Origin of the sequence: Clostridium oceanicum, from assembly GCF_039521385.1 — a bacterium.
GTDB lineage: Bacteria > Bacillota > Clostridia > Clostridiales > Clostridiaceae > Clostridium_F > Clostridium_F oceanicum.
The window spans coordinates 1-48,507 of the sequence record NZ_BAAACG010000023.1; the positions used below are offsets into that span (position 1 = coordinate 1).

Sequence of the window (48,507 nt, forward strand, 5' to 3'; positions counted from 1 at the left end):
AAAAAAAACAGAATTGAAATATTAAAAGAAGTTGGAGCTTTAGTTGAATCACCATCATATTATGGTAATTTAACTGCTTATGACAATTTAAGAATAATAAAAAGAGTATTAAATTTAGATGAAAAAAGGATAGAAGAAGTGTTAGAGTTAGTTGGGTTAACTAAGAATAAAAACCAACTTGTAAAAAATTTTTCTTTAGGAATGAAACAAAGACTAGGAATAGCTAAAGCAATTATAAGTAAGCCACAAATATTAATTTTAGATGAGCCTACAAATGGCCTTGATCCTTTGGGGATTATAGAAATTAGAGAAATGATAAAAAATTTACCTAAAAAAACAGGGATTACTGTAATTGTTTCTAGTCATATATTAAGTGAAATTGAACAAATAGCTACTCATGTAGGTATCATTAATAAAGGGGTAATGTGTTTTCAAGGAACTATTAAAGAATTATTAGGACTAGGAAAAGAAGTAACTAGGATTATTGCTGATCCTAAGGAAGATGCTTCTTTTAAACTAAAAGAATTAGGTTATAGTATAGATGTAGGAAACAATGAAATTTTTATAGATAATGTTAAAAATATAGCTAAATTAAATAAAGAACTTGTAAGTTGTGGAATAGATGTATATCATTTAAGTAAAGATAAAGAAACTTTGGAAGAAATATTTATTAATATTATAAAAAGGTAGGGGAAAATTATGTTCATGAATTTGGTTATAACAGACCTTTTTAAAATTAAGAAGAATTTCGTATGGAAATTAGTTTTTTTAATACCAATATTAAGCACATGCTTATTACAATTATTGATTTTTATTCAATTTAAATCTATAAATAATTATAGTAATGCTCATAATATAACAGGTTGGGTATTGCTTATATCCCAAAATAGTGGGCCTGTGTTATGGCCTAGTATAATTAATTTAATTATTATGATTATATCTATATCTATTTATCAAGTAGAATTTAAAAATAATTCTTTTAATTCACAAATATGTTTTCCTATTAGCAAAACTAAAATATTATTAAGTAAATTTTTTATAATATTAATATTTACGTTGATTTCTATATTATTAAATTTATTAGGATTAGTTATAGTTGGAATATTTAATAGTATATCAGCTCCTTTTCCTTTTGGAATGTATTTTAAATATTTTATATTTCAATGTTTTAGTGTATTAGGAACAATTGCTTTAAGTAATTGGATTGCTTCTTTGTTTGAAAGTGCAATAATTCCTTATGTAATTGGAATATTAGGATTTGCAATTGGTTTGATTTTACCACATGAGTTGAAGTTTTTATCGTATTTTTTTCCATATTCATATCCATTATATGCTGTTAATATGGCTGGTTTTGATGGGAGTATAGCTATATTAGGTGGGCTTATTTCAGGGGTAATAATATTATATGTTTCTAGTTACGAATTTATTAATAGAGATATAAATTGATAAGTATAATTTATAGATGTTAGAAGGGAGTTATTTATGATAAATATTTTAAAAATAGAACTTACTAAGCTAAAAAATAGTTCATTACTTACTATTATAATTATTCTTACCTTAACACCACTATTTAATGGAGTTTCAATTTCAAAAAAATTAAGTGCAATTAATAGCAATTCAAATACATTAGAAACAATATACGATTTTAGTATTAATTTATACACATTATTAATTTTACCTACAATAATTGTAATAATATTTGCACTTATTATGAGATTTGAAAGAGTTAATGGGGGAGTAAAAGAAATGTTAATTCTACCCATAACAAAAAAACAATTATTTTTAAGCAAGTTAGTTATCGGAGTTTTATTAGTTAGTACAAGCATATTTATGTTTACTATAGGAATTATATTTTCTGGTTTTCTTCAGAAATGTATAACAATAAAAAGCCTTTTACTTATATTACTAAGGATGTTGGTAATATTTTTAGTATCTTTAGGTATTATTGGAGTTCAATATTATCTTAGTTTAACTTATGAAAATATAAGTGTTCCCTTAGGACTTGGGCTTTGTTTTCAGATTCCAACAATTTTAATTAGTGCTTCTAAATATAACATTATATATCCATGGTCATATATTACAACAGTTAACAACATAGCTACTTTAGATATTAAAACTGTAATAATGATAACAGTAAGTATAGTAATATTTATACTAATAAATTTGTATGGGTATATGAGATTTAATGGTAAAGATATATATTAAAGAAATTTAAAAGTACTAATTTTAAAATGAATACTCATATAAGGAGATGTTAAGCATTAAAGAAATATTTATATATGTAGGAAGTAGATTAGGAGATAAATCTAAAACTTTAAAATTTATCAATAATGTACTTGATGAAGTTTATAATTCTATAGGACACGATAAAGTTAAAGTAACTACGTATACTGCAAAGGATACAAAAATCAACAGATGTGAAGGCTGTTTAGGTTGCTTTTTAACGGGTAAATGTTCTTTAGACAAAGAGGATGATATGAAGACAATTAAGGATAATATGTTAAGATCTGATATAATTATATTGGCAACCCCAGTTTATGTTCATAATGTAAGTGGAGATATGAAAATTTTTATTGATAGAATTAGTTATTGGACTCATCTTATGAGGTTATCAGGAAAGATTGGAATTGTTGCTTCAACTTCAGGAGGAAATGGGTTAGAACTAGTAAATAATTATTTATATAAAATCATGACTTATATGGGAGTAAAGATAAAAGGAAAATTTGGTGTATGTGAAGATAATATTGATGAGAATTACATTAAATCTGTAGAGAAGTTTTCTAGAGTGATAATAGAGTATATAAAAGGCAAAAAAGTGGAAACAGATGATATATTAGAAGCTGTTTTTAAGGCAACTAAAAATACCATGGAAAAACTAAGACCATATAAAAGTGCTGAATTTCAATACTGGAAAGAGTCAAAATTAATTGAGTGTAATAGTTTTAAAGAAGTGCTTGAAATGTTAAGATAATTTAATAATTAGATAAAATGTTTAATTTATTTGTATTAATTTATAATAATAAATAAAGGGATGGTGTAATGAAAAATAAAATAACTAAAATTTTAGTAATAAATATAATTTTTTTTAATTTGATATTGGGCAATAGTATAAGTGCATTTGCAGCTGGTTTATCTGATATTACATATTCTTATTCTCCAAAAATAATTCACATAACAAATGATTATAATTTAAAAAATTATTTATCTAGTGTTTCTAAGGGAAGTTTAAATGTTGCTGATTATGCAAAGTCTCATTACTTTCTTGAGTATAAAAAATCAATAGATATTACAAAAGTATCAATTGCAATAGAAATATTAGGACATGTTTATCCTGATAAAATAGCTAGATATATACCTTTTGGATTAGGAAAAGTTATAACAAAACATACAAGTATTATAGATATTGGTGAAAAATCTGTTGATAGTAATAGATGGATATGGGATAGTATTGCTGCAGTAATTGGATCTAGTTTTTCAGTTAATTCTAGTAATATTAGATCTTTAAATATTTATACAATCCCACAAAATACTACAGAACAACATGTAGATCAAATTATAAAAGATCTTAAAAATAAAGACTTAAGACTTAATAGAGATATAATGATTAAAGTACAAAAAGATATTGATAATGGAACCATTGATCCAATGTTACTTAAAATGATGGAGAAATAGTTTTTTGTATTCGTAAAATGGACAACCTTGAAATCTAGAATTTATAAGATTTCAAGGTTATTTTATAGCAATAAAATATATAAGAAAGGAATTATTTATGAATAAATTAAATGACTTACTTATATTTATAACTTTATTTGTTTTGGGGGTTATAATTTGGATTTGTAAAACAATAATAACAAGTGATATTCCAATAAATATTTCTTTTAAAGAATTTATTTTGTTAATTATTGTTATATTTATATATTATATATTTCAATACTTTTATATTAAGAAAAATAAAGGGGATTTCTTTTTAATTAAATTGTTATTAATAATTATATTGTCATTAATGTGGTTTATAAGTTTAGTTACATCCTTTATTTATAAATACAATAAATATGATATTATACTAAATTTTATTGGTTTCAGTTCTATGATAATATTTGGTCTGAGAATTTTTAATGATCAATTCAAACAAAAGTGAATTTTAAAAAATTAAATATTATTTATACTGATGTAAATATTTGAAAGTATTAAAACTTAGATTAAAGTTGTGAAATTTATAGTAGCTAATTTAAAGATTTAATTAAAGGAAAAAAACGTCTATTACTAGAACTAAGTAACTATAAAGTAACTTAAAAGTAACTATTATAGTGGAGGGGTGAAATGTTATTAGAAGAATTAATTAATATAGCAAAGGTCCTTAATGAAAATGGCCTTAAAGGGAAAAAACGTGATAATTTTTTAAGAGATCAATATAATATGTCATCAAGAACTTGGCAGAAGAAAATAAAAGGCACGCCTATAAAATATAATAATTCTACTAAAAGATATGAAACTTTAGATTCTTTTAATTTAGAAAAAAGGGATAAAATAAAAGATAGTAAAGAAAGAAGAGTAGAAGAATCAATAGATGAAAGTAATAAATTACAAGATAAAATAGATAAAATTTCTAAAGAAACACTAAAGGAACCTAAAAGTAAGACTAAAGTAACTACAAAGGGATACCAAGGTGTTTCAAAGGACAAGCTAAAAAATTATAGTGAAAAATATGAAAAGTTAGACTATATAAATTTAAGTAAAGAAAAAGAATTTAATAATAATAAAAATATAGATAAATTAGAAGAAAACAAAGAAAGTAAATTAAAAAACACAGAGCAGGACATAGAAAATAATTATGATGAAGTTATTGAAGTAAAAGATTTTAAAGAGGTTATGCAAGAAATGCAAAAGGTAACTACACCTTTAAAAATACAAGAATTTAAAAATATGAAAAGTGATATAGAAATTTTAAAAGAGCAGATGAATTTTATATTAGATAGGTTTAAAGAAGAAGAATTTAAAAGAGAAAATATTATAGAAATCCCAAAAATAGATCTTGAAAATTATGATTTAAAAGGAGAAATAGGCAGCAGAAGTTTTAAAACATACAAATACGTATTAGATGATTTTAAAAAGTTTTGCAAAGATAGAAATGAATCACAAAAGGATCTTATAGCTATAGCTTTACTTGAATTTATGAAAAAATATAATAGATAAGATTTAAGGAGCATTATTTATGAAAAATATATTAGTTGTAGAAGATGATCGTTTATTAAATAAAACTTTGTCTTACAATTTAATAAATGATGGATATTATGTGGATTCTGCTTTAAATAATAAGAAGGCTATAGAATATATTAATGAAAGAGATTATCATCTTGTGATTTTAGATATAAATTTGCCAGATGGGGATGGGTTTGACTTATGTACTAAAATTAAATTAAAAAGAAAGAATACTGCTGTAATTTTCTTAACTGCAAATGATATGGAAAAAGATATGATAAAAGGATTTGATTTAGGATGTGATGATTATATTACAAAGCCATTTTCCATAAATGTATTTAAAAAGAAAGTAAAAGCTTTGTTTAATAGAATAGAGGATGATTTCTATGATGATTATTACTATGATGGCAAGCTTTATGTTGATTTTTTAAAATTAAAAGCTACCCTTAATGGAAAATCTATTGTATTTACTCCAATGGAATATAAGGCTTTAAAAATATTAGTTAAAAACCCTAAAATAGTTTTAACCAGAAATACTTTTTTAGAAAAGATATGGGATGTAGATGAAAATTTTGTTGAGGAGCATGCATTAACTACAGTGATAAGTCGTATTAGAAATAAAATTGAAAAAGGTGAAACTAAGTATATAAAAACTGTGTACGGAATGGGTTATATGTGGCTAGGCGATGATAACAGATGAAACTAAAGAATTTATCTATTAAAAAAATTTATTTAATAATATCTGCAGGAATTTTTATAACATCAGGTATTTTTATTTTATATACATATATGATTACAAAAGATAGACGACTTATATTATTAGGAATTCTTTTTACACTTTGCATATATCTATGGTTTGGAATATTTATAGCTTTAGTAAGGAAAAAGTTAGTATTATTTACTTTAAATATTTCAAGTATATTAGATAAGATTATAAACAATAAAGATATAGTTAGTTTTAATTTAGAAAAAGAAACTTTAATATCAAAAATAAATCATAAATTTCAAAGGTTATCTGAAATTTTAAAAGAAAATAATGACAGAGTTTTTAAAGAAAAAGCTAATCTTGAAAAACTAATTTCAGATATTTCTCACCAAGTTAAAACTCCTATGGCCAATTTGAAGATGATTAATTCTACTTTAATAGAAAGTAACCTATCTAGAGAAAAAGAAATAGAATTTTTAAAATCAATGGAAGGACAATTGGATAAATTAGAATTTTTAATGGATTCTATGATAAAAACCTCAAGACTTGAAACAGGAATAATAACTTTAAATAAGAAAAAATTTTCTATTTATGACACTATTGCAGAAGTAATGGGAGCTATTATATTTAAAGCAGAGAAAAAAGATATACAAATTATAGTCGATTGTGATCCTAATTTATTTGTTTTTCAAGATAAAAAATGGACAACAGAAGCATTATTTAATATTGTAGATAATGCAGTAAAATATACCCCTTCAAAGGGTAAAATCAATATAAATTGTTTTAAAATGGAGATGTATACAAGGATTGATATTAAAGACACTGGAATAGGTATAAAGGAAAAGCATCAAGGTGAAATTTTCAAAAGGTTTTATCGTGAAAAAAAGTTCATGATATACCTGGAATCGGTATTGGATTATATCTTACTAGAAAAATTATATCAATGGAAGATGGTTATATTAAGGTAATATCTAAAGAAGGAAAAGGAACCACTTTTTCTGTATTTCTTTTAAATAGATAAATTAATAGGGTGATTTTTAAGGATAAACAAGAATAATTTGTTGTTTATCCTTAATTTGTTGTTTGTTTAAAAAAACATAAGTTAAGCTTCTGGATATTTACTTGTGATGTTTCTGATACATTTCAGATATATACTATTTGTAATTAAAGAAAAGGAGATTTATATATGAGCATTTTACAAACTAGTAATCTAAAAAAATATTATGGAGAAAAACCTAATGTTGTAAAAGCCTTAGATGGAGTAAGTATTTCTATTGAAAAGGGAGAATTTGTATCTGTAGTAGGCACTTCTGGAAGTGGGAAATCAACTTTACTTCATATGATGGGGGGCTTAGATAACCCAACCTCTGGAAATGTAATTATTAAGGGAAAAGAAATTTCTAATATGAATAAAGAGGAATTAGTTATATTTAGACGTCGTAACATAGGATTTATATTTCAAAGTTACAATCTAGTTTCTATGTTAAATGTTTATGAAAATATTGTTCTTCCTTTAGAATTAGATGGTGAATCCTTAGATAAAGAATTTATGAATAAAATTATAAAAATGTTAGCTTTAGAAGACAAGCTACAAAATATGATAAATAATCTTTCAGGGGGACAACAACAACGTGTAGCTATTGCAAGAGCTTTAGTTACAAAACCTGCTATTATTTTGGCAGATGAACCTACTGGAAATTTAGATAGTAAAACAAGTGCAGATGTAATGGGGCTTTTAAAAATGACTAGTAAAAAATTTAATCAAACTATTGTAATGATTACTCACAATAATGAAATTGCTCAACTAGCAGATAGAATTATTCGTATTGAAGATGGTAAAGTAATGGGCTAAAGGAGGGTAAAATATGTTTGAAAATAATAATAAATCAGTTGTTAGAAGGCTATCAAAGCGTTCTATCAAATCTAATAAAAATTATATCGCAATTATTGCCATTGCTCTATCAACAATTCTATTTACAAGTATGTTTACTATTACAGGCAGCTTAAGAGCTACTATAAAAGATAGTGATATGCGTAAAATGGGAACTTCTGCCCATGCTGGGTTAAAACATTTAACAGGAAATGAATATAAAAAAGTTTCTAAAGATGAAAATATTAATAAGTCATCTTATTCTGTAATTATTGGAGAAGCAAAAGGAGAATCTTTTCATAAGTTACCTTCAGAAATAAGGTGGGCTGAAGATAATTATGCAAAATGGACATTTAATTTTCCTACAAAAGGTAAAATGCCACAAAGAAAAAATGAAATAGCTATGAGTACTCTTGTACTTGATGCTTTAGGGATTCCTAAAAAAATAGGAGAAAAAGTTAAATTAACTTTTAAAACTGATGAAAAAACTGTTACAAATAATTTTATATTATCTGGTATATGGAAAGGGGATCCAGTAGCTTTTAGGCAGACAATTTGGTTTTCAAAATCATACTGTAGTAAAGTAGCACCTATTACTAGGGGAAAAAACAGTGATAATAAATTTACTGGGTATGTAGATAGTTTGATTATGTTTTCTTCTCCTTGGAATATTGAAAAAAATATAAATAAAATTGCATTTAATAATAATATAGAAGAGAGTAAAATAGCTATTAATTCTTCTTATGGTACAGCAGAAATTGATCCTTCAAATTTAATAGCCTTTATTTTGGGAGCACTTATTATTATCATTGCAGGATATTTATTGATTTATAATATATTTTATATTTCAATTGCAGAAGATATTAAAAGTTATGGGTTATTAAAAACAATAGGAATGACATCTAAGCAAATAAGAAAAATGGTTAGGTTTAAGGCTTTAATTTTGTCCTGTATAGGTATTCCTATTGGTATAGTTTTAGGGTGGCCTCTTGGACGGGTTTTAGTTCCATATATTATAAATATCTTAGGAGAAGACATGAATGTAGTTACAACCATAAATCCTTTTATATTTATATTTTCAGCTATTTTTAGTTTGATAACTGTTTATTTAAGCTGTATTAAACCTGCTTCAATTGCATCAAAGGTGTCCCCTATAGATGCAGTCCGTTATAATAATATAAATAAAAATACTTTAGATAAGAAAAAAACAAAGACTACCCATAAAGTTAAGCCATTATCAATGGCTTTAGGTAATCTTAAAAGAAATGGAAAGAAAGTTTTTATTGTTGTTTTATCTTTTTCTCTTAGTTTGGTAATTCTTAATAGTACTTATTGTTATGTACATTCTTTTGATTTTGATAAATTTGTAGCGAAAACTAGCATATCAGATTTTTCAGTAGCAGATAGATCTATTATTAAAAGTTCAGAGCCTTTTAATACAAATGGGGTAAGTAATAATTTTGTTAATGAAGTTAAAACATTAAAAGGGTTAGATAAAATGGGAAATATTTATATGAACGCTAGTAGACAATATTGTACTAACCATGCCTATAATCGTTTTAAAAAGTATATTGATTCTCTAGATCATAAAAAAAAGGAAGAATTTATGAGTTCTTCAATGATGGTAAAAAAATTTTCAGGAGTAAATGTTTTTGGATTTGATAAATGGCCATCACAATATATAAAAGTCATAGAAGGGTCTTTAGATTTTGATTCTTGGGAAAAAGGAGAAGGTATTTATATAACTACATGTCATCTTATTGAAGACGGAAAATTGAGTATATATAAACCAGGAGATATTGTTAGTGTAGATTTTTCAAATGGCAAGGTGAAAAAATATAAAGTTTTAGCAATTGTAGAGTATCCAGAAGCTTTTTCTTCACCTCAAAACTTTGATTTAGGATTAGAATATATATTGCCTTCAAAAGAGTTTTTATCTAATGAGGGAAAAACAAAGCCAATGGGTACTATTTTCAATGTAGATAATAAATACATTGATAAAACTGAAAAATGGATTAAAAATTATTGTGCTAATAAAGAAACGTCTTTAGATTTTTGGTCTAAAAAAACTCTACAAAAGCAATTTAAAAGTCTTACAGTAATGTATACTGCTGTAGGAGGTTCATTGTGCGTAATTCTTGCTATAATAGGTTTATTAAACTTTATTAACTCTATAGTTACCTCTATTATTACAAGAAGAAGAGAACTTGCAATGCTTCAAGCTGTAGGTATGACAGATAAGCAAATAAAATGGATGTTAATTTTTGAAGGAAGTGCTTATGGCGTTTTAGGGTTAATTTTATCTATAATATTAGGAAGTATTATAAATATTACTTTAATTCCTGCATTAGGTTCTGAACTTTATTATTTTACATTAAAGAGTACCTTAACTCCAATACTTCTTTGTATTATCCCATTAATTATAATAACAGCTTTAGTTCCAATTTTATCTTACAATAGATTATCTAAAAACAGTATAATTGAACAATTAAGAACGATAGAATAAAAATTTAATTTTAAAATATAAAAAAAGATATAAGATGAAGTAATTTAATTATTTTATTTGTTGAAAAGTATATAGGTACATTCTATAGCAATAAAAAGGAGTATAGTTTAAATACTCCTTTTTATTATAAATATAATTAATATACCCTTTAATTTAAATATAAAGTTTAATATAAGTGTTAAATCTATACAGTACAACTAAAATAATTTTAATATTAATGTAATTTATGTGAAATAAAAACAATAAAATAGATATTTTTACATATAAATACAAATCATCGGCTATTTTATACTAATTTAATATGATATAATTTAGCTAAAGACATTAAAACGAGACTACTAACGGTATGCGAGGGGGATAAATAGGTGCAGTCAGTAAAGCAGCTAAGTATAGATGATTATACATATGATGTGCTTAGAAATTTACCTACAATGGAAGTTTCAATAACAGCATTAATAGAGCATGTTTCTAAAGCACAAAATCAAATAGAACTTCTCCATGAAAAAGATGATGGGTTTATTACTATTGCAATTAAAAAGCAAGATAAATGGATGCAATATCATTATTCAAAGGATGAATTAAAAGAAAACATAGGAAAAATATTAAGCATAGAAGGTATAAATGTTTACTTAAGCGCAAACTCTTTTTATAAACCCTTTAGACGTATTGAAAATATAAGAAAATTAAATTCACTATACATAGATTTAGACTATTATTCTTTAGAAAATTTCAAAAATTTAAATCCAGAGCAAATAATATGGCAGCTAGAAAAGGATTATTTTAAAGAAAAAGTACCAGAAGCAAATTTTATAGTGTTAACAGGAAGAGGCATTGCTATATATTGGCTTATAGAGCCAGTGCCTTATAAGGCATTACCCCTTTGGAATGCAGTACAAAAACATTTTTTAAAAGAGCTTAAAGAAATAGGCGCTGACGAAAAATCTATAGATAGTGCTAGAGTTATGAGACTTGCTGGATCTGTAAATCAAAAATCATCTAAACTCTCTGACATATTAGTTTATAGTGAAAATAGGTATGTATTAAGAGAAATACAAGAAGAATACCTTCCAGTGCTAACTCCTTACGTTAAAAATCCTTTCCATAGATCAAAAGGAAGAAACCCAAGAGTAGTTAACTTTTTTACTTTATATAGCCTTCATTATGCGCGGCTTAGAGATTTAGTTTCTATTCAAAAAAGTAGACAAGGCCTCTGTAGAAATGAAGATGGCTCTTTAGTTAAAACTGGACAAAGAGAATTTATGTGCTTTTTATATAGATATTGGAGTTCCTGTTATGAAAAAGATAAAGAAAAGGCACTCCAAAATACCTTAGAGTTTAATAAAGAGTTTAATCTTCCGCTAGACGATGCAGAAGTTATAAGGACAACAAAGTCTGCAGAAAAAGCCTATGAGTCTTGGTTAAAAGATAGTCCTTCAGGAAGTTACAGGCGTGGGGGATACAACTATAAAAATAAAACTTTAATAGACAAGCTTAATATAATAGATGAGGAAATGCAGACCCTTGAAACTATAATAAGTAAAAAAGAAGTTAAGAGAAGAACTAACAAAAGGACTAATGAACATAATAAAGCTAAATATAAAAAACAGAGAAGAAATAAAAATGGATTAACTAAAAGACAGCAGAACAAACTAGAAAGATTAAATAAAATTAAACTACTAAAAGATAGAGGATACACACAAAAGGAAATAGCCGCTGAATTAGAAATATCATTGAGGACTGTAAAATATTATTATGTTCAGATAAAACTATCTTAGGGTGCAACGAAACATTCACTATTATATTAAGGGGCTTTAGCCTGTATCTGTTTTGAAAATTTTTAGGCTCTTTTCCTCCATACAACTACTTATAAAAAGTTAAGAAGAAATAAGACTAAGTTAAGAGAACAATTAATTTAAAGTTATAGTAGAATAGAGATTTAGACTATAATATAAAACATAAAGCGGAACTAGTACGAGGATTAAAGTTAAATAAGAGTACAATAACTAGATCTTATGGTAGTTTATATTTATAAGTTGCATGAAGTGTCACTATTATATTATAAAACTTTAACATTTATTTTGGAGGCTAGACATGAGATGTTCATTAAATCCAAGGATAATAAAAATTATAAATAAAATGGATAAAAAAGAGTTCGGTTTAAAATATGGAGTTTTAAGGTTAGGCGGTTTTTCTTGGATAATATCTTCTTTAATAGTATTTTTCTTCGAAAGACCACAAGAACCTATAAAAGCTATTATACTTGGAAGAATTATAAGCTTAATTGGATGTGTATTAATTGGATATATAGGATCAGTGTGTATTTGGGGTGTTTATAAGGAAGGTAAGTAAATAGATACAAATCTATTTATTTACCTTCCTTTGTTTAGGTTGAGTTAAATTTTACTGAATCAATCTCACTTTTTTATTATGTAGTTTTTATATTACTAATATAAAAACCAGATGAATAGTTACTAGTTTTAATATTAAGTTAAAATTAGTAACTATTTCAATTTATTTAATTATTTGAGCATAAATGGAAATAAGAGTATAATTATCACATATGTTTTTTAATATTCTGCATATTAAATGATTATTAAAGAGAGAGGTAGAGATGATGAATAAAGAAGTGCTTGTTGTACAAAATTTAACTAAATCATTTAAAAAAAGAAAAGCTATAAATGATGTGTCATTTACAGTTAAAGAAGGAGATATTTGTGGATTTATAGGGCCTAATGGAGCTGGAAAAACTACAATGATTAGAATGTTAACAGGCCTTATCACACCATCTTCTGGTAGTGTATCTATAAATAGCTTTGATGTTACTAAAGATATAGAAAATGCGTTAAAATACATAGGGGCTATAGTTGAAAATCCAATATTTTTTGAATATTTAACAGGAGAAAATGCTCTTTTAAATTTAGCTATGTTAAATAATGATATGAGTAAAAAAGAAAGACAGGAAAAGGTAGAAGAAGTAATTGAACTTGTTGGACTTAAAGGAAGAGAGAAAGATAAAATAAAAACTTATTCATTAGGAATGAAACAAAGACTTGGAATAGCCCAAGCATTGCTTAATAATCCTAAAATAATTTTATTAGACGAGCCTACTAATGGACTTGATCCTACGGGAATGATTGAATTTAGAAATTTAATTTTAAAACTTAATAAAGAAAATAAAATAACTTTCTTTATATCTAGTCATATTTTAGACGAGCTTCAAAGGATTTGCACTGACCTAGTTATTATAAAAGAAGGTAAATTAGCTTGGAAGGGAGCTACCAATGAACTATTAAATAAAGTTAATGAGACAGATAGGCTAGAAGATGTATATGTAAAATTAATGAAAGCTAATTAGAAGAAAGGTATGTATATAAAATGTTAAATTTATTTAAAAGCGAATGGCAAAGATTATACAGTAAAAAAACTACTTGGCTATGTTTTTTATTAATTCCAGTTATAATAATGGGTTCTGCAAAATATTGTTTGTTTCTTAACTTAAGCGTTAATTCAACAGATTCTAAATTTACTCAATTTTATAATTTTCCCGTTGCTTCTATACAAGAATTAGGATCATTTTCGATTAACATGATTCTTATTTTATTAATTGTATTATGTGTAACAGAAGAATTTACTAATGGATCTATAAGATTGGTTTTAATAAGACCAATAAAGAAAGGAAAAGTTTTTCTTGCTAAATTTTTAGTTATTATATCAACGATATTTTTGATTTTAATAGTTTATTTAATATTATCATATATATTAGGCTATATTATATTTCCTAAATCATCTTCAGTTACAGCATTTTTTTGGAAACGTCCTTTTAATCCTCATGAAATGTTTCTTTATACATTAAAGTATTACTCAATGTTATTTTTAACACTTATAGCTATAGCTACTTTAGAATTTTTTATAAGTATTATAAGTAAATCAGTTACTATTTCCATTGGCGTTAACATAGGAATATATTTATTTTTATTAATATATCCAAGGGTAATTGAGATTTTTATAAGTAGTAAAAATCCTTTGCTTTTTAAAATACAATGGCTTTCTGTTGCACATATACAATTTGAAGGTATAGCAGCTATGCTTTCTCAATATAAAGTCCTAGGTTTATATTCGTTAACTGTTTTATTTATATATATTATATTGTTTTTTATTTTAAATCATTTTATTTATTGTAAAAAAGATCATTTAATTTAATTGTACCATTTGTATGAAATTTTATTTATAGAGGTGATTAAAAATGAAGAATTTAGTTTGTAGTGAATTATATAGAATGTTAAAAAGTAAAAAAAATAGGATATTATTAATAATAACTATGATAATATTTGCTTATAGTGTTTTATTTTTAAGATTTAATAATGTAGGCTTTTACAATAAACTTACTAATATTGATTTAAATTCATTAAATAGCTCTCCTTTTATATTAAAAGAAATGCATTTGTTTTTAGTATTCATCTTTTGTCCAATGGTATTTTGTGAAAGCTTTAATCATGAAAATACTTGTGGTGCTTATAGATTATTTTTAATAAGAGGATATGATAAAACAAAATGTATATTAAGTAAAATAATAGCATGTGCAATATTTACTGGAGCAGTTATAATTTCATTATTTATTCTTTCAGTATTATTAGAAAGTATTTTATTTGATAAAACTTCTTTTACTAGTTTTGTTAATAAACAAATTAGTTTTAACTTTATAGGTGCTTTATTTTATAATTTTAAATTTTATCTTTTAGAATATATGATAATGTTAATATTAATTGGTATTACTTCAATTATTGGAAGTTTGATGCCAAATGCTGCTATAACTTATGTAGTTACAGTTGGAATATGTATTTCCTTAGTATATATAAATAAGAATATTTTTTCATATATTATAGTAAATACACCAACACTATTTGATGTTTTAGATAGTAGAAATAACACATTTATATTAAGTTCAATAATTTTAATAATTGGTACCTGTGGAATATCAACTGTATTATTTAAGAAAAGAGATTATCTTAATTAGTAAAAAAGATATCATAATTATTTATGATATCTTTTTTTATTGATGTGATTTTTAGAGTAGAAAAGAAATCAATTATAAAAATTTGTTGAGAGATTAGTAGAAGAAAGTACTAGTATTTAATTAATATGCTATAATTTACCTAAATACGAATTATACAATATAAGGAGATGTTACTTTAATGTCCATCAATACAAAAGATACAATACATTCTTTATATAATAGTATTTCAAAATCACAAAAAACTGGTTTTGAAGATATTAAAGAAGTGCTACTAAAAGTTTATAAAAAACTTGATTTATCTAATGATGAAAATGTTCCTTTGATAAATAGATTGGTTAATTATATATATTTTACGGCTTACACTGAAAAGCTTCATTTTTCTCCTAGTGAAGAGGAAATGATAAGGAATTTAAGTGACGTAGGTAAAACTGCAGGATTAAACGGTGTATATCGTTCAAACTACGGAGATAAATCTCAATTTTAAGTTAAAATGCTGAGGAGTTGATTTTATGTTTACTAAAAAGAATATAGAAATTACAGGGCCAGAGAAGAATTTAAAGAAAATCATCAAAGAATTAATAGATGCAGTACTTACTATGTTATAATTTAAGTGTTCAATCAATGTTTTAAGTGTTTAGGAGTGAATTTTATGGAAGTCTACAGTAAAATGGGAATTAGTTTAAAGTTATTTAATGATATAAAAAAAGTTGTATTAAAAAATCCTAAAATAGATAAAGTAGTTATCTTTGGTTCAAGAGCCAGAGGTGATTATAAAAAGACTTCTGATATAGATATTTGCATATATGGCAAGGATATTAAAAGTATTGATATAAATCTTTTAGAAGATAGTTTTAAAGAAATTAATACCCCTCTTGATTTTGATGTGGTGTATTTTAATAAGATATCTAAAGAAGCACTTAAAATTAACATAGAAAAGGATGGTATTTTAATATATGCTAAGAAATAGATTAGAAGAAAGATTTGAAGATTTTAAAAAGGCTTTTAAAAGATTAAAAGAAAGTACTGAAATAAAGTTAGAAAATGATATTATAATAGATGGTGTTATACAAAGGTTTGAATTTACCTTTGAGCAAAGCTGGAAACTTATGAAGCTTTATCTTGAATATGAAGGAATAGAAGAAGCTAAAAGTCCAAGAAGTACCATAAGAGAAGCTTTTAAATATGGAATCATAGAAGATGGCGACGATTGGATAAGCATGATGATAGACAGAAATAAAACTTCTCATGTATATGATGAAGAAACTGCTGTTGAAATATATAATAGCATAAAATCAAATCACGTTAATCTTTTAGAAAAACTCTTAAATAAAATGGACGATCTTTTATAGATCATCCATTTTTTTGTCTGTTTTCTGAAATTAAAAATTAATCTGGTAAGTATTTATTAGTAAATTATAGTTTAAATCTATAGATTAAAAATCTTTAATGAAAAGATGGCATAAATGAAGTATATATGCTTTATATGTTATAGATATAAGTTTGTGAGAGCACTTTTTTAAAATTTATAGATAAAATATAAAATATAACTACTTTACCCTTAACGAGGGGTTGATATTTTTTATATTTGAAATTATAAACTAGTTTATAAATATGGGTGTAATCCTTGATATTAGAGCTTTAGATTATGTTTTAAAAAAGCATTTTTATATAGATTTAAGCAGAAAAAATATCTATCTTCAATTTTTTATTTAAATCTATTAGGTAGGATAAGTTATTATTTTACTAAACATAATTATAGCCTCTAGAAAATTCTAGAGGCTCATTTATATAAAATGCCTTAAGCTGTGTAAATTTCTTCTGTAGTTCTTTCTATAATGTCTGCTGAATCTTTTGAAACGATTGGTGAATCAAATGCAAAGGCATCTTTTTTAGAAACCATAACATCCATTAAAGCAGATACTTCTTCTTTAGTTAAATCTTCTTTAACATCACTTATAGAAAAAGAAATTTTCTTGCCTTCCTCAGTTATAAACTTCATGCTTAATGTTCTATTCATTTAAAAACCCCCTTTTTTTTCAATTATCAATTATTAGATAACAGATAACAATGCTAAAACCTTTTTTAATTAGTAATTTTAAGATAACAATTAGCAATTTTGGTTAGAATTTTGTAAAACAAAATTCTTTATAATATAGTTCAAGAAATTCCATTGGAATTTCAACAGTAATTGTTAATTGACCATTGTTAATTTTAAATTATACTTACAATTACTCATTGTTAATTACTAATTATAAATTGTATTTCCAATTGTTATCTATTAATTTTTAATTGTCAATTGCTTTTAGCTTTCCTGAACTAATGCGCTTTTATCTACTCTATTTATTTCTCTTACTTCATACATTAATACTTTTTCAACTTCATTTGCTATGGTAAATAAGTCTTCATCATTAGCATTTACATTGATTTTTGATATAGTTTTACGTCTTAATATCTCTTTTCCATCTTTATCTAAACCTGCAGCTAAAGTTAATACTATATCTGAATCATTTTTATGTGCTGCTACTGCCATTTTAAAATCCCCCTTTTGTTTTGTATTTATCTATATATATGAATTAGCATTTAGGATGGAAAAAATAAAGAGTAATTTCTATAATAAAAATGGGAAAATGATGTATAATTGTTTTGTATTACATTTAGGTCTATTAAAAGAAAGTAAAATAAAGAGTAATTATTTATTAAAATGTGTCTTAAATAATACAAGTACTAAGCTAGATATAGTCTATAGCTTACAATTATAGATTACATAAATTATAGTGGTTTAGGAATAAAATAAAATCTTATGTGGTAGTTAAAGGAGATATAAAGAGGGGAAAATAGAATGTTTACAATATTAATAATTGAAGATGATGATACAATTGCTTTTGCAGTTAAATCCTTTTTACTTAAAAATAATTATAATGTTATTCATGGGAAAAATTTAAAAGAAGGAAAAGAGCTTTTTAAAAAGGATATAGATTTAATGCTACTAGATTTAAATCTTCCTGATGGATCTGGCTTTGAGTTTTGTAGTTACATAAAAAAGATTAAAGATATTCCTATTATTTTTCTTACCGTTGTAGATGAAGAAAAAGCTATGGTAAAAGGATTAGATATGGGTGGAGATGACTATATTACAAAGCCGTTTAAATTAAGTGTTTTAAAATCTCGTATTAGTGCTGTTTTAAGAAGAACCTTTAAAGAGCATATTAAAGGAGATGTTTTACTTTGTAAAAATATTAAAGTAATAAAATCCCAAGGGAAAGTTTATAAAGATAACCATGAAATAGAGCTTACAGCCGGGGAGTATAGTTTACTTTTACAGTTACTAGAAAATAAAAATTGTACTTTAACAAGAACTACTTTACTTCAAAAGCTTTGGGACTCTAATGGAGATTTTGTAAACAATAATACATTAACTGTTGCAATAAAGCGTCTTAGAGAAAAACTTAAAGACGATTGCTTTATTAAAACAGTAAGAGGAATTGGATATAGATTGGAGGATTAAAATTTATATGAATAAGAAAAATATGAAAGTATGGTTTATTGCTACTTTTTTATATATAGCATTTTTTTCTGTAGCCTTTGGTAGTTTAATTTATACAGGGTCAAAGAAGGTTTTTTATGAGAAAACAGCAGGTCTTATAGGGGCTGGGGTTAAGACTAACCCTAGCATTGAAAAAACTTTAGTATCTTCACTAAAAAATAAAAATGAAAAAGATATAAATAAGGGCAAGGAAATATTAAGACAGTATGGTTATGCTGAAGAATTTAAATTTAATTTTAATAATAATACTATGATTAGTAAAGTACTCATTAATGTTTTGTTATTGATTGCTTTGCTATTTTTTTATTTTGCAGGATGGGCTTTAGTATCAAATATTATAAAAAGAAAAAGGATATATGGCTTAGCAAAGTATCTTTATGATATAAATGAAGGAATTTATAAGATGAAACCTCAGAAAAAAGAAGATGAATTTTCAAATTTAGAAGATGAATTATATAAAACAGTTATGATGCTTAGAGAAAGCCGTGAAAGAGAGAAAAAAGAAAAGGAACAACTAAGTGATAATCTTGCAGATATATCTCATCAACTTAAGACTCCACTCACATCCATGTCTCTTATGGCTGAATTGCTAGAAGACAGTGATATTAAAGGAGAAGATGCTTTATATATTAAAAGCATTTCAGCCCAAGTAGATCGTTTAAATTATTTAGTTTCCTCATTGTTAGTACTTTCAAAAATCGATGCAGATGCATTGACTTTAGAGTATAGTTCTATAAATGTTTATGAACTTATATGGGAATCTTTAGAGCCTATCCATTTAATGATAGAAAAAAAGAAACAAAAGCTTTCTATAAAAAATAATAGTGATATATTTTTCAAAGGTGATTTTCATTGGACAAGTGAAGCTATTTTAAATATAGTTAAAAACTGCTGTGAGCATACGCCTAAAGGAGGGGAGATTTCTATAGATTATAAACAAAATCCTATATGTACGGAGATAACAATTGAAGATACTGGAGAAGGCTTTGATAAAAAGGATATTAAGAAGCTCTTTACTAGATTTTATAAAGGATCTAATTCTTCAAAGGATAGTGTAGGAATTGGACTTGCTCTTTCAAATTCTATAATAAAAAAACAAAATGGTGAAATCATTGCTTTAAATAAGGAAAAGAGGGGAGCAAAATTTATAATAAAATTTTATAGGAATTAATTATAAATGTCACCATAATGTAACTTTACTTGGTTATTATGAAAGTAAAGCAAGGCATTCTTTGATTTAAAGGCTATTTAATAAAATATTTTAATATGCCTTAGAAAAAATTATAAAAAATCATAGAAACTTATGTCTTTTATATGTAAGTATAAATTATTTCATAGGTTATCTATAATGCAAAAGAAAAGCACCTTGTAAAATTACATATTTTATTATTGAATTAAAAGAAAGGTGAGGATATTTTGGAAATATTAAAGACTGAAAATCTTACAAAAATCTATGGAATGGGTGATACAAAGGTTACAGCCCTTAATGATTTAAATATTAAAATAAATAAAGGAGAGTTTGTTTCAATAATTGGTACCAGTGGATCTGGAAAATCTACACTTCTTCATATGCTAGGGGGAGTGGATAAGCCTACAAAGGGGAAAATATATATAGATGGCACGGATATTTCATCTATGAATGAAACTAAATTAGCTTTATTTAGAAGGCGAAAAGTAGGATTAATATATCAGTTTTTTAATCTTATTCCTACTTTAAACGTTGAAAAAAATATATTATTACCTATGTTATTAGATGGAAGAAAGCCTAAAAAAGAAGAGTTTGATAGGATTATAAAAATGCTTGGACTTAAAAATAGACTTAATCATCTACCAAACCAGCTTTCAGGAGGGCAGCAGCAAAGAGTTGCTATTGGCCGTTCATTAATTTATAGACCTTCTATTATTTTAGCTGATGAACCTACAGGAAACCTTGATAGAAAAAACTCTGAAAGTATTCTTGAAATGCTAACGGCTTCAAATAAAGAGTACAATCAAACTATTTTAATGATTACCCATGATGAAAAAATAGCTTTATTAGCTGATAGAATGATTAGAATAGATGATGGAACCCTTGTATCAGATGAGGTGATTAAATAATGAATATCATGAGTGAATACACCTATACTCATTTAAGAAAAAACAAGAGGCATACAATTTCTATCATAGTTTCTATTATAATTGCCTCAGCACTTTTATGTTCACTATGTATATTTGTACATGCTTTGTGGAAAGGGCAAGTGACTCAAACAATTGAAAAAACAGGGAATTGGCACGGAGAACTATGGGCTTCTATATCTGGAGATAAATTAAAATATGTAACTGAAAATCCAGAAGTTGAAACCACAATGGTTAAAGGAACCTGGTTTACAGCTAAGCTTTCAAATACAAAACGTCCTTATTTATTAATGAGAGATGGGAATTCTAATTTTTGGTCAGACATGAGTTTTAAAAATAGCCTTATAAAAGGTAAACTACCTGAAAAAACTGGAGAAATTATTTTATCAAAATTATTCTTTTCAGATAACCCTTCCTATAAAATTGGTGATAAAATTACTGTTCCTATAGGTAAGAGAATCCTTGGGAAAAAGACACTTGAAACCCTAGATTATAAAAAATCCGGTGAAACTTTTAAGAAAATAGATACAAAGACATACAAAATAGTTGGAGAAATAGATAACTCTGGTCAATCTGTATATCCTGGATATATTTCTATGGGATACTTAGATACTTCAAAAATTAAAGCTAAAGATGAGCTTACAGTTTATATCCGTTTTTTAAACAAGCGCAAATCCTATAAGGCATTACCTAAAATAGCTAAAGCTTGTGGGTTAACTAAGGATGAATATGGGGAATATGATGTTCGTTATAATACACCTTTATTAAATTTATATGGAATTAGTGATAAGAATACTAAAAATACTCAAATTATTATAATTATAGCAATGATATCAATAATGGTTTTATTAGTTATGGCAGCCTTTATTCTTATTATATATAATGCATTTTCTCTGTCTTGCAATAGCAGGATTAAAGATCTTGGTATCTTAAAAAGTTTAGGAGCAACTCCAAAGCAAATTAAACATTCAGTTTTATATGAAGGTTTTTTACTGTGGCTTGTTCAACTACCAATAGGCATTATAATAGGATATCTCTTTAGTTATGTAGTTGTATCTAAGGTTAATGAAATTCTTAGTGTTACAGAAGATTTTAGAAAAATAAATATTTCAATGTCCCCCGTAGTAATTATTTTTGCTGTTATTATTTCATTAATTACTGTTTTAATATCTGCTCATATTCCAGCAAGGAAAGTAGCCAAAGTATCAGCTATTGTTGGGATCCGTCAAAATGCTAGTAAAGTAAAACTAAAAAAGCAAAAGGATCATCATATAATAAGAAAAATATTTGGCATAGAAGGAGAAATGGCAAAAATACAATTTTCGGCTAACAAAAAAAAGTTGCGCACTGCAGTTTTTTCTCTTTCAATGTGTTTTATATTAATAGTTTCCTATCTAAATATTATATCTATATATAATTTAGCTTATTCTAAGAATTGTGAGAACTATAAATATGATATGGGAGTTAATTTAGATATTGCAGATAAACCTAGTGATGAGATGCTAAATAAAATTATTAATTTGCCAGAAATTAAAAATGCTGTAGTTAAAAGAGAGGTTCGTACTTCAACTTATGTAACAACAAAGCAGCAATCTAATGTCTTTTCTAAATATGGAGGCTTTGATAATATAACTCCAATGAAATACAATGTATTAAATAAAAATGGAAGGCATAGGATTATAGCACATTTAGTTGGATTAAGGGAGGAATCCTTTAAAAAATATTGCCAAGAAATTGGCACTGATTATAGAAAATACTATGAAAATAATAATCCTTTAGGAATATTATTCGATAGTACTTATCATCCATTAAAGAATTCAAAAGTTGTAAAAAAAATACCTTTACTAAACATAAAAGAAGGAGAATCTTTAGTTTTAAATGAAAAAACAGAAGATGATATGAAGGGAGATTATAAATTTAATGCTAAAGTAGGAGATTCTACAGAAATTTCTCCAGGAGAATTAAAAGGTGGAAAGTACAGCATAGCTTATGTAGTTCCTATGAAAAATTATAACAAAATAGTTAGTAACTTTAATGAAGATCGTATTCTTGAATACAATAGTATGTCAATTGATTTAATATTAAAAAATAAGGCTACTAGTCCAAAAGTAAAGAAAAAAATAAAGAAGATTTGTGGCAATTTTATTGGATCTGAAGATTTTAGAATATCGACTTTATTAGAAGAAAAAATTCATGAAGAATTAGTTCACAAAGCTACAGGTATTAGTGTTTTTGCTATAGCTTTAATGATTGGTTTGATTGGTATCTTCAATGCTTTTTCTACTATTTCAAATAATCTTAGATTAAGAAAGAGAGAATTTGCTATATTTAGATCTGTAGGATTAACACCAAAAGGATTAAATAAAATGCTCTTAATGGAAGGCTTATTCTTTGGAGTAACCCCTATTATTATAAGCATTCCAATAGTATTTGTGATTTGCTTTTGTTTCCTTAAATTAACCCTAATAACAGGGGCTGAATTTATGTCTGTTATGCCTATAGGGCTAATCTTAATGTATACTTTGATTATAATTGGAACTATTTTCTTAGCTTATTATATTTCTTCAAAGACAGTTAAGAAAAGCAATGTAGTAGAATCAATGAAAAATGAAATAGAATAAGCTCTGTTAGAGCTAAGTTTAATAATTTTACAGAGTTTTATATAAAAAATACTTTATCTATTGTTAGTAGTAAAATAAAATTACTATGGTTTTAATATTTAAATAGAGACTGTAATTATAAAAAAGGCTATACCCTTATCAAATTTTCTTATGCTAAGAGTATAGCCCTTTTAGGCTTTCAGTAAAAGGTATTATTCTTTAGTAAAATCTTTGAAAGCTTTGATTAAATCATCAAGCTTTTTTTCAATTCTAACTAAAAGATAAAAACTAACAGCTACTGGGAATCCTACATTGCTAATGAATTTAATTAAATCATTATACATATTCCCAATCCCCCTAAGCAGAGAACCTAAATCTATGATTTAGTGTGAATCACTTAAGCAGATATTTCAAATCTATGATTTGTTAAGCAGAGAACCTAAATCTTTGATTTAGTGTGAATCGCTTACTCCTTCGACAAAAGGAGAAGGAGTTACATTAATAATACCAATGCATTAATCTGAGTTCTATAAATTTAAAACTCAACTCTATAGCCTGTATTTCACTTCTCTATCCATATAAATATAATCTTAAAATAATATAACATATTGATTTTAAACACCTTCCGAAATAGCATTAGAATTTAAGTTTTTTAAAATGAAGTTTCGTATAAAATTCTAATATGTTTGAGCCTTGCGAGTTTATTAGAATTTAGAAACTGAAATTTTTAAAAACTATAAATTCTTTGCTTATTGAGAGGTTTTAAAATCTATGATGTTATATCATTTTTCTACTTATATATATGCTTTTTATAATGTCTTTCAAAATTTCTTGTTTATAAACTACTAAATATATTAAAGTTCATCCTTTAAATCATCTCTAAGTTTTAATATTAACTTATTTTTTCTGTATTTTATGTTATTGTAACTTCTGTTGTTTTCCTTGGAAATATTTTCAAGTGTATTTTCCTTAATATAAAAATCACAGAAAATGCTTTTTTCAATAGAATCTAAAGAATTTAATGCTTTATTTAATATTTTTGTTTTTTCATAAGCTAATATTTCATCTTCAATAGTAAATTTATAAGGATATATATCTTTTTCAGTAGGTCTTTCTCTATGGTGTTTTATTTCTCCTTTTAAAAGGGCCATGAAATTTTGTTTTATAGCTTTAATGCAGTAAAAATTAAAGCTTTTTCCATCTCCTTTATACATGTTTACAGCCTTTATAACAGAAAGATATCCATGTTGAACTAAATCTTCATAGTCGTAACACTTTATTTTGTATTTTGAAGCTTCCTTAAATATTATAGGAGCAAAGTTATCTATTATTATGTCTAAAGCTTTTTTATCGCCTTGTTTATACCTTTTAACATATTCATACACTACCGTATCACCGCCTTAAATTATAAATTACCAATATTATACATCTAAAAATAATAAAAGTAAATTATAGTTACTAAAGAGTTATTTTTAAAGTAACACCTTTGTAACTATAGCTTTATTTAACAGAATAAAAAAATAGAATTATATATTGATATAACATGATTTTAAAGGTGTTACTTTAAACTATGGAACTTCTCGGAGAAAGCGAAGGGGGGGATAAATTTATTGTATTAATTTGGTAAAGCAATGAATTATAAATAATATTGACATTTAAAGGAATAAAAACTATACTTTCAACAAGGAAACCATTTAAGTTTTTATGGTTTCCTGATTGAAAGAGAGGGTTTAAAAATGAAAAACAAGGTATTTTCTAGAAAAGAGATTTTATTTTTAATTACAATAAGTTTAGCTTTAGGTATTAGACAAATGGCAATGACTATGGTTATGCCCTTTATTTCTACCTATAGCAAAACTTTACTATATAGTAATGCAACTTTAGCAGGGGTAGCCCTTGGTATGTTTGGTTTAACGCAAGCTGTATTTCAAATTCCTTTTGGAATATGGAGCGATAAAATAGGAAATAAACCGGTGATTTTAATTGGACTTTTACAAGTAATAGTAGGGCTCTTTATTGCTTTTCTTTCTAAAAGTATATATATGCTTATTTTTGCTAGAGCTTTGCAAGGAAGTGGAGCTGTGTTAGCTACTGGATATTCATGGATTAGTAGTAGTGTAGATAATAAAAAAAGGCCTAGAGCTTTAAGTATTTTAGGGATAATCATAGGTTTTGCAGCAGCATCAGCCTTTGCTATAGGTCCTTTAATCAATAATTATTTATCTGTAAGACAAATGTTTCTAGTATGTGCTATTTTAATTTTATTAGTATGGTTTATTATATTATTTTTTTTAAAAGAAGATCATACTAAGAAATGTCATAAACCAACTGAAAATAAAGTTAAAATTAAAGATGGAGTAAAGATTTTATTAAAGAATAAGAAGTTCTTAGGCCTTAATATAGCTGGGTTTTTAAATAATTATATAATGGTTGCCGTATTTTATATAGTTCCTATTTACCTTAAGCCAATTACTGGATCAAGTGGTATGTGGAAGATTTTTATGCCAGCTGTTATTATTGCAATAATATTTATGAGAAAGTCTATTGTATTAGTTGAAAAAGGCTATAGTTCAAGCTTAATTATAGTAGCCTTTGTGTTGGCAGCTGTAGGAATAAGTTTTTATTTTAATGAAAACTCCTTTTATTTTATATTAATAGGAAGTATATTATTTATGACAGGATATATTCTATTAGCTACTGTGATACCTTCTGTTGCAAATGATATCGCAGAAAATAGTTATAGAGGAACTGCAAATGGTATAATAAACAGTTTTCAATATGTTGGCTCCTTTGTAGGCTCTGTAATTACAGGAGCTTTATGGACTAATCATAAAAGTATGGAATTGTTCTTAATAATTTTAATATGTGCACTTGGCATATTTACTGTAAAAAGACCTAAAAATATTTTATCTAGAGAATTAAAAGTAAAATAGAAATAATTAGCCCTTTAAAATTAAATAGTTTAAATTATAGATAATTAAACTAATATACGGCGTTTTATTATAAATATATTAAAAAATAATGACAAATAAAAAGTATAGTGAAACTTACTATATATTCATTATAGGAGGTGATAAATTGAAAAATTCAATAATGAAAGTTGCTGCTTTTAAAATACAGTCCCACGGATTAAGAAAATTTACTATGAATGAAATAGCTCTAGATCTTAAAATAAGTAAAAAAACTATATATAAGTATTTTAAAAGCAAAGATGATATTATATATGAATACTTTAAAGAAATAATTGAAAGTGATAAAAAGTATACTATGGAGGCTATAGAAAAGGAAGGTTCTTTAGAAGATAAGTTAAATTCAATAATTTTTTCTTATCATAAATATAAGCTTCCTGTTAGCATATTAGATGAAGCCTATAAGTTTTATTATGAAAAATGGAAGGAGATTGAGTCACTTAAAGATTTAAAATTAAAACTTATAGAAAATACATTAAAAGAAGCTATGAAATCAGGTGAACTTAAAGAGGATATAGACATTCATATTATAAGTTTTATATTAGAAAGCATCAGTAATACACTTTTAGATTATAAATTTTTAAGTAAAAACAATATAACTATGAAAGATGCAATGGATGATACTTTAAAGATATTACTTTATGGTATTTTAAAAAACTAAACTACAACTTAAAAGTTTTCGTGAGTTTGTATAAAAATAAATATATATTATAAAAATATCTTAAAATAGCTAGAAAAATACTTATAGCTATTTTATTTTTTAGTTTAAATTAGCCCTTTAGCTAGGATAATAAAAGGGTAAAAAGTTATTTATTAATATGTGAGGACTCGTAAGGGCCTTTTTGGGCTTTTCTACATATTTATCTAAGAACATACCTTTTCATTACTAAAAGCGTCAAAATTATAATGTAAGGCACAGTTTGAAAAATAAATAAGTAAGTATGCTAATCTATTTTGAAAACTACTTTTTACTTAAGTCTTATTAATAGGAAAACCATTAGTAGAATCTAAATTATTGTATTTCATAAAATATTTATACCATCTTTTGCTTATTATTTATTTTAATATCCAGAGTCTATAAATTTTTTATATTAAAGCTTATATTTTAATAAATTTGCTGTGAAAATAAATATTATTACAAATTTTGGGATACACACGTAATACACATATTGTATGTATAACGTGTGTATGATATACTATAAATAAGCTCAAAAAAATAAATTTATACACACAATATGTGTATATTATACACACAACGTGTGCAGGAGGTAATATTATGATATTAGGTGTAGATGTAGGATATTCTCATACAAAAGTTTATGGAAAAAATTCAGAATTTAGTTTTAAATCCACAATAGAAGAAGAAGTATTAGATATTTCTAATAGTATTAAAGTAGAGTACAATGGAAAAAACTATACTATAGGAGAAAACAATGGACTTTATGCTACAGATATAAATAAGATACATTCTTTAAACTTTAAATTATGCCTTTATACAGCAATAGCCAAAGCAATGAAAAACAACAATATAGACGATGTTAAACTAGTTACAGGACTTCCAGCTCAATATTACCAAAGCCAAAAGGACGAATTAATAAAAGAATTAATGAACAAAAAAGTTACTTTAACTTTAAATGATGTTCCAAAGAGATTTACTATAACAGATGTTATTGTATTCCCACAATCTGCAGGTATACTTCTTTTAGATCCAAATAGGTTAAATGGAGATACTTGTGTTATAGACGTTGGTGGATTTACTGTAGACATAAGTTACTTTAATAACAAAAAACTTAGAAAATTAGACACTTTAGAACTTGGAATGAATGTTATGGGTAATACCTTAGTTCAAAAGATAAAAAGTGAATACGGTGTAAGTTATGACCTTCTTAAAGTAGACGATATATTAGATAGTAAAACTATAGTTAAAGACAACAAATCCGTTGATATAGAAAACTTAATAGATGACGTATTAGAAAGGCATACAAAATTAATAATAAATAGATTAAAAGGTATCCAAGAATATAACATAAGTAAACATATTTATGTTGGAGGAGGAGCTCTAAGACTTTCAAGATTCTTAAAACAGGATTTAGATAAAGATACTATATATATTAATTCAAAAGCCTTTTATAAGATAGGAGTGGAAAAGTTTGGCGAGAATTAGAAAAAATATTAGTATTGATGAAGAAGTATTTGAAAAGGCACAAATTAAGTGCGAAAAAATGTTTTCCGGAAATTTTTCAATGTATCTTACATATCTAATAAACAAAGATACTGAAAATATAGAAGTTAAAAAGGATTATAAAAAAGATAATAAAGATAAAAACTCAGAAGAAGCAATGGATAGCGATGTAAAAGACGAGATAGATAATATCTTGAATCTATAAGTATATGAAAATCCCTTTGTATTTTCATAAGATTAAAAAAGACTTATATGGCTAGAAACAATATAAAGTCACCAGATAATATAAAATTATATGTTATCTGGTGACTTTTAGTTATTTAAATTTTATTTTAAATAACTAAAGTAGTACAATTTATAGAGAAGGGTGGGATATTAAATGAATAAAAAATATTCTAATTTAATAGAAAAGCTACAAAAAACTTTAGAAGATCCAGAGGTTAAAAGTAATGAAGAATTAAATGATACTTTAACGTCTTATAAAAATAAATTAGAAAATGGAAAAGAGTATAGATTAGTTTGTACAAAACTAACAAATGCTATCACAACATACCTTCGCCATAACAATTTTAAAGCTCCAAAATCAGTTTTAGATTTATATAATGGTATAGCAAAGGGTGCATCTGAGTATCGAGGAATTGCTTCATTTATTACATGGTTTTAATTTTTAAAAATACAGAGGTATAAAAGTATTACTATAGGTTTACTTGCATTAACTCATTTAAAAATAAAGCTAATACTTTAATCAATATTGCTTACATAGTGTAGCTAATCAAGCACAGCCACAATCTTTTTATGCATATGTATTTATTAGTAATAGGAGAGGTAATTCTTCTCTTTTATCAATTTATAAGGGAGTAATTTATATATGAAAAATAAAAAAGATGAACAAAAAATAATTAGCTTATTTGATGAATTTAAAAGTTTGATTCTTGAAGAAGTTTCTAAAGATAAAAGATATATTCAAATTGTAGATCTTTTAAATAGTGCAATTAAACGAGTTGAAAATGTGGCCCAGACACCTGAACTTCAAGCAAGAGCAGTATTTCAAAACGTTCATACAATTTGTTTGGTAGATAAAATAAAATTAAGTGCAGAAGAAGCTGATATTCTTAATAAAATAGACCAATTTTCACATTCAAAAGGAATTTGGGGAGAAATGAATACTTTAGGTATTTCAAATATGTGGATTAGTAAGTAGTTTTAATCTCTAATATTTAAAAAGTTGGTAACCATATGCTTTTTGTTATACATGGGTCCAAAAATGTTACTCATACATTCTTTCTTGTTACCCTAAAATCCATAAAAAATTCTTTTAGGTCCGAAAGTGTTACCTTTAGGTCCATTTTTATTACCTTTATAAAATATAATTTTTTACTTTTAATTTAAATAAAATAAAAACCAGTTATACTAGCCATAAATATCTTTTGAATAGGGCTATAGCATATCTGGTTTTTTTTATTTAATTCCTAAAAGCTTTTTTTCAAGGTCTTCAAAATCATAAGTTCTTTGATCAAAGTCATTGAAATGATCCTTTTTAACACTTTTTATATCATCTTTATAATTACTTTTAACGCCACTTATCATAAAAGCTACAATGCTGTCTATATCATATTTTTTAGACTTTTCATATATCTTTTCTATTAATGATAAATTTCCATTAGAAGCTTTATATATTTTATGAGCATCATCACTATCTATAGGCTCTTTAATTATACTTTTTACTTTTTCTATGTAATTTTTTTCATTATTTTTATGTATTTCATTTTCTGTAGAAGTACTGTCTAAAGACATTGCAATTTCGTCCACTGCTTTATTGTTTTTGTTTTTATTTATGTAAAATTTTATTCCTATTACTTTACGGCCAGATTTAATTTCTTCAAAATTAAAATCTATATCAGTTTTTTTACTAATTTCTTTTTTAGATTTATTTAAAACTCTTTGTTTTAAATTACTATATCGTGGATATTCTCCACTATCTATTCCTATTAAAAGTCTAAACTCTTCTAAATTAAATTTAACTGTTTTTTGATAAGAAAACTGCCTTAATAATTCATATATTCTTATAGAATATTTACTTGAAAGATTTGAAACTTGATTTAGAGAATAGGAAACAAAATTGTTTTTTAAATTTAATAAATAAGGTTTTAGTTTAGGACTAAATTCTACTTCTATAATACCTTCCCCTGTTTTATGCTCTACTGAAGAAAACCAACATACTTGAAGTAATGAATGGGATCTTTTAATTTCAATAACTTTTGTCATTAAGCTTTTTGTTATTTTGGGTAAATCACAGTATTTAGATTTTCCTTTTAATGATAATAAGTTTATAAAATCTTTTATATTTATTTTATAGGTTTTAAAATCTTCGTCAGTAGGTTGAACTAAAGAAATTACTGATAATAAAAATAATTGTTCTATTCTACTAAGTTTGTAAGCTCTTAAATTTAAATCATTAGCTTTTGTAACCTGATTTTTATCTATCATAATAGTCACCTCATAATATATTTTAGTTTAATATAACAATAAAGGCAACAGTTTTATTTAATGTTACATTTAGGCCCAAAAACGTTACCTTTAGGTCCGTTTTTGTTACTGTAAGGTCCGTAAAAGTTGCCTTTAGGTCCAAAAGTGTTACCTTTAAGTCCGTTTTTGTTACATTAAAATTTTTAAACCCAGTAATATCAAGGGTTAGAAGCTCCTCTTAAACATATAAACATATTAAACAATATATAAACATATAAACAACAACTAGAGGGTTGCTACTTTTTTAAGAAATTCTTTTTATTATAAGGTTCAAAAATGTTACTTTAATACTAAAAAAATAGTATTACTTGAATTAGTAATTCAAGTTATTTCTTTTAAAATTAAATTTATATTATAGTAATACAATTTCTCGTTGTTTGAACGAAAAAAAGGAAACAACGACAAGGTAGACTTTGTCGTTGTTAGCATACAATTTCTCGTTTTTTAACATACAATCTCTCGTCTTTAACATACAATTTCTCGTCATTAACATACAATCTCTCGTTGTTAACATACAATCTCTCGTCTTTTAAATTCTACACCCCTTGGTAATACTAGCTTGTAGCATACGGAAAACAAGTATAAAACAAGATTAAAACAAGATTAAAACAACAACAACAGATAAGGTTGCTGATAAAAGATAGTGTAGATCAATTTTTATAGATTAATTATTTCATATAACTATGGCTTTATTAATATTTGTAAAATATAGTTGACATTACCATAAATATATTTTACTATTTATATATAGTTTTACATTTATTACTATAGCACTAGGCATATTTAGGAGGACATATTATGAAGTTTAATAAGCTTAATAAAATAGTAGATGTTTATATGGAAGAAGAGTACATCGAAAATGATGAAAGGATACGTAATAATTATAACAATATATATAAAGAACAACGCAATATTATTTATCTGATTTTAAGTATATGGTATTTATATGATCTTATGATATTAAAAAATAATGAAACACCTTTGATATTATTTATTGCTTTAGATAGTGTTTATATTGATATTAGACTAGCTATGAAAAAATCTTATATAAAAACTAGATTAAAAGATACAATAGGTGTTTGCGGATTATCTTTAATATTAAGGTATTTAATCTATAAGCTTGAAATAAATATATGTTTTTTTATTCTTATTTTTGTTTCTTTCTATATATATAAAGGGTATTTAAAATTAATATTATACATAAATAACAAATCTAAATTTCAAACTGATTAAGCAGATTAACTACTTAGTTTTCTAGTACTAATAAATATGTTAAATAGGAAAAGCTTTTGTATATAATCAATGAGTTTGAACTTTATAGTAATTTTATAGAGAATTAACTTTGTCTTATATTAAAAGTAAATAGTTTTTGTTATTGTCATACTTCTACAAAATATATGGAATTTGGGAGAGGATAAATTGAAAAATAAAAGAATGAAAATAGCTAGAATAGAATGTGATCTATCCCAAGAAGATCTTGCAAAAAAAGTTAAAGTTACAAGGCAAACTATTGGAATGATAGAATCTAAAAAATTTAATCCATCTTTAAAGCTATGTATATCAATATGTAAGGCTTTAAATAAAACTTTAAATGATCTGTTTTGGGAGGAGGATTAACAATGAGAAAATATGGGTTTTTTCAGTTAGATTTAAATTATAATGATGAAAGAATAGATCAGATAGAAAATAAAATTTCTACTGAAGTTTATAATATAGGTTTTACACTAGCTCTTTTTTATTATTTATATAGAAGATATTGTTTTGGAGAAAGAGCAAACTTTTTAATAGCATTTCTTTTAATAGTTCCAATTTATAGAGATATAAGACTTTCTATGAAAGGTGGATACAATTTTACAAGAAAAAATATTAGAACTTCTAGATTTGCTTTAGGATTTTTTATTGTGTACTTATTTAATTGTATTTATAATTTTATAGGAGACAAGGTTTCCTTAGGCATTTATTTGATAACTACAATTGTGGTAACAACTTTGTTAGTTACTTTTTATAAAAACTTTCTTAATTTACTTTGTAATAGATGGGAAAATGAAAATCTAGTGAATGATTAGCTTTAAATATAACCTTTTGATAGTTAAATATAACTTAATAATAGTAAATTTATATAAATCTTTTATAAAACATAAAAAAACCTACATATATAATGTAGGTTTTTTTTAGTAGTAAGTTATAAAAAGAATTGTTGTCTAGTAGATATTTTATAATTATTTTCATAACTATAAGAGTATTTATAAAGATATTAATGATATTACAGATTTTTTAGTGTAAAAAATTTGAAATACATTACTAGTTTTTTACCGATTGACAAAGTTTTTTTCATACTATAAGATATAGTTAGTCTAACTAACTATATTGAGGTGAGCTTATGCAAGATAATATAAATGTATATATGAATGTTATATCGAGATTTTGTCGTCTTCAAATGAATTTAAAAAGAGATTTACCTATAAGAGCTAGTGAAATGGGAGTTTTAATATATATTCAAAAAAACAAAGAACAAAGTACTCCAATTATGATAAGTAATTTTTTTGGAATAGCTAAACCTTCTGTTACAGATATTATTAATTCATTAGTTAAAAAGAACTATTTAATAAAAATAAAATCAGAAATAGATAGAAGAAGTTATATTTTAGAAATTACTACAAAAGGATATGAGCTTTTAGAAAACACCTATGAGGAGTATTTTAGAACTATAGAAATACTTCAAAATAAAATGGGGAATAAAGAATTTAAATTATTTATTAAATTGCTTAAAGAAGCAAATACAATATTGAGTGAGGAGTGATCACCATAAAGATATTAGTAACGGGAGCATCAGGTAATGTAGGAAGTTATGTAGTAAATGAATTGTTGAAATTCAATGAAAAAGTAAAAGTAGCAGGTACAAATATTAAAAAATTAGATGTTAAATTTGGAAATAAAGTAGATTCAGTATATTTTGATTTTACAGATAGAACTACCTTTAAAGAAGCTTTAGATGGTGTAGATAGAGTGTTTCTTATGAGACCACCTCATCTTGGAAAACCGAAAGATCTTTATCCATTTATTGATGAAATTAAAGCTCATAATATTAAACTTGTATCTTTTCTTTCTTTAATGGGAGTTGAAAGTAATACAATACCTCCTCATCATAAAATTGAAAAATATATTGAAAAACTAGAAATTCCATATTCCCATGTTCGACCAGGATTTTTCATGCAGAATTTATCTGGAATTCATTGTGTTGAAATTAAAGAAAAAAATGAAATTTTTATACCTGCTGGAAAAAGTAAAACTAGCTTTATAGATGCTGCTGATATTGGAAGCTCAATAGCTATTTTGCTTCACAATCCGGGAAAATACAAAAATACTGCTCATACAATAACAGGTCCAGAAGCTTTAGACTACTTTGAAGTAGCAGAAATATTAAGTAAAATAACAGGAAGAAAAATAAAGTATACAAAACCTGGTTTTTTAAAATATAGAAATTATTATATTAAAAAAAGAGGTCTTGATAAAACATATGTAAATATAACTGTTGCGTTATATTTTATGACAAGAATGGGGACAGCTAAAAAAATTACAAATAGTTTTTATGAACTGACAGGGAGAAAACCTCATACATTTGAAGAGTTTGTAAAAAACAACATAAATGATTTTGTTTAAAAAATACATAATAGCTTTGATTAAAATTTTAATATTAATGTAATATAGAGTTATTTAGTATAAAGCTAAAAATTTTTAGAGTAAGTTAAAAATATATATGAAAACAACTACTAAACACAGTAGTTGTTTTATATGTTTTAATAACTATTGTTTTAAATGATTTGGACATGCCTCTAACTTAGTCATATCAAGGGTTTTAAATTTTAAATATGACTTTTCCGTACTTAAGTATGACCTTTGCGTACCTAGATATCTTTTAAATATGACTTCTTCGTACCTAAGTATGACTTTTCCGTACCGAAACTTGTATTAAATATGACCTTTCCGTACTTAAATATGACTACAATATAGTTGTTGACATAGTAATACTTAATTAGTAATATATTCTTATGAGGTGGTTATATGGATAAAAAGTATTTAGTAACTAAATCAAATTATTTTATTATGAACTGCAATTATGACTTAAGTTTAGAAGAACAAAAGATAATATTAACTTTAGCAAGTATGGTTCAACCTAATGATGAAGAATTTAAGCCTTACATATTTAAAATAGCTGATTTTATGAAACTATTAGGTATTGAAACTAAAACCAAATATACTGAAATACCTAAGATAACTAAGAATTTAATGAAAAAGGTTTTTGAAATTCAAGAAGGAAATAGAATAATTCAAACTGCATGGGTAAGTGGTGTTATATATGAAAAAGGCACAGGAATGGTAACACTTAAATTTAATCCAGATTTGAAGCCTTATATGCTTCAATTAAAGGAAAAGTTTACCCAATACCAATTAGCTAATATTTTGAGTATGAAAAGTAAGTATTCACCTAGAATATATGAGATTTTAAAATGTAATAAGTTTAAGAAACAAGGATATATTGAGATTGAAGTTGAAGAGCTTAGAAAACTTTTAAAGGCAGAAAAAATTTATACATTGTATGCTGATTTTAAAAGAAAAGTTATATTACAAGCACAAAAAGAACTTAAACAAAAAACAGATATAAGTTTTGAATTTGAGGAAATAAAGACAGGAAGAAAAGTAACTTCTCTTAAATTTTTAATTAAGTCAAATGTATATAATAAAGCTAAAGAAGAAACAGCTTTATCTTTAGAAGAAGATAGAGATTTTAATTACATAGATGAAATAAAATCAATACTTTGTGAAAAAATAACTAGCCTTCAGGCCAAACAAATATATGATGCAGCAGAGGGAGATATTGATTTAATAAAAGAAATGTATAAGAGGTCTGAGTTTAATAGAGAACCTATAAAAAACATAGTAGGCTGGCTTATAAAAGCCGTTTCAATTAATTATGATGATCCAGTAGAAAAAATAAAACTTAAAAAAGTAGATAGATTTAATGAATTTCCCCAAAGAAGTTATGATTTTAAAAAGCTAGAAAACAATTTGTTAAGGTGGTCAGTTAAAGGGGAATAACAAGGAGTACATAGTACATAGGTGTTACTAATAGGTCTAAAAGTGTTACCTTATAGATTTAAAAGTAACACTTTTTAATATTCCTGCTATCATGTATTTTCTAAAGTATAACTTACCCAATATTTAATTTATCATAAAGTTCATTCACATCATCTTGTCTAATACCTAAATATCTTTTAGTCATAGCTAGATTACTATGATTTAAAGTTTCCATTATAATAGCAGGGTTAAATCCAGCTTTCCAAGCCTGATACCCCCAAGTTTTTCTTAAAGAGTGGGTTCCGATATTTTCTTCTACCCCAACAGATTTTGCTGCATTTTTTAATATGTTAAGAGCTTGCTGTCTTGTTATAGGTTTATTTTCTCCTTCACGACTTTTGAAAATAAAATCATTCATATTAATAGGTTGAAGACTTTCCATTAATTCAGTTAAAGATTTTCTTGCAGATTTATTTAATTTGATTTTTCTATGTTTATTTGTTTTACCTTCTAATAGTTCTATGTCTTTAAAAGTTTTCTTATTTTCTTTTAAAACATCACTCCATTTTAAACTTAAAAGGTCTGTTATTCTTAAAGCTACATTAATTCCAACTATAAACATTGCATAGGATCTTAAGTTTTTTCCTTTAAGATAAGTTTTAACATCTAAAATCTTATTTTTATCTCTAATTGGTTCTACGTTATTCATAATTTCCTCCTTAGTTTAATAGTTTTACATAGTAATATTATATTATATAATATGACAAATTAAAATATAAAAAAATAAAACTTTCCTTTATAAATTTAAAGGAAAGCTAGAGGTACCAATAGCTAGATGCTGTTTTGTGAGTTTGTCAAAAACTATATTAAGGTAAATTTGTATATTTATTAATTATTTACAGTGGATTAGTATGTTTGTGTTATTATAATTTTTTTATAAGTTTTATCATATATTATTTTACAAATTTTACAAAATTATATATAGTAAATAATAGATACAATTTATGGAGGTGTTTATAAAATGAAGAACTTAGATTTACCAATTACAGAACAATATATTATTTTAGAACTTATTGGTAAAAAATTTGCACAAAATAAAAAAGTTAAAATTGGTAATAGTAAAATTTATTCAGTAGCAGCTATTCTGGTTGATTTGTATTTAAAAGATAAAATTTATTTTAAAGAAAATCAAAAAATTGTTATAAAGAATTCTAAATTAACTGGAATAGAATATAATGATATTGTATTGGAAGTGATAAAATCTAAAGGATTAAAAGAATTAAAAAAATGTACTGAATATTTTTATTTTCATTCAAAATTACTTAAAGATATCTATAATTGTATAATAGAAAGTATTATAAATAAAGGTATTTTAAAGGTTCAAAAAGAATACTCTTTTTTTAGTGGTTCTAAGAAAACTTATATAGACTATAAAAATATTGGAGATTTACTTATCAAAAAATTAAGAATTGAGTTACTACAAGATAGTTATATATCTACAGATACTATGTATCTATCTATATTGTTAGATAATAATAAAATGCTTATGACATATTTTTCACAATATGATTATAATATTATAAAAAATAAAATGAAAACAATATATAAAAAAGATGAAAGTAATAAATTTAAAATCGTAAAGAAATCTATTAATAATATTGAATCAATTTCAATATTAAATTTTATAGTTGATATAATTTCATCATTTATTTATATATAAAAGTATTAAAAATGATAAACAAAATATAAATTTAATAATTATAACTATATATTTATTATTTTATGTAAGGTGTAGTTTTCTAAATTACACCAATTTATTTTTTATAAGTTATAAAAAGTAAGGTTTATTATAAATAAGAATTTTAAAATTAAATAGAATTAATGAAAATAATACTATAGAAATTATTATAGTAAGAAACAGTTTTTAGAATATGAATAAAAATGTTTGGAAGAATAGAAGTATTTATTTTAAACTAAAAATTTAAATATGAAATATTTTATAATAAACTAAATAAACAAGATATAGTATGTATCCAAAGTTAATATATTGTGATACTTTATTAAAAAATGTATATATTTACAAATATTATATAAATTATAAAAAAATATTTACATATATGTATAAATATGTTAAAATATACTAAAATATTAAATAAATAAAGGATTTGTATTTATGGAGAAAATTAAAAATATAGAAATCGACTCAAAAGATATAAAAGATTATTGGTTACAAATAGTACCAGAAGTTAAGAATGAAAAAGCATTAAAAGAGTTAGTTAAAAAAGCTTCTAATTTAGATATTGATTACTTAGCAAATACCTTAATTAATAAAAAAATAGTTAATGATGAGTTTGACGAAGTGTTAAAAAATGAAAAATTTTATAAGTTAGATGACTTTGCTTTAGAATTCAGAGATAAAATACCATTTTATTTTTTTTATGAGCCCTTTATAAATTTAAACCTTAATAAATGGTTTAAGAAAATACAAAATTTACATATTATTGATGATATTAATGTGTTTTTTAAAAATCTTATATTTTGTACCTTGGAAAAACTTTCTATATACGCTTCAAGAACTCTTATTTTAGAAATTAATATTGCAAGAATGAATAATAAACTTAGAAATGTATCGGGAAGTAATACTTTTGAATATTACAATTATAGATTATTGAATGATAAAGATTACCTTTGTAATTTATATTCTGAATATAAAGAGCTAACTAAGATTTTATTAGAAAAAACTAATAAATATTTTGAATATAACTATGAAATTTTAAAAAATATAAAAAACCAGTTAGGCAATATTTGTGAAATTTATAAAAAGAAGCTAACAGATTTGAAAATTATTAGTATAAAAACTGGTATGGGGGATGAACATAAGTCTGGAAAAAGTGTTTCAATAATTAATTTCATAAAAGGATTTAAATTAGTATATAAGCCACGAAATTCAATTATTGATTCTATGTTTCAAAGGACCTTAGAATGGATAGAGAAAAAAGGAAAAAATCAAATTTTGCCTATTAAAAAACTTAAAGTAATTAATAATGATACTTTCGGATTAATTGAGTATATAAATCATGATCAATGTATAAATATAGAAGAGATAAAGAGGTTCTATGTAAAAGTAGGACAATTAATTGCAGTTTTACATTCCTTAAATGCAGTGGATTTTCATTCTCAAAATATTATTGCAGAAGGAAGTAATCCAATATTAGTTGATTTAGAAACATTATTTCATCCTTATGTAAAGATTCATTCTTATAAATTTGAAACTTCATCTGAAAAACTTGCTAATAATATTATTGAAAATTCAGTACAATCAATAGGGATATTACCACATTTTTTAATGGATGAATCAGTTTCAGATGAAGTTATGGATATAAGTGGACTTGGTGGATCGAAAATACAAAAATCTCCTTTTAAATCATATGTTGTTAAAAATAGAGGTACTGATCATATAGAAGTAGCAAGAGATAATTTAGATATTTTACCAGAAAAAAATAATCCTATACTAAGAGGAAAAGCTCAGAAATCTGAAAATTATGTTAATGAGATAATGTCTGGTTTTAAAGCTTCTTATAATGTAATACTAAGAAATAAAAATGAGTATATTAATTGGATAATGGATAATTTTAAAGGGAATATAAATAGAATAATATTTAGACCAACTAGAAATTATACACAACTTCTTAATACTAGCTATCATCCGGATTTATTAAGAAATGAAGAAGATAGAATAGTATTTTTTAGTAGAATTTTTAGTAATGTTGAAGATAGTGAAAATCAAATAGTAGGATTAGAGTTTAATAATTTGATGAACAATGAAGTACCTTCTTTTAATTGTAGACTTGATTGTAAAAACATATATGATATGAAAAAAAATATATGCATAGATTACTTAGATCAAACTCCATTAAAACTTGTTTATAAGAGAATAATGAATTTTTCAGAAAAGGACTTATATTTGCAATTAAGATTTATTCATATAGCATTTGAAAGTAAAAAAAGTGATTATCATAAAGATATAACTCCAATAAAATTTCATCAAATTAATAATAATCAGCTAGAAATTTATAGTAAAAAGTATATTGACTTAGCTATAGAAATAGGAAACTATATTATTGATAATAGTATTGTTGATAAGGATGTAGAAAATAATAGAACATGGGTGAGTCCTATTTTAGCAGGAAGAAATGAAGTGGGAGTAGGTATAAATCCTGTTGGCGACGATTTATATAATGGCAATTGTGGAGTTGCATTATTCTTAATATATTTAGGTTATGTTACTGGTAAAGATAAATTTATACAATCAGCTAGTGAAGCCATAGAATCTAGAAGGAAGTTTATAGATAGTATTGAACCTAAATACCCACTATCAATAGGGGCTTTTAGTGGTATAAGTGGAACTATATATGTACTTGATAAACTAGTACAATATGGCAAAAGACAATCAGATAAGGAATATATAGAAAAGTATGTAAATTATTTAGATGAAATAGTGTTTATGGATAAACAATATGATTTAATGGGAGGAGCGTTAGGATGCATTGCTGTATTACATCCTATAATAAAATCAAATAATTATCCAAACTTAAATAGGGTAATGAAATCAATTATTAATAAATGTTGTACTCATTTGATTAATGAAAAGAAAAAAGTTGATATTGGTGGAGTATCATGGGGAAATGTTACAAAAAGCACTGGTTTTTCTCATGGAAATGCAGGTATGATTGCTTATTTAAGTAGATTATTAAATGAGAATTGGATAGAAAATAAGAAAGATTTAGAGGTTGTTATAGATCAAGCTCTTAAATTTGAAAGAGCATTATATATAGATAAATATAAAAATTGGTATAAGGATAATAAAAAAGAACAAATTTGTTATGGTTGGTGTCATGGAGCTCCAGGAATTTTATTAAGTAAGTGTTTAGCCAAAGATTTTAGAATTAATGATTATAAATGGCAAAAAGAAATTCAATCTGCTTTAAATACAACAAAAAGCAAAAGTTTTGGTAATAATCCTTCATTATGTCATGGAGATTTAGGAAATTTAGAAGTATTATATATAGCATCAGAAATTTTAGAAGAAAAAAAATTGAGGAATGATTGTAAATTAATTTTTGATGAAATATATCAAACTGTAATAAAAGAAAGGTGGAAGGGAAAATCTTTTAGGGGGGTTGATTCTTATAGTTTAATGGTTGGATTATCAGGATTCGGCTATTCTTTATTAAGATTTTCATCATTATATAACATACCTTCTGTATTATGGTTAGAATAAATATTTAGTTAAGTATACAAAGTTAATCTGCTATATATTTTAAATTATTATATTATAGTAAAGATTTTATATAATTTTATGGTTCTTTAATAAATGTTGAGTAGTATAGAATGGTATCTACATATAATTGATATAATTCAGTAAATTAGAGTTAAATATATTAAAACAGATAGGTACTATATAATACTACACAACGAATTATAAGCTACCAATTTTATTAATTATTACTAAAGGTGGGAATTATATGAAAAAATATGAACAATTAACAGGTCTTATAAAAATAAGTGATTTGGAATCAATTTCTGATGATTTCGGAGGAACAGGAACTCCTTGTGCTGCAACTGCAACAATTGGTTTAACTATTAAGGTTGCTAGTGCAGTAGTTTGTGAAACTGGTGCATGTACAGGCCACTGTAAATAATTTATAAGATTAGTATAAACAAAAAAATCATTATAAGTATCAATATATAGGAGGAGTTTATTATGAAAAATTATGAAAAATTAACTGGATTTATTTCAGCAGAAGAATTAGAAGAAGCGTCAGCTCAAATCCCAAATGGAGCAGGAACCCCAACAATAACTATAGCTACTGCAATTACAAAGGCTACTATAAGTATTGCAACATATGCTGTTTGTGATACAGGTGCATGTACAAGCTATTGTGATTAATAAACAATAAATGGAGGAGAGATAAGTTATGAAAAATTATGAAAAATTAACTGGTTTTGTTCCAGTAGAAGAATTACAAGAAACAGCTGATGAATTAAAAGAAGCTGGAGGTTTTACTGCTTTGGCATGTGCTGTTAGTGGGGCAGTGACTGTTGCCCTTTCAGTAGTAGGATGCCCAACTGGTGCATGTTCAGGACATTGTTAGTTTAATCAGTTAATAGCATAGAAATTTAAATTAAATATTATAGCAGATTAATTTGTATTTGAAATTGATACTAATATAATGATGTTATTTTGAGAGGAAGTACAAAATGTTAAAGGTTAATTATATAAATGAAATAAAAAAAGTATTAGATTTTTCTGGCAAAAACACATATAATACTCAGTTTGAAAATTTAGAAGAAAGTAAAATATTTGATAATTTCTATAAAGAATTTATCAAATATTTTGAATTTCAACTTAATAATATACTATCAGAATTTAGTAATGAACAATTTAACATAAATGTAGATAAAATTTTATTAAATTGTATGGAGTCATTTAGAAATGATATGATTGGAATATGTAATAAAATTTTAATATCTGAAATATATAAAATGAAAGAAAAAGGGGAGTTAGTAGGGAAAACAAAAGTTGATAGATATTCTTATTTTAATAATCTTTTGGATGGAAAAATGAAGTTGAAAATAATTGAAGAAAACCCAGTATTAGACTATTTGATTATTAATAAAATTAATACTAAATTAGCTCATATTAAGGAATGTTTAATCAGATTAAAAAAAGATTTTATAGAAATAACTGATAAGTTTGATATAGATATAAAACTTATAAATAAATTGTTACTAGATGAAGGTGATACGCATAATAATGGAAAGTCTGTAATTATATTAGAATTTGATAAAGGGATTAAAATTGTTTACAAACCACATTCTATGGATTCTGATGAATCTTTTAATAGGTTAGTAGATTATATAAATAAATCAAATTATTTTAAGTATGATCTTAAAACTGCTAATTCAATAAATAAAAATGATTATGGATGGCAGGAATTTATTACTTACAAGGAATGTGAAAGCAAGGAAGAAGTAAAAGCTTATTTTTTTAGAATTGGAATGTTAATAGCAGTATTTAATTTGATAAGATCTAAAGATTTTCATTATGAGAATATTGTAGCACACGGAGGATATCCTGTCCCAATAGATGTAGAAACAATAATTAGTAATAGAGAAAATACTTTAGATAACGAAAAATGTTTAAATTTAATTTCAAGAAATTTTGCAATGGAAGTTGAAAATTCCATTTATGGAACTTTAATGATTCCACAAAACTTAGAAATGATTAATTTCCCAATTGATATGAGTGGATTAAATGGTGGCCTTAATTCAGAAAATGATATTGAGTTATCAAAAATTATTAATGTAGGAACAGATGAAATCGGATATCAAAAAATTAAAGCTAATATTGATGAGAAACAAAATAGAGTTAAATATAAAGGCAACTTAATTGAAATTAAAGATTATATATCATATATAATTGTGGGTTTAGATAAAGGGTATGAATTTATTATAGGAAAAAGAGAAGAATTAATAGATTTAATTAAAAATAATAAAATATTTAAAGGGAAGTATAGACAAGTTTTAAGAGCAACAGCAAAGTACGTTAAATTTTTAGATGCCGCCATCCACCCTTTATATACTAGTAAGTTTGAAAATAGAAATAAAATTTTTTCTTATTTATTTGGACATAGTAAAATTAGTAATAAATTAAGAAAGAGAATAGAATCAGAAATATCTCAACTATATGTAAATGATGTTCCATATTTTTGGACTGAATTTAATAGTAAAGATATTTATGGTGCTGATGGTACATGTATTCCTAGATACTATGATAAAACCATGTGTGAATTGATTATAGATAGAATTAAGTTAGCTGATCAAATGGATAAACAAAAACAGATACTTTATTTAAAATCTTCTATTGCAAGTTTGATAAAAATTCAAGATTCAAATAAATATAAAGAAAATTATTCAAGTGTAATTTTAAATGATTTTAAAGTGAGTAATGATAAAAAAATTAAATATATCGAAATTTCTAAAAAAATTGCAGATTACTTGCAAAATTTATGTATTTGGAATTCTAAAAAAGATAAATGTACATTTATGGCACTTAATGCACAAAATGATGGAGCTATAAAATATGGTTCATTAAATAGAAATTTATATGAAGGGTTAGGAATAGTATTATTTTTTGCAACATTATATAAGGAAACAAAAGGTAGTAGTTATAAAAAGATTATTGATGGAATACTGAATGGATATGATGAGATATATATGGATTCAATATCTGAAATTAAATCTAGTGGTGTATTTACGGGTATAGGTTCTTTAATATATATTTACTACAATTTATGGGTTATATTTAAAGAAAAAAAATTCTATGATAAATATAGAAAATGTCTGGAAAAAATATTAAAACTAGATTTTACAGAGAGAGAATTTGATGTTATACATGGAGCAGCAGGATTAAGTATTTTACTGTCAAATATTTATTTAAAGGAAAGAGATAGTTTTATTTTAGACCTAATGAATAAATGTGGTGAAAAATTATATTTTGAATTAAAAGATAAATCAAAGAAACATCTAACTGGATTTTCTCATGGTTATGCGGGATATAGTACAGCGTTATTTGTTTTAGCATATTACCTTAATAATGATAAGTATTATAAATTAGCAAAAAGTTTAATAAACATAGAAAATAAATACATAGACTTTAAAAGAAATAATTGGATGGATTTAAGAAGCAATACTAATTTGGCTGATCCAGTATATTGGTGTCATGGGGCGGCAGGAATAACATTGGCAAGGATATTAGCAAAGCAATATTTAAAAAAAGAAGATAAAAAAATACTTGATAATAATATAGAAATGGGACTTAATAAAATTTTAAAAGATGGGTTTGATTCAAATAAAAATGATAGCATATGTCACGGTATTTTTGGAAATTTAGATTGCATTTTAGTAATAGCTAAAAAAAATCATGATAAATCTTTATTGAAAATAATATATAATATTGCAGATAAAGAATGTGAAGCTATGGTTAAAAATGGAATTAAATGTGCAAATCCATTGAAAGTAGAAACTATTAATTTTATGTTAGGTATTTCAGGTATTGGATATGAATTGTTAAGATTATATAACAATAATATCCCATCAGTTTTAGCACTGGAGGTATTTTAAAATATTTTGATGGAGGAATAATAATATATGAGATTGAAAACGAAACGAAAAGTTCCTTATGTACCCCAACTAATACAAACTGAATGTGGCTTTTGTTGTGTGGTAATGTTATTAAAATATTATGGAGATAGTAGACCGCTTAGTGACTTAAGAGAATATACAGATGTAGGTAGAGATGGATTAAGTTTAAAAAACATAATTAGTTTATTGAAAAATCTTAAATTTGATACAAAGGCATATAAAAGTAATGCTGACCAATTAATAAATATAAACCTTCCAGCAATAATATACTGGGAAAAAAAGCATTTTGTAATATTAGAAAAAATTAATGAGAAATCTGCAATTATAGTAGATCCCGGGATAGGTAGAAGGAAAATAAGTATACATGAATTGGAAGAAAAATTTTCAAAATATTCATTAGTAGCAACTCCATCTGAAGATTTTGTTCCAATTAAAAACAAAGAAAATATATGGTTTCATTATCTTTATCTTATGTTTAAAGATAAAAAATTACTTTTTCAAATCATATTGTATTCAGCTTTATCATATTTAATTACATTACTTTTTCCAATTTTAATACAAGGTATTGTTGATAGCATTTCTTCGGGAAATATTAATAATATATTGAATGAAAATACGTATTTAATTATTATATCATCTTTTATAATTTATGGTTTAGTAATTTTTATATCAGGAAGAAAGCAAGTCGATTTTAAACTTTTAATATATAAAGTATTATGTAAAGATATATTTAATCATCTTTTAAAACTACCTTATAAATTTTTTGAAAATAGGTCAATTGGAGATATAATTTTTAGAATAGAGAGTTTAGCAATTATTCGAAATCTTTATTCTGAAAAATTAATTAGTTTTTTTATTGATTCTGGTACTATGTTAGTAATTCTAGTATATATGTTTAGTAAGTCTGTATTTCTTACAAGTTTATTAATAACATTATTTATTATTACAGGTGTTATTTTATATATAGCTAATAAGAAGATATTAGAAAACAATAGTTATGAAATAATTGAAAGTTCTAAACTTCAAACTTTACAAATTGAAATGATAAATTCAATTCAAATAATTAAATCATCAGGTATTGAATATGAAACTTATGATAAATGGAATAATCAATTTGATTTAACTCTTTCTAAGTCTAAAAATAGAGAAATACACCAAAATATATATAATATGATTGCTACTTTGATGAAGACATTAGTACCATTTGCAATTTTATTTATAGGGGTATTAGTTTATGTAAAAGGTAATATTACATTAGGAACATTGATATCATTTTATACTATGGCTAATATGTTTTTTTCTCTGGCAATAACTTGTTTTTCATCAGTTAATAATTTTGCATTAGTATCTCAATATTTAGAAAGAATTAAGGATATAACCGATCAAAATATTGAAAAAGGACTAGAAAATAATTTTGAGAATAATGTAGAAGGTATTATTGAGTTGGAAAATATTGACTTTTCTTTTACTAAGTATTCTAATAATGTTTTAAAGAATATAAATATGAAAATAAAAAAAGGTGAAAATATAGCTATTGTTGGGAAATCAGGTTCTGGTAAAAGTACTTTAGGTAAAATGTTAATAGGATTATATATGCCTAAAAGAGGAAATTTGTCTTTTGATGGCGTACCAGTTGAAAAAACTAATTTAAAAAAAATTCGTAGGAAAATTGGTTTCATACCACAAGAAATATTAATATTCAATAAAGATATTTACGAAAATATAAGAATGAATAGAGAGTTTGTAACATTTGATATGGTAAAAAAAGCATGTAAGATTGCACAAATTGATAAGGAAATTGAAGAAATGCCTATGGGATATAATACTTTAGTATCAAATATGGGAAGTAATTTATCTGGAGGACAAAGACAAAGAATTGCACTTGCTAGAGCAATTGTAAATGATCCCAAAATTATTATTATGGATGAAGCAACTAGTTCATTAGATTCAATAAATGAATTTAAAATATCTCAATATTTTAAACAAAATAAATGTACAAGAATAATAATTGCTCATAGGTTATCTACAATAATTAATGCAGACAAAATATTTGTTATGGATAATGGTGAAATTGTAGAAGAAGGAACTCATGATGAATTAATAAAAATAAATGGGAAATATTGTGAGTTATATAATTATCAACAAGAAGATAAAGAATCAATAAAAGAAGTACAAACCAAAAAAGTTATTTAAGTAAAAACGAAATATAAAATTTTAGTTTACAGTAACCAATAAACTTGTATTAACTTATTTTATAGAGGGGGAAAAAGAAATGGGTAGTGTAAACATGTTAAAAAATCCAGTTTTAAAAAATAAATTCTCAAATAATGAAAAAAATCCAGCAGGAGATCTTTTACTAGAAGTTTCAGAACAAGATTTTTCTTTAAATATATCAGGAGCAGAAGCATATAATAGTGAAGGTTTAGGTAACTCTGGCAGTAAATGTAGTTGGAGTAGAGAGTGTCAAAGAATATGTAATTGGATAAGCTATGGATCAGGTGGAATTTTTGGTTGCTAACTAACATAAACATATAATTAAGATTTAGTTAATAAATTTAGAAAAATACAAGTTTATTGTTTTGTAATAAAATACGACACTTATGTTTTTTTATAGTAAGTGTCGTATTAATATTTAATAAATAAAGGAGTATAGCTAAATGGGGTATATACTTGAAACAAAAAATTTAAGTAAAAAATTTAAAGAGTTTGAAGCAGTTAAAAGAATAAATTTAAAAGTTCCTAAGGGATGTATATATGGATTTTTAGGACCAAATGGAGCAGGAAAGTCTACAACTATTCGTATGTTACTTGGATTAATTAAAATGACAGAAGGTCAAGTTAGTATTTTGGGAAAATCAATTAAAAAAAACAGAATTGAAATATTAAAAGAAGTTGGAGCTTTAGTTGAATCACCATCATATTATGGTAATTTAACTGCTTATGACAATTTAAGAATAATAAAAAGAGTATTAAATTTAGATGAAAAAAGGATA

The 48,507-nt window shown here is 24.8% G+C and carries 50 protein-coding genes; 44 read left to right on the forward strand and 6 right to left on the reverse strand.

Annotation, left to right across the window (positions count from 1 at the left end; translation table 11 throughout):
• The 19 genes from ABDZ71_RS19630 to ABDZ71_RS19720 form a co-directional block, all read left to right on the forward strand.
• A partial coding sequence (locus ABDZ71_RS19630; protein WP_343764598.1) for an ABC transporter ATP-binding protein occupies positions 1–690 on the forward strand: 690 nt, incomplete at its 5' end.
• Between the two features lie 9 nt (positions 691–699).
• Entirely contained in the window at positions 700–1,446 is a 747-nt protein-coding gene (locus ABDZ71_RS19635; protein ID WP_343764599.1) for an ABC transporter permease, read from the forward strand.
• A 36-nt stretch (positions 1,447–1,482) separates the two neighbouring features.
• Positions 1,483–2,205, forward strand: a complete 723-nt coding sequence (locus tag ABDZ71_RS19640; protein ID WP_343764600.1) for an ABC transporter permease — start codon at positions 1,483–1,485, stop codon at positions 2,203–2,205.
• A 46-nt stretch (positions 2,206–2,251) separates the two neighbouring features.
• Entirely contained in the window at positions 2,252–2,971 is a 720-nt protein-coding gene (locus tag ABDZ71_RS19645; RefSeq protein WP_343764602.1) for a flavodoxin family protein, read from the forward strand.
• A gap of 68 nt (positions 2,972–3,039) precedes the next feature.
• Positions 3,040–3,672, forward strand: a complete 633-nt coding sequence (locus tag ABDZ71_RS19650) for a hypothetical protein (RefSeq protein WP_343764603.1) — start codon at positions 3,040–3,042, stop codon at positions 3,670–3,672.
• A gap of 648 nt (positions 3,673–4,320) precedes the next feature.
• Complete coding sequence (locus ABDZ71_RS19655) at positions 4,321–5,193, forward strand: hypothetical protein (RefSeq protein WP_343764604.1); 873 nt, start codon at positions 4,321–4,323, stop codon at positions 5,191–5,193.
• Between the two features lie 19 nt (positions 5,194–5,212).
• Complete coding sequence (locus ABDZ71_RS19660) at positions 5,213–5,899, forward strand: response regulator transcription factor (protein ID WP_343764606.1); 687 nt, start codon at positions 5,213–5,215, stop codon at positions 5,897–5,899.
• Positions 5,896–6,873 carry a sensor histidine kinase gene (locus ABDZ71_RS19665; RefSeq protein ID WP_343764607.1) on the forward strand — a complete coding sequence of 326 codons (978 nt, stop codon included), beginning with the start codon at positions 5,896–5,898 and terminating at the stop codon, positions 6,871–6,873. Before ABDZ71_RS19660 ends, ABDZ71_RS19665 begins: the two co-directional genes overlap by 4 nt.
• Positions 6,849–6,926 carry a hypothetical protein gene (locus ABDZ71_RS19670; protein ID WP_343764679.1) on the forward strand — a complete coding sequence of 26 codons (78 nt, stop codon included), beginning with the start codon at positions 6,849–6,851 and terminating at the stop codon, positions 6,924–6,926. The genes ABDZ71_RS19665 and ABDZ71_RS19670 overlap by 25 nt, the downstream gene beginning before the upstream one ends.
• A gap of 165 nt (positions 6,927–7,091) precedes the next feature.
• Positions 7,092–7,757 (forward strand): ABC transporter ATP-binding protein, encoded by a 666-nt coding sequence (locus tag ABDZ71_RS19675; RefSeq protein ID WP_343764609.1) that lies wholly within the window; start codon positions 7,092–7,094, stop codon positions 7,755–7,757.
• A 13-nt stretch (positions 7,758–7,770) separates the two neighbouring features.
• On the forward strand, positions 7,771–10,281 hold the full coding sequence (locus tag ABDZ71_RS19680; protein ID WP_343764610.1) for an ABC transporter permease: 2,511 nt from the start codon (positions 7,771–7,773) through the stop codon (positions 10,279–10,281).
• A 365-nt stretch (positions 10,282–10,646) separates the two neighbouring features.
• Positions 10,647–12,056 carry a helix-turn-helix transcriptional regulator gene (locus ABDZ71_RS19685; RefSeq protein WP_343764612.1) on the forward strand — a complete coding sequence of 470 codons (1,410 nt, stop codon included), beginning with the start codon at positions 10,647–10,649 and terminating at the stop codon, positions 12,054–12,056.
• A gap of 316 nt (positions 12,057–12,372) precedes the next feature.
• Positions 12,373–12,630 (forward strand): hypothetical protein, encoded by a 258-nt coding sequence (locus tag ABDZ71_RS19690; RefSeq protein WP_343764613.1) that lies wholly within the window; start codon positions 12,373–12,375, stop codon positions 12,628–12,630.
• A gap of 265 nt (positions 12,631–12,895) precedes the next feature.
• Positions 12,896–13,636 carry an ABC transporter ATP-binding protein gene (locus tag ABDZ71_RS19695; RefSeq protein ID WP_343764614.1) on the forward strand — a complete coding sequence of 247 codons (741 nt, stop codon included), beginning with the start codon at positions 12,896–12,898 and terminating at the stop codon, positions 13,634–13,636.
• Positions 13,637–13,656: 20 nt separating this feature from the next.
• A complete protein-coding gene (locus ABDZ71_RS19700; RefSeq protein ID WP_343764616.1) occupies positions 13,657–14,481 on the forward strand; it encodes an ABC transporter permease subunit in 825 nt (274 codons plus the stop codon).
• Between the two features lie 43 nt (positions 14,482–14,524).
• A complete protein-coding gene (locus ABDZ71_RS19705; RefSeq protein ID WP_343764618.1) occupies positions 14,525–15,295 on the forward strand; it encodes a hypothetical protein in 771 nt (256 codons plus the stop codon).
• Between the two features lie 178 nt (positions 15,296–15,473).
• Positions 15,474–15,779, forward strand: a complete 306-nt coding sequence (locus tag ABDZ71_RS19710) for a bacteriocin immunity protein (RefSeq protein ID WP_343764619.1) — start codon at positions 15,474–15,476, stop codon at positions 15,777–15,779.
• Between the two features lie 165 nt (positions 15,780–15,944).
• Positions 15,945–16,262 carry a nucleotidyltransferase domain-containing protein gene (locus ABDZ71_RS19715; RefSeq protein ID WP_343764621.1) on the forward strand — a complete coding sequence of 106 codons (318 nt, stop codon included), beginning with the start codon at positions 15,945–15,947 and terminating at the stop codon, positions 16,260–16,262.
• Positions 16,249–16,644 carry a nucleotidyltransferase substrate binding protein gene (locus ABDZ71_RS19720; protein WP_343764622.1) on the forward strand — a complete coding sequence of 132 codons (396 nt, stop codon included), beginning with the start codon at positions 16,249–16,251 and terminating at the stop codon, positions 16,642–16,644. The genes ABDZ71_RS19715 and ABDZ71_RS19720 overlap by 14 nt, the downstream gene beginning before the upstream one ends.
• Before the next feature lie 449 nt (positions 16,645–17,093).
• Here ABDZ71_RS19720 and ABDZ71_RS19725 read toward each other — a convergent pair whose 3' ends face one another.
• Together ABDZ71_RS19725 and ABDZ71_RS19730 are read right to left on the reverse strand one after the other, a co-directional pair.
• Positions 17,094–17,312 carry a DUF2922 domain-containing protein gene (locus tag ABDZ71_RS19725; RefSeq protein WP_343764623.1) on the reverse strand — a complete coding sequence of 73 codons (219 nt, stop codon included), beginning with the start codon at positions 17,310–17,312 and terminating at the stop codon, positions 17,094–17,096.
• Between the two features lie 285 nt (positions 17,313–17,597).
• The gene (locus tag ABDZ71_RS19730; protein ID WP_343764625.1) at positions 17,598–17,825 is read right to left on the reverse strand and encodes a DUF1659 domain-containing protein; all 228 of its coding nucleotides are present in this window, start codon (positions 17,823–17,825) and stop codon (positions 17,598–17,600) included.
• A gap of 309 nt (positions 17,826–18,134) precedes the next feature.
• Here ABDZ71_RS19730 and ABDZ71_RS19735 point away from each other — a divergent pair, with 309 nt between their 5' ends.
• The 4 genes from ABDZ71_RS19735 (at position 18,135) to ABDZ71_RS19750 (ending at position 23,575) form a co-directional block, all read left to right on the forward strand.
• Complete coding sequence (locus ABDZ71_RS19735) at positions 18,135–18,800, forward strand: response regulator transcription factor (RefSeq protein ID WP_343764626.1); 666 nt, start codon at positions 18,135–18,137, stop codon at positions 18,798–18,800.
• Positions 18,801–18,807: 7 nt separating this feature from the next.
• The gene (locus ABDZ71_RS19740) at positions 18,808–20,010 is read left to right on the forward strand and encodes a sensor histidine kinase (protein WP_343764628.1); all 1,203 of its coding nucleotides are present in this window, start codon (positions 18,808–18,810) and stop codon (positions 20,008–20,010) included.
• Between the two features lie 245 nt (positions 20,011–20,255).
• Positions 20,256–20,936, forward strand: a complete 681-nt coding sequence (locus ABDZ71_RS19745) for an ABC transporter ATP-binding protein (RefSeq protein ID WP_343764629.1) — start codon at positions 20,256–20,258, stop codon at positions 20,934–20,936.
• A complete protein-coding gene (locus ABDZ71_RS19750; RefSeq protein ID WP_343764630.1) occupies positions 20,936–23,575 on the forward strand; it encodes an ABC transporter permease in 2,640 nt (879 codons plus the stop codon). Before ABDZ71_RS19745 ends, ABDZ71_RS19750 begins: the two co-directional genes overlap by 1 nt.
• Positions 23,576–23,766: 191 nt before the next feature.
• Here the strand turns inward: ABDZ71_RS19750 and ABDZ71_RS19755 are convergent, their stop codons facing one another.
• Together ABDZ71_RS19755 and ABDZ71_RS19760 are read right to left on the reverse strand one after the other, a co-directional pair.
• A complete protein-coding gene (locus tag ABDZ71_RS19755; RefSeq protein WP_343764632.1) occupies positions 23,767–23,898 on the reverse strand; it encodes a YvrJ family protein in 132 nt (43 codons plus the stop codon).
• A gap of 510 nt (positions 23,899–24,408) precedes the next feature.
• Entirely contained in the window at positions 24,409–24,939 is a 531-nt protein-coding gene (locus ABDZ71_RS19760; protein WP_343764634.1) for a sigma-70 family RNA polymerase sigma factor, read from the reverse strand.
• A gap of 351 nt (positions 24,940–25,290) precedes the next feature.
• On the opposite strand from ABDZ71_RS19760, the gene ABDZ71_RS19765 reads away from it, so the two are divergent.
• The 6 genes from ABDZ71_RS19765 to ABDZ71_RS19790 all read left to right on the forward strand — a co-directional run bounded on the left by ABDZ71_RS19765 (position 25,291) and on the right by ABDZ71_RS19790 (position 29,906).
• Positions 25,291–26,487, forward strand: a complete 1,197-nt coding sequence (locus tag ABDZ71_RS19765) for an MFS transporter (RefSeq protein WP_343764636.1) — start codon at positions 25,291–25,293, stop codon at positions 26,485–26,487.
• Positions 26,488–26,632: 145 nt separating this feature from the next.
• Positions 26,633–27,184: a TetR/AcrR family transcriptional regulator gene (locus ABDZ71_RS19770; protein ID WP_343764638.1), complete on the forward strand. Its 552-nt coding sequence runs from the start codon at positions 26,633–26,635 to the stop codon at positions 27,182–27,184.
• A gap of 615 nt (positions 27,185–27,799) precedes the next feature.
• Positions 27,800–28,687, forward strand: a complete 888-nt coding sequence (locus ABDZ71_RS19775) for a ParM/StbA family protein (RefSeq protein WP_343764639.1) — start codon at positions 27,800–27,802, stop codon at positions 28,685–28,687.
• A complete protein-coding gene (locus tag ABDZ71_RS19780; protein ID WP_343764640.1) occupies positions 28,674–28,910 on the forward strand; it encodes a hypothetical protein in 237 nt (78 codons plus the stop codon). Before ABDZ71_RS19775 ends, ABDZ71_RS19780 begins: the two co-directional genes overlap by 14 nt.
• Before the next feature lie 174 nt (positions 28,911–29,084).
• Complete coding sequence (locus tag ABDZ71_RS19785) at positions 29,085–29,369, forward strand: bacteriocin immunity protein (RefSeq protein ID WP_343764642.1); 285 nt, start codon at positions 29,085–29,087, stop codon at positions 29,367–29,369.
• Between the two features lie 204 nt (positions 29,370–29,573).
• Positions 29,574–29,906, forward strand: coding sequence for a bacteriocin immunity protein (locus ABDZ71_RS19790; RefSeq protein WP_343764643.1), 333 nt, complete (start codon positions 29,574–29,576; stop codon positions 29,904–29,906).
• 257 nt (positions 29,907–30,163) lie between these two features.
• Here ABDZ71_RS19790 and ABDZ71_RS19795 read toward each other — a convergent pair whose 3' ends face one another.
• Positions 30,164–31,192, reverse strand: a complete 1,029-nt coding sequence (locus ABDZ71_RS19795; protein WP_343764645.1) for a replication initiation protein — start codon at positions 31,190–31,192, stop codon at positions 30,164–30,166.
• Positions 31,193–32,029: 837 nt separating this feature from the next.
• Between ABDZ71_RS19795 and ABDZ71_RS19800 the strand changes: the two genes are divergently transcribed.
• The 6 genes from ABDZ71_RS19800 to ABDZ71_RS19825 all read left to right on the forward strand — a co-directional run bounded on the left by ABDZ71_RS19800 (position 32,030) and on the right by ABDZ71_RS19825 (position 36,328).
• A complete protein-coding gene (locus ABDZ71_RS19800; RefSeq protein WP_343764647.1) occupies positions 32,030–32,464 on the forward strand; it encodes a hypothetical protein in 435 nt (144 codons plus the stop codon).
• Between the two features lie 186 nt (positions 32,465–32,650).
• Complete coding sequence (locus ABDZ71_RS19805) at positions 32,651–32,848, forward strand: helix-turn-helix transcriptional regulator (RefSeq protein WP_343764649.1); 198 nt, start codon at positions 32,651–32,653, stop codon at positions 32,846–32,848.
• Between the two features lie 2 nt (positions 32,849–32,850).
• Positions 32,851–33,297 (forward strand): hypothetical protein, encoded by a 447-nt coding sequence (locus ABDZ71_RS19810; protein WP_343764651.1) that lies wholly within the window; start codon positions 32,851–32,853, stop codon positions 33,295–33,297.
• 314 nt (positions 33,298–33,611) lie between these two features.
• A complete protein-coding gene (locus tag ABDZ71_RS19815; protein ID WP_343764653.1) occupies positions 33,612–34,031 on the forward strand; it encodes a MarR family winged helix-turn-helix transcriptional regulator in 420 nt (139 codons plus the stop codon).
• Positions 34,028–34,891: an NmrA family NAD(P)-binding protein gene (locus tag ABDZ71_RS19820; RefSeq protein WP_343764655.1), complete on the forward strand. Its 864-nt coding sequence runs from the start codon at positions 34,028–34,030 to the stop codon at positions 34,889–34,891. The genes ABDZ71_RS19815 and ABDZ71_RS19820 overlap by 4 nt, the downstream gene beginning before the upstream one ends.
• 402 nt (positions 34,892–35,293) lie before the next feature.
• On the forward strand, positions 35,294–36,328 hold the full coding sequence (locus ABDZ71_RS19825) for a replication initiation protein (RefSeq protein WP_343764657.1): 1,035 nt from the start codon (positions 35,294–35,296) through the stop codon (positions 36,326–36,328).
• A 112-nt stretch (positions 36,329–36,440) separates the two neighbouring features.
• Here the strand turns inward: ABDZ71_RS19825 and ABDZ71_RS19830 are convergent, their stop codons facing one another.
• Positions 36,441–37,016 carry a site-specific integrase gene (locus tag ABDZ71_RS19830; RefSeq protein WP_343764659.1) on the reverse strand — a complete coding sequence of 192 codons (576 nt, stop codon included), beginning with the start codon at positions 37,014–37,016 and terminating at the stop codon, positions 36,441–36,443.
• Positions 37,017–37,328: 312 nt separating this feature from the next.
• Here ABDZ71_RS19830 and ABDZ71_RS19835 point away from each other — a divergent pair, with 312 nt between their 5' ends.
• From ABDZ71_RS19835 to ABDZ71_RS19875, 9 genes are all read left to right on the forward strand, one after another.
• Complete coding sequence (locus ABDZ71_RS19835; RefSeq protein WP_343764661.1) at positions 37,329–38,027, forward strand: hypothetical protein; 699 nt, start codon at positions 37,329–37,331, stop codon at positions 38,025–38,027.
• Positions 38,028–38,480: 453 nt separating this feature from the next.
• Positions 38,481–41,588: a type 2 lanthipeptide synthetase LanM family protein gene (locus tag ABDZ71_RS19840; RefSeq protein ID WP_343764663.1), complete on the forward strand. Its 3,108-nt coding sequence runs from the start codon at positions 38,481–38,483 to the stop codon at positions 41,586–41,588.
• Positions 41,589–41,832: 244 nt separating this feature from the next.
• Positions 41,833–42,009, forward strand: a complete 177-nt coding sequence (locus tag ABDZ71_RS19845) for a hypothetical protein (RefSeq protein ID WP_343764665.1) — start codon at positions 41,833–41,835, stop codon at positions 42,007–42,009.
• A 62-nt stretch (positions 42,010–42,071) separates the two neighbouring features.
• Positions 42,072–42,257, forward strand: a complete 186-nt coding sequence (locus tag ABDZ71_RS19850) for a hypothetical protein (protein ID WP_343764667.1) — start codon at positions 42,072–42,074, stop codon at positions 42,255–42,257.
• Between the two features lie 28 nt (positions 42,258–42,285).
• Positions 42,286–42,462: a class II lanthipeptide, LchA2/BrtA2 family gene (locus ABDZ71_RS19855; protein WP_343764669.1), complete on the forward strand. Its 177-nt coding sequence runs from the start codon at positions 42,286–42,288 to the stop codon at positions 42,460–42,462.
• Positions 42,463–42,568: 106 nt separating this feature from the next.
• Complete coding sequence (gene lanM, locus ABDZ71_RS19860; protein ID WP_343764671.1) at positions 42,569–45,493, forward strand: type 2 lanthipeptide synthetase LanM; 2,925 nt, start codon at positions 42,569–42,571, stop codon at positions 45,491–45,493.
• A gap of 27 nt (positions 45,494–45,520) precedes the next feature.
• Positions 45,521–47,707 carry a peptidase domain-containing ABC transporter gene (locus ABDZ71_RS19865; RefSeq protein ID WP_343764673.1) on the forward strand — a complete coding sequence of 729 codons (2,187 nt, stop codon included), beginning with the start codon at positions 45,521–45,523 and terminating at the stop codon, positions 47,705–47,707.
• 79 nt (positions 47,708–47,786) lie between these two features.
• Entirely contained in the window at positions 47,787–48,032 is a 246-nt protein-coding gene (locus ABDZ71_RS19870; RefSeq protein ID WP_343764675.1) for a plantaricin C family lantibiotic, read from the forward strand.
• Between the two features lie 139 nt (positions 48,033–48,171).
• Positions 48,172–48,507 (forward strand): ATP-binding cassette domain-containing protein (locus ABDZ71_RS19875; RefSeq protein WP_343764677.1); only part of this gene is annotated, 336 nt, incomplete at its 3' end.

Bases quoted from the DNA above. Each gene is read 5' to 3' on its own strand.
- ABDZ71_RS19755 (WP_343764632.1), bottom strand. From the start codon at position 23,898: ATGTATAATGATTTAATTAAATTCATTAGCAATGTAGGATTCCCAGTA.
- ABDZ71_RS19635 (WP_343764599.1), top strand. From the start codon at position 700: ATGTTCATGAATTTGGTTATAACAGACCTTTTTAAAATTAAGAAGAAT.
- ABDZ71_RS19870 (WP_343764675.1), top strand. From the start codon at position 47,787: ATGGGTAGTGTAAACATGTTAAAAAATCCAGTTTTAAAAAATAAATTC.
- ABDZ71_RS19670 (WP_343764679.1), top strand. From the start codon at position 6,849: ATGGAAGATGGTTATATTAAGGTAATATCTAAAGAAGGAAAAGGAACC.
- ABDZ71_RS19740 (WP_343764628.1), top strand. From the start codon at position 18,808: ATGAATAAGAAAAATATGAAAGTATGGTTTATTGCTACTTTTTTATAT.
- ABDZ71_RS19750 (WP_343764630.1), top strand. From the start codon at position 20,936: ATGAATATCATGAGTGAATACACCTATACTCATTTAAGAAAAAACAAG.
- ABDZ71_RS19830 (WP_343764659.1), bottom strand. From the start codon at position 37,016: ATGAATAACGTAGAACCAATTAGAGATAAAAATAAGATTTTAGATGTT.
- lanM (WP_343764671.1), top strand. From the start codon at position 42,569: ATGTTAAAGGTTAATTATATAAATGAAATAAAAAAAGTATTAGATTTT.
- ABDZ71_RS19700 (WP_343764616.1), top strand. From the start codon at position 13,657: ATGTTAAATTTATTTAAAAGCGAATGGCAAAGATTATACAGTAAAAAA.
- ABDZ71_RS19675 (WP_343764609.1), top strand. From the start codon at position 7,092: ATGAGCATTTTACAAACTAGTAATCTAAAAAAATATTATGGAGAAAAA.
- ABDZ71_RS19640 (WP_343764600.1), top strand. From the start codon at position 1,483: ATGATAAATATTTTAAAAATAGAACTTACTAAGCTAAAAAATAGTTCA.
- ABDZ71_RS19695 (WP_343764614.1), top strand. From the start codon at position 12,896: ATGAATAAAGAAGTGCTTGTTGTACAAAATTTAACTAAATCATTTAAA.
- ABDZ71_RS19730 (WP_343764625.1), bottom strand. From the start codon at position 17,825: ATGGCAGTAGCAGCACATAAAAATGATTCAGATATAGTATTAACTTTA.
- ABDZ71_RS19825 (WP_343764657.1), top strand. From the start codon at position 35,294: ATGGATAAAAAGTATTTAGTAACTAAATCAAATTATTTTATTATGAAC.
- ABDZ71_RS19715 (WP_343764621.1), top strand. From the start codon at position 15,945: ATGGAAGTCTACAGTAAAATGGGAATTAGTTTAAAGTTATTTAATGAT.
- ABDZ71_RS19655 (WP_343764604.1), top strand. From the start codon at position 4,321: ATGTTATTAGAAGAATTAATTAATATAGCAAAGGTCCTTAATGAAAAT.
- ABDZ71_RS19650 (WP_343764603.1), top strand. From the start codon at position 3,040: ATGAAAAATAAAATAACTAAAATTTTAGTAATAAATATAATTTTTTTT.
- ABDZ71_RS19690 (WP_343764613.1), top strand. From the start codon at position 12,373: ATGAGATGTTCATTAAATCCAAGGATAATAAAAATTATAAATAAAATG.
- ABDZ71_RS19660 (WP_343764606.1), top strand. From the start codon at position 5,213: ATGAAAAATATATTAGTTGTAGAAGATGATCGTTTATTAAATAAAACT.
- ABDZ71_RS19775 (WP_343764639.1), top strand. From the start codon at position 27,800: ATGATATTAGGTGTAGATGTAGGATATTCTCATACAAAAGTTTATGGA.
- ABDZ71_RS19835 (WP_343764661.1), top strand. From the start codon at position 37,329: ATGAAGAACTTAGATTTACCAATTACAGAACAATATATTATTTTAGAA.
- ABDZ71_RS19645 (WP_343764602.1), top strand. From the start codon at position 2,252: ATGTTAAGCATTAAAGAAATATTTATATATGTAGGAAGTAGATTAGGA.
- ABDZ71_RS19815 (WP_343764653.1), top strand. From the start codon at position 33,612: ATGCAAGATAATATAAATGTATATATGAATGTTATATCGAGATTTTGT.
- ABDZ71_RS19725 (WP_343764623.1), bottom strand. From the start codon at position 17,312: ATGAATAGAACATTAAGCATGAAGTTTATAACTGAGGAAGGCAAGAAA.
- ABDZ71_RS19845 (WP_343764665.1), top strand. From the start codon at position 41,833: ATGAAAAAATATGAACAATTAACAGGTCTTATAAAAATAAGTGATTTG.
- ABDZ71_RS19800 (WP_343764647.1), top strand. From the start codon at position 32,030: ATGAAGTTTAATAAGCTTAATAAAATAGTAGATGTTTATATGGAAGAA.
- ABDZ71_RS19865 (WP_343764673.1), top strand. From the start codon at position 45,521: ATGAGATTGAAAACGAAACGAAAAGTTCCTTATGTACCCCAACTAATA.
- ABDZ71_RS19790 (WP_343764643.1), top strand. From the start codon at position 29,574: ATGAAAAATAAAAAAGATGAACAAAAAATAATTAGCTTATTTGATGAA.
- ABDZ71_RS19705 (WP_343764618.1), top strand. From the start codon at position 14,525: ATGAAGAATTTAGTTTGTAGTGAATTATATAGAATGTTAAAAAGTAAA.
- ABDZ71_RS19850 (WP_343764667.1), top strand. From the start codon at position 42,072: ATGAAAAATTATGAAAAATTAACTGGATTTATTTCAGCAGAAGAATTA.
- ABDZ71_RS19765 (WP_343764636.1), top strand. From the start codon at position 25,291: ATGAAAAACAAGGTATTTTCTAGAAAAGAGATTTTATTTTTAATTACA.
- ABDZ71_RS19710 (WP_343764619.1), top strand. From the start codon at position 15,474: ATGTCCATCAATACAAAAGATACAATACATTCTTTATATAATAGTATT.
- ABDZ71_RS19680 (WP_343764610.1), top strand. From the start codon at position 7,771: ATGTTTGAAAATAATAATAAATCAGTTGTTAGAAGGCTATCAAAGCGT.
- ABDZ71_RS19855 (WP_343764669.1), top strand. From the start codon at position 42,286: ATGAAAAATTATGAAAAATTAACTGGTTTTGTTCCAGTAGAAGAATTA.
- ABDZ71_RS19735 (WP_343764626.1), top strand. From the start codon at position 18,135: ATGTTTACAATATTAATAATTGAAGATGATGATACAATTGCTTTTGCA.
- ABDZ71_RS19720 (WP_343764622.1), top strand. From the start codon at position 16,249: ATGCTAAGAAATAGATTAGAAGAAAGATTTGAAGATTTTAAAAAGGCT.
- ABDZ71_RS19810 (WP_343764651.1), top strand. From the start codon at position 32,851: ATGAGAAAATATGGGTTTTTTCAGTTAGATTTAAATTATAATGATGAA.
- ABDZ71_RS19785 (WP_343764642.1), top strand. From the start codon at position 29,085: ATGAATAAAAAATATTCTAATTTAATAGAAAAGCTACAAAAAACTTTA.
- ABDZ71_RS19840 (WP_343764663.1), top strand. From the start codon at position 38,481: ATGGAGAAAATTAAAAATATAGAAATCGACTCAAAAGATATAAAAGAT.
- ABDZ71_RS19665 (WP_343764607.1), top strand. From the start codon at position 5,896: ATGAAACTAAAGAATTTATCTATTAAAAAAATTTATTTAATAATATCT.
- ABDZ71_RS19795 (WP_343764645.1), bottom strand. From the start codon at position 31,192: ATGATAGATAAAAATCAGGTTACAAAAGCTAATGATTTAAATTTAAGA.